The organism is Qipengyuania proteolytica, assembly GCF_019711565.1.
Taxonomy (GTDB): domain Bacteria; phylum Pseudomonadota; class Alphaproteobacteria; order Sphingomonadales; family Sphingomonadaceae; genus Qipengyuania; species Qipengyuania proteolytica.
On the sequence record NZ_JAIGNN010000001.1, the window covers coordinates 738,929 to 794,594 of the forward strand.

Below are 55,666 nucleotides of genomic sequence, written 5' to 3' on the forward strand. Positions count from 1 at the left end.
AACGGTCGTTGCCTGCCCCGCCGGACAGGTAGTCGTTACCGCGACCGCCGCGCAGCACGTCGTCGCCGTCATCGCCATAGACGGTATCGTCACCGTCCCCGCCATAGATCGTATCGTTGCCCGGGAAGTTGCCGCCGCCGATGCGATCGCCGTGGATCTCATCATCGCCGCCGTAGCCGTAGATCACGTCGCTACCGTCACCGCCGACGATGACGTCGCCCGCGCCGCCGCCGCCGAGTTCGTCGTCACCCGCGCCGCCGTCGATCTCGACCGAGCTGGTGAAGCCGTCGCCGACGTAAACCCTGTCGGCGAAGCGGCTGAGCGAGAATTCGAAGGCTTCGACACCGGTGATCGCGAAGGTCCCGCCGGTGGTCCGTGCCAGGCCGCCAGTCCAAACGTTGTTGAGGTTCATGACAACGCCGGCAGATGCGTTGAAATAGTCGACGCGGAAAAGGTCGGTGCCGTCGCCCCCATCGATCGCGTCGCCAGCCGAAACATCGAGCGTCAGGATATCGTCGCCGCCGCCGCCGATCAGACTGTCGGTCCCGGTGCCGCCGAAGAGCTGGTCGGCCCCGGCGTTGCCGCGCAGGATGTCGTCCCCTGCATCGCCATATAGGTAGTCGTCGCCGTCGCCGCCGAGGGCGTTGTCATTGCCCGTACCGCCGCTCAGCTCGTCGAAATCGGCGCCGCCGTCGATGGTGTCGTCGCCGTCGCCGCCCTGGATCTGGTCGTAACCGCCGAAGCCGAGCAGCAAGTCGTCCCCGGTACCGCCGTTCAGGACGTCGTCGCTATCGGTGCCGTGGAGCACGTCGTTGCCGCCGCGCCCGTTCAGCTCCACCCACCCCGGCGCTGCGGGGCCATAGGTGATCCGGTCGTTGCCGTTCGTGCCATCGAGGAACTGGACGTCTTCCACATTCGTGACCGAGTCCCCGCCGAGCGAGAAGCTGCCGTTCGCGACGAAGGTCGCATAATCGAAGGTGATCCCTCCGGTGCTGAGATAGAATTCGTTCTCGATGAATATGACATCGTAGCCAGCGCCGCCGTCGATCATGCCGCCGGAGCTGCGCAAGGTGATCCAGTCGCTGCCGTCGCCACCGAGGATCGTGTCGGCGCCGCTGCCGGAATCGATGTTGTCGTTGCCCGCACCGGCGTCGATGTAGTCATTGCCCGCGCCGGTGTAGATCCAGTCGTCGCCGCCACCACCGTAGACAGTGTCGTTGCCGCCGCGGCCTTCGATCGTGTCCTGACCGGCGCCGCCATTGAATGTGTCGGCGAGGAAGGTCCCGATCAGGTTGCTGCCGCCCGGTGCCGCCGTCAGCGTGCGACCGTTCGGGGCTGCGCCATCGATGTCGTACCCGCCGAAATTGTAGTCGGTGAACTGGTCGAGCGTGGTGTTGCGGAAGATGGCTAGCTGATACCACTGGCCACTCATGGCCGTATTGGAAAATTCGAGGACGACGTTGCCCTCGCTCTGCACCAGGCGCGCCCAGAAACCGCCCGCGAACGGGTTGGTGCCGACCAGATTGGTTATGGCCTGGTTCGCATAAGCGCGGATGTCGAACACGTCGCCGCCCGCTCCGGGAGTGAAGTCGGTGAAGACGATCGACGTCGGATTGTTCGGATCGGTTGGACCGCCGTCGATGCCGTAAGCGCCGCTCAGGACGATCCTGTCGGCGCCCGCGCCGGTCGTGATGAGCGGGTTCGAGAAGGAGCCGGTCGGCCCGAGGTTGAGGACGTCGGCGCCTGCGCCAAGATCGATGCTCACCGTATGACGCGTGCCGATCGCCGAACCGCCTTCATAGGTGACGACGTCGTTGCCGTCACCCGCCACGATCGCGTCGTCGTGCGCGATGGTATTGGTATACATCATAGCGCTGATGACGTCGTCGCCGCCGCCGCCGTTGATGGTGCCGTAGTTCAGACCGTAACCCGAGACCGTGATCGTGTCGTTGCCGCCTTCGCCGAAGATCGCAACGCGGCCGTTGTCGGTGATCTGGTCGTTGCCGAGCCCCCCGGAAATCTGGTCATATCCGTCGCCGCCGAGGATGACATCGTTGCCGTCACCGCCGTTGAGCGTGTCGTCGCCCGCGCGGCCCTCGATGCGGTCGTCGCCGCCTAGGCCATTTAGGGTGTCCGGCCTGATCGTCCCGATTAGGGTATCCGCGCCCGCCGTACCGTTGAACGTAACGCCGACGATCGCACCACCATCCGGCGGTGCGCCGTCGAAATTGAAGGCCGTGAAGCTTGCTATGTTGGTGTTGAGCAGGATCGCGACCGTGAAAGCGTCGGATCCGCTGGCGCTGCCGTCGCGGTCGAACCTGACGAGAACGTTGGCGCCTTGCTGGACGAGGACGACATGGCCGGTCGCGAAGGGGTTCGTCTGGCCATCCCAGTCCGACGAGCCGGTGAACCATTGCTGCAGGCTCGACATGACGTCGAACACGTCGCCGCCCGTGCCCGCCTGGAAATCGTTGACGGTGATGATCTCGCGGTTGAAAGAATTCAGGTTGGTCACCGTGATTCGGTCGCTTCCCGCGCCAAGAACGACGGTGATGGCCTGCAAGCCCGAGGCGACCGTAAGCGAGTCGTCTCCGCCCCCGAGGTTCAGCGTTACGGCACCCGAGAACGCGCTGCTGTAGGAGACGACATCGGCACCCGTGCCCGCAAGCACATCGAAAGAATAGCTGGTACTGCTGGTATAATAGCCCGCTCCACCGTGATCGATAGTAATCCGGTCGTTACCGGCCCCGCCATCGATCGTAGGCGCGCCATACGAGCGGTGGATGATGGTATCGTCGCCGTCGCCGCCGAGCATCACGTCATTGGCGCCGCGCTCCTCCATCGTATCGTTGCCCGAACCACCTTCGAGCCGGTCGCGATGCCAGTCGCCGCCCGAAAGCACGTCGTCGCCCGCACCGCCATACAGCGTGTCGAACTGCGCACCGCCGACGAGCCGGTCGTTGTCGTCGCCGCCATAGATGACGTCGGCGCCGCCGCCGCCATAGATGATGTCGTCACCCGCCTCGCCAGAGAGCGTGTCGTTCGAATAATAGCCGTAGATCGTGTCGCCACCGGCACCGCCATTGATCGTGTCGGCCCCGGCGGTGCCATCGAGGAATTCGGCATCGGCGGTGCCCGTGACGGTTGCCCCGGCTCCGATTGCTGCGCCGTTGGGGTTGAAGCCGAAGAAGTTGGCCGCGATCAGCGCGCCGACAGTGACGTTCTGGAAAACGACCCCCAGATGGTTCGCATTCCCGTGGCCGCTGGTGTCGAAATAGAGGACGGCATTTGCCCCTTCCTGAACCAGCACGAGATGCCCGCTGGCAAAGGGGTTGGTCACGCCGTCGGTGTAGGTGGCGATCGCGTCGCTGATGTTGAAGACATCGCCTGCATTGCCCGCTGCGAAGTCGCGGATGCGCAGGGGGCCGGCACTGAACTGGATCTCGTTGAGGTGGACGGCATCGCGCCCGCCGCCGAGCGAAATGTCGAAATAGACCCCGCCGCTCAGGCGCATGACATCGTGGCCGTCGCCCAGGTTGCCGGTCAGCAGGGTCTGGTAGCTGAGGTTCGCGACTACTGCGTCATCACCGGCACCGCCATAGAGCTCGACTGTCTCGATGAAATCGTAATCGTACTCGTAAACGTAGCTGCGGATCAGGTAGAAGGTGTCGTTGCCCGCGCCGCCAGAGAGCACATCGCTGCCATGATCGTCGCGGATGATGTCGTCACCACCGCCACCGGAAATATTGTCGTTCCCGTCCGGATCGTAAATGTAATCCGCGTCGGCCGTGCCAATGATCGTGTCCGACCCGATATTTCCGGTAAAATTAGGCATTTGCCCCGCTCCCCAAACAATCGCCGCAATATAGAGACCGTGAAATTATGCGCAACAAGAGTCGCGTCGATCAGAAGGGGAGTTGCAAGAATAGACATGAACACAGCGCAACCCGCCAAGTAGTGGCGGCCGGCTTCTCCCGGCAACGGCGAGGGGCCGGGTTGTACCAGCCTGCTTGCGGAGGGGTTTCGGGGGGACTGTTGGTGCGGTCGAGAAGACTCGAACTTCCACGGCCTTTCGGCCACAACGACCTCAACGTTGCGCGTCTACCAGTTCCGCCACGACCGCACACAGTCTGCATCGGGAAGAGCTGAATCGCTCGCCTTCCCGCCGGTAGGAGCGCGCCCCTAGCAGCGCCGTTACAGGCTCGCAAGCACCTTTATTGCCGCTTGCGAACGGCTCAGCGCGGGGCCCAGCCGATATCGGCGAAAACCGCCGATTTGGGCACGTCGGTCACAGCCTCGTTGATGGTCAGTTCCTCGCCCGGGGCGAGCGTCGCCTGCGGCGGGTTGACCACCCAGCTGTAGACCTGCCGCTCGCGCTGGTCGAGCAACACGATCAGGATCGGCGGGATCGCGCGTGATTCCCGCGCGGTGTTCTTGACCAAGATCTTCGCGCCGAAGAACTCGGTGCCGTTGGGCAGCGTGCGCCGCTCCTGTTCCTCGACCGGGAAGGACAGCTCGAGGTCGGGTTGCGCTTGGCCGAACAGCGGCTTGGAGACGGGCACCCAGTCTGGCAGGCCGACATAATTGACCGCCACCACCGTGCCGAGTGCGAGGACGGCGAAGACTGCGGCGGCGATGGTCCACAGCTTGGTGACATTCCGGCGCGGGCGGAAGGGCGGTTCATACCCGAAGGCAGAGCGGCCGTCGTCGTACTCCTCCGGTTCCGGCGCCGGCGGAAGCTCGTCCTGGACGTCGCCGTACGGCGGCTCGGTTTCGTCGAAATCGGGTGCCTCGCGCCGCTCAGTAGCCGCGATGCTGCCGCCGTAGCTGAAGTCGTCACTTGGCACTTCGGTCGCAGGGTCTGGTGCGACCGGTTTGGGGGCAGGGGCAGGCGCGGGTACCGGCTGCGGCGACGGGGCCGGTGTCGGTACCGCTGCCGTCTTCGCCATCTGCTCCGCATCGGGCCCGTCCTGGAACCAGCTGTGCTTGCATTTGGCGCAGCGGACCGTCCGACCTTCGATCCCGATGGCGCTATCGGGCACCACGTAACGGGTGGAACAGGCGGGACAGGCGATGATCATGGTGAACCAACGCTTAGGGCGGCATGCGAATCACGACAAGCGAACAGCCTGTTCGCAAACCGCAGATGCGGCTTTTTTCCACATCGAAGCGCGGGTATAGCCGCCGGCGACCATGACGGGCGCGGTATTTCCCCTCCAGCAAACGCCATTTGCGGCATGAGCGCCGAAGAGCGCGAGATCGTGCAGTTCGACAATGTCGGCCTGCGCTACGGGACCGATCGCGAGATCCTGTCGAATATTTCGTTCACGCTGTATCCGGGCAGTTTCTACTTCCTCACCGGGGCCAGCGGCGCGGGCAAGACTTCGCTGCTCAAGCTGCTCTACCTCGCCCAGCGGCCATCGCGCGGGGCGATCCGCATGTTCGGCACTGACGTCATCACCCTGCCACGCGACCGCCTGCCGGCCTATCGGCGCCGCATGGGCGTCGTGTTCCAGGATTTCCGGCTGGTCGACCATCTGTCCGCTTTCGACAATGTCGCGCTCCCGCTGCGGGTCTCCGGCGTGCGCGAGGCGGACTTGCAGGGCCCGGTCACCGACATGCTCGAATGGGTCGGCCTGGGCCACCGTGCCGATGCTCGCCCGGCGACGCTGTCGGGTGGCGAGCAGCAGCGCGTGGCGATCGCCCGCGCGGTCATCGGGCGGCCCGACATGCTGGTCGCCGACGAACCGACGGGTAACGTCGACCCGGAAATGGCGCTCAAGCTCATCCGCCTGTTCGAGGCGCTCAACAGGTTGGGCACCACGGTGGTGGTGGCAACGCACGACGTGCACCTCATTCGCAAGGTGCCGGATTCGCTCATCATGCGGCTCGACAAGGGCCTGCTCGCTGATCCGACGGGGGCGCTGCGTTACCCGCCCAAGCGCGACGCGGGGCTGGCGTGAAGCGTCCTCCGGTCCTTGCCCGCGCGGTCGAACGCGGTCTTTCGCCCTTTCGCGGCAAGCGCGCCGCGCACCTCCTGCCGCGCGCGCGTCTGGGTGGACCGATGCCCTGGGTGATCGCGATCATGGTGGCGATCACCGTGCTGGCGACTGGCGGCGGGCTCGCGCTCTCGAACCTGGTGGCGCGGGCGAGCGGCGACCTTGCCGGCAGCGCGACGGTGCAGATCATCGATGCCGATCCGCAGACCCGCGCGGCGCAGGCCGAGGCGGCAGCAGCGATCCTCGGCGCAGACCCGGCCGTCGCCAGCGTGGGCATCCTGCCGGAGGAGCGGGTCGAGGCGCTGCTCGAACCCTGGCTCGGCGCCGGCGCCAGCGACGACGCCTTGCCGATCCCGGCGCTCATCGATGTTCGCCTGCGCGGCGAGGCCGATCAGGCAACGCTCGACCGCTTCCGTGACCTGCTGGCCGAAGACGCGCCCGACGCGCGGATCGATGCCCAGTCGGACTGGCTGGCCCCGGTGCTCTCGGCGCTGTCGACGCTGCGCTGGATGGCTTTCGGGGTGATCCTGCTGCTCGCCTTTACCGGGGCCGCGGCAGTCTGGCTGGCGGCGCGCAATGCACTCGACGCCAATCGCGACACGATCGAGATCGTCCATCTCCTCGGCGGCAATGACGATCAGATCGCGCGCATCTTCCAGCGCTCGATCCTGCTCGACGCGGTGGTCGGCGGCCTGCTCGGGCTCGTGCTCGGTTTCGCGGCTGTGCTGCTGATGGGCGCGCAGTTCGCAGTGCTCGATTCCGGTCTTGTCGCGGGCGGGGGGCTGGACACCGGCGACTGGCTGGTGTTGGGGCTGGTCCCGCTTTTCGCGATCGCCATTGCCGTCTACACGGCGCGCATGACGGTCCTGTCCTCGCTCGGGAAAATGTTGTGATCCTGCGTTTCTTCGCCGCTGTCCTGCTGGTCTATGCCTTCGGCTTCCTCGGTTTCGCAGTGACGCTGCCGGGCCCGGTCGCCGACCAGAAGACCGACGCGGTGATCGTGCCGACCGGCGGACCGGGGCGGATCGCCCGCGGAATCGAGGTGGTGGAGCAGGGTCTTGCCGAGGAACTGTTCGTTTCGGGCGTCGATCCCGAGGTGAAACCGAACGAGTTCGCTGCCGAATTCGATGTCTCGCGCCGCCTGATGAACTGCTGCGTCACGCTCGGCTATCTCGCGGTCGACACGCGCAGCAATGCGGGCGAGGCGGCCGAGTGGCTCAAGGACAACGAGTATACCTCGGTCCGGCTGGTCACGACCGACTGGCACATGGCCCGCGCGGCGAACGAGTTCAGCGATGCGCTGCCGCCCGGCACCACGATCGTGAAGGATGCGGTCAAGTCCTCGCCGGATCTCGCCACGCTCTACCTGGAATACAACAAGCTGATCGCGGCGGCGATTTCGCAGGGGCTGCCGGTCTGATCCAGCCATGCGATTGTTGCGCAACCTTGCCTTTTATGTCGCGTTCTACATCGGCTCGCTGCTGATCACGACGGCCTCGCTGTTGTCGCTGCCGTTCAGCGTGGACATGTTCCGCGAACGGGTGCGCGACTGGCCGCGCTGGCAGCGCTGGTGCCTCGTCAACCTGCTCGGCTGCAGGATCGTGATCGAGGGCGAACCGCTCGATGAACCGGCGCTCTACGCGATCAAGCACGAGAGCTTCTTCGAGGCGATCGACGCGCCGCGCCTGTTCAGGCTGCCCTCGGTCTTCGCCAAGCAGGAGCTGTTCCGCATTCCCCTATGGGGCCGTGCGGCGACCGCTTTCGGCCTCGTCCCGGTCGAGCGAAATGCGGGGGCGAAGGCGCTGATGACAATGATCCGCTCGGCAAAGAAGCTGGCCGCGGACGGGCGCCCGCTGGTGATCTTCCCCGAAGGGACACGCGTCCCGCATGGCGAGCGGCGTCCGCTGCAATCGGGGTTCGCGGGGCTCTACAAGATGCTCGGCCTGCAGGTGGTGCCCGTCGCAGTCAACAGCGGGCCGGTCTATCACCGGGCGCTCAAGCAGCCGGGGACGATCACCTACAGGTTCGGTGAGCCTATCCCGCCGGGCCTGCCGCGCGAAGAGGTCGAGCAGCGCGTGCTCGACGCGATCAACGCGCTCAACGACTGAGTTGTGCCGCGCGCAAGTTGATCAAATACATCCGGCTCGCGGATAGGGGCACGTTCTGGCGAGATACGCCAGAATGCGAAAACCCCGCACGGGTGGCGGGGCGTTCGGTCGGGTGGAGCTTACAAATCAAAGAGCAAGGGCAGGCTAAGATAAGGCGGGGCCTGTAGGAAAGTCATTTCACGATCTGTCAGGTCACGCGAAACTCGCGCGCCGCTCGCGCCGTGAGAAATACGCCCGCAACTTCTTCTGCGCGGGCTTCTCGAACCAGTAGAACGACGCCGCCGCAATGAGCGACGCCACGCCCAGAACCAGCGGCAGGCCCACGAGGTGCGAGATCACGCCCCGCTCCACGAGCGCGGTGGCGGCGTCGATGACGAAGGCGTGGGTGAGGTAGAGCGAGTAGGAGATCGCGCCGTACCAGCGCATGACCGGATGCCGGAACAGCGCGAAAGGGCCGAGCACGAAAACCGCGCAGACGAGGAACAGCATGGGGAAAGCGAGCGTGATCGGGTCGAGGTAGTTCACCAGCGTCTCGATCTGGACATTGCGGCGCACTTGCGGCGGGGCGAGGACGGCGGCCAGCAGCACCAGCCAGCCGAACACGGCCAGCGGCCCTTTCCATTGCGCGCTCTCGGCCTTGCGCCTGAGCGGCTCGTAACAGGCGCCGATCGCGCTGCCGAACAGGAACAGGTGCAGCCAGGAAAACAGCACCGGGCCGTATCTGAGGCCGATCAGGTAAAGCCCCACCAGCGCGGTGAAATGCGCCGCCCCGAGGATCGCCGCGCAGAGCAGGAAGCGGCGCTGGTTCGCCGCGTACCACAGGCCCACGAAGACGACGTAGAAATGCAGCTCGACCGGGATCGTCCACAGCACCGACGAGCCCTTCAGCAGCAGCATGTTGCCCGCCACGTCCCTCCAGGTGAAGGCCTTGAGCAGCGAGACGTCGAACAGGATGAAGGCCAGCGCGACCAGCGAAGCGATCGCGTAATAGAGCGGCAGGACCCGCGTCGCCCGGTTGATGGCGTATTCGCGCAGGCTCTCGCGGTCGAGCGTCCTGCTGCAGTAGAGATAGGCCATCAGGAAGCCGCTCAGCCCGAAAAACAGCATCACGCCCATCTGGCCGAAGCCCTTGCCGAGGAATTCGGGGAGGAAGCCGAAGGCGGCGCAATGGGCGATGAGCACCACCAACGCTGCGAAGCCGCGCAGGCCGTCCAGAGCGGACAAGTGGTTCGATCCCATCCTCTTTACCCCGTATGGTGCCAGCAGGCCCGCACTCGCTGAAACGGGCGCGCTGGCAGGTGTGAGGATGTGCGGTTATCGCCTCCGCAGCAATTCCCACTTGGGAGTACCCGCTATGCGCTGGGCGGGATCCCTAGTGATCCCCGCGCCCGAAGTCGGGCCGTGCGTCGTCCTGGCCTTCCTCGATGATCGAGCGGCGGATCGTGCGGGTGCGCTCGAACAGGTCGAACAGCGTGTCGCCGTCGCCGTTGCGGATGGCGCGCTGGAGGGCGGTGAGGTCTTCGGTAAAGCGGCCCAGCACTTCGAGCACCGCGTCGCGATTGGTCAGGAAGACGTCGCGCCACATGGTCGGGTCGCTGGCGGCGATGCGGGTGAAGTCGCGGAAACCCCCGGCGGAATACTTGATCACCTCGCCGCGGGTCACGTCTTCCAGATCGCTGGCGGTGCCGACGATGGTGTAGGCGATGAGGTGCGGGATGTGGCTGGTCACCGCGAGCACGACGTCGTGATGCGCGGGGTCCATGATCTCGACCTTCGCGCCGAGGCCTTCCCAGAAAGCCGAGACATCGGCGACCGCTTCTTCGGGCGCACCCTCGGGAGGGGTGACGATGCACCAGCGGTGGCGGAAGAGTTCGGGAAAGCCCGCGTCGGGGCCGCTCTTCTCGGTGCCGGCGACGGGGTGCGCAGGGATGACGGTCGCGCCGGGGAGCGCCCTGGCGATGGCCTCGCCGACGCTGCGTTTCGAGGACCCGACATCGCTGACGATCGCGCCTTCGGGCAGCGCGTCTGCAATGGCTTCGGCGGCCGCGCCCATCGCACCGACGGGCACGCAAAGGATGACGAGATCGGCCTCGCGCACCGCCTCGGCGGCGGTCTCGCAAACCGTGCCGACCAGCCCGCGCGCGGCGGCGCGGCTACGGACCTCCTTGCTCGCATCCCAGCCGGTGGTGATCACGTGCGGCAGCATCTGCTGCGTGGCTAGGCCGACCGAGCCGCCGATCAGCCCGAGGCCGATGATCGCGACGCGCTCCACGCTCATGCGGGGGCCTCGCACAGTTCGCGTAGGACAGCAGCGATGGCGTCCATCTGCGCGTTAGTGCCCACGGTGATCCGCAGCGCCTGCGGCAGGCCCTGTCCGGGCAGGTGGCGCACGGCATAGCCCGCCCCGGCGATCGCATCGAGCGCGGTGGTCGCCGCAAGGTCGCCCTCGAACACCACCAGCACGAAATTCGCCTCGCTCGGCAGGGCGCGCAGGCCGTGGTTGCCCAGCGCCTCGACCTGTTCGACGAAGCGCGCGCGGGCGGCGGCATTGGCGTCGCGCGACTTCGCGACGAAGTCCTGGTCCGCCAGCGCCGCGAGCGCCGCGCGCTGCCCGCTGGCGGTCACGTTGAACGCCCCGCGCAGCCGGTTGAGCGCGTCGACGAGATGCGGCGCGCCGGTCGCCCAGCCCACCCGCTCGCCAGCAATGCCATAGGCCTTGGCGAAGGTGCGGGTGACGAGGACGTTGTCATGCTGCGCGGCGAGATCCATGCCGCCGTCGTCCACGCCGTGCGGCAGGAATTCCGCATAGGCCTGGTCGACCACCAGCAGCACGTCTTTCGGCAGGCCCGCATGCAGCCGCTCGACCTCGGCGCGCGGCAGGAAGGTGCCGATGGGGTTGTTCGGATTGTCGAGCAGCACCACGCGCGTCCGCTCGGTCACCGCGGCGAGCAGTTTGTCGACATCGGGCGCGTAGTCATTGTCCTCTGCCTGTACGACTTCGGCCCCGACCTTGTAGGCGAGCAGCGGGTAGAGCGAGAAGGAGTAGCGCGAGAACAGCACCTCATCGCCCGGCCCGGCAAAGGCCTGCACCGCGCCGTGGAGGCACTCGCCCGAGCCCGTGCCGCAGACGATCCGCGCGGGATCGATGCCGTGCAGCGCGCCGATCGCCTCGCGCAACTGCGTCGCGTCGGGATCGGGATAGAGGTTGGGCTGGTGCCCGCCTGACAGCGCCTCGATGACCTGCGGACTGCAGCCCAAGGGGTTCTCGTTCGCCGACAGCTTGACCAGCGGACGCCCGTCGGCCGCCTTCGACTTGCCGGGCACATAGGCATGGATCGCCTCGATCCAGGGTTTGAGGATGGGTTTGTCTGCCATGTTCGGCTTTGTCGCATGAAAGAATATCGCCCCTTCGACAAGCGCCAGCCTTGCGGTTAGAGGCAGGGTTTCATTGTTTCGTCCAAAGGTCCGATTTGAACGCTCGCTCCGAAACGCTGGTCCTGCCCGCACCGCTGCCGCTCGACGGCGGGGGCGAGCTGGCGCGGGTGGAGGTCGCCTACGAGACCTATGGCGCGCTCAATGAAGACCGCTCGAACGCGATCCTGCTGTGCCACGCGCTGACCGGCGACCAGTATGTCGCCTCGCCCCACCCGATCACCGGCAAGCCCGGCTGGTGGGAGCGGATGGTCGGGCCCGGCAAGCCGATCGATACCGACCGCTTCCACGTCATCTGCGCCAATGTTATCGGCAGCTGCATGGGTTCTACCGGCCCGGCGAGCGAGGCATCGGACGGCCGGCCCTATGCGATGCGCTTTCCCGTCATCACCATTCGCGACATGGTGCGCGCGCATGTCGGCCTGCTCGATGCGCTGGGGATCGAACAACTGCACGCGGTGGTCGGCGGATCGATGGGCGGGATGCAGGCGCTGAGCCTCGCGGCGAACTGGCCGGAGCGGGCGAGCCGCGTCCTGGTGATCGCCTCGACCAGCCGGCATTCGGCGCAGAACATCGCCTTTCACGAACTGGGACGGCAGGCGGTGATGGCCGATCCGCGCTGGAACCAGGGCGACTATTACGGCGGCGAAGCGCCCGACAGCGGGCTCGCCGTGGCGCGCATGGCGGCGCATATCACCTACCTTTCCGAAGAGGCACTGACCGGCAAATTCGGGCGCAATCTGCAGGACCGTGACGCCAAGAGCTTCGGCTTCGACGCCGATTTCCAGGTCGAGAGCTACCTGCGCTACCAGGGCAGCGGCTTCACCCAGCGTTTCGACGCGAACAGCTATCTCTATATCACCCGCGCGATGGACTATTTCGACTTGGCCGAGGAGCATGGCGGCAAGCTCGCCGATGCCTTTGCAGGCACGAGCGCGCGCTTCTGCCTCGTCAGCTTCGATTCCGACTGGCTCTATCCCACGGCGGAGAGCCGCCACGTGGTCCACGCGCTCAATGCGGCGGGCGCGGCGGTGAGCTTCGTCGAACTATCCGCGCCGCACGGCCACGACAGCTTCCTGCTCGACGTGCCCGCGCTGGACCGCGTGATCGGGGGGTTCCTCGGATGAGCCCCATCCGCAACCAAATACGGCCCGACCTTGCGGTAATCGCCAGCCACGTCACACCGGGTAGCCGGGTGCTCGATATCGGCTGCGGCGACGGCGAACTGATGCTCGCCCTGCGCGGCAAGGACTGCGACGTGCGCGGGATCGAGATCGACGGCGATTGCGTCGAGCGCTGCGTATCGCAGGGCCTCAGCGTGGTGCAGGGCGATGCCGACCGCGACCTCGCCGACTATCCCGACAAGGGCTTCGACTACGCGATCCTCAGCCAGACGCTGCAGACCGCCGCGCGGCCCGACCGCATGCTCGACGAACTGCTCCGCGTCGGCCGCCGCGCCTTCGTGTCCTTCCCCAACTTCGCCCACTGGCGCACCCGTGCCGCCCTGATGTTCGGCGGCCGCATGCCCGTGACCCGCGCGATCCCCGTCAGCTGGTACGCGACGCAGAACATCCACCACGTTACCGTGAAGGACTTCCGCGACCTCGCCGCCGAAAAGGGTGCCCGCATCGAACGCGAATGGTTCTTTGCCGGCGAGCGCCAATTGGGACGCGCCGGCGCGAACGGGCGCGCGGAATTCGCGGTGTTCGAACTGTCGCGCTAGCCCAGCCGCGCCGCATGCCACGCCACATGCTCGGCCATGAAGGTCGAGATGAAGTAATAGGAGTGGTCGTAGCCCTGCTGCATGCGGATTTCGGGCGACATGCCGGCCTTGGCGCAGGCCATGGCGAGGGCGCCGGTCTTGAGCTGCTCCTCGAGGAAATTGTCCGCCGTGCCCTGGTCGACGAGCAAATGGTCGAGCCGCGCGCCGTCCTCGATCAGCGCGACCGCGTCGTATTCGCGCCAGGCCGCGCGGTCCTCGCCAAGATAGCGGCCCAGCGCCTTCTCGCCCCACGGCACCTGTGACGGCGCGACGATCGGGGAGAATGCGCTGACCGAGCGGAAGCGGCCGGGATTGCGCAGGGCGATGGTGAGCGCGCCGTGGCCGCCCATCGAATGGCCGGTGATCGCCTGGCGCGACAGGTCGACCGGGAATTCGCCCGCGACGACCTGCGGCAGTTCCTCCTCGATATAGCTGCGCATGCGGTAATGCTGCGCCCACGGCGCTTGCGTCGCGTCGACATAGAAGCCCGCGCCCTTGCCGAAGTCGTATTCGTCCGCCGCATCGGGGACGTCATCGCCGCGCGGGGAGGTGTCGGGCGCGACGAATATCACGCGGTGTTCGGCGCAGGCCGCGCGGTACTCGCCCTTCTCGGTGACGTTGGCGTGGGTGCAAGTGAGGCCGGAGAGATACCACAGCACCGGTAGTTTGACCCCCGGCATATGCGGCGGGACATAGACCGAGAAGGTCATCTCCGTCCCGGTCGCCGCCGAGCGGTGCGAGCAGACGAACTGGTCGCCGTTATAGGCCTTGTTCTGCGAGAGATATTCGAGGGTCATCGGGGCTCCTGCACCGGGATTTCGGCGAGGCGCGGCTCGTGCCCCCAATGGCGCAGAAGGTCGAGTATGTGTGCGCCCGATAGCCCCAGCGTCGCGGTATTCCGCAGCGGGTGGACGTTGACCCGCTCCGCCTGCGCAAGGCCGGCATCGAGGACAACGGTCACGCTGCCCGGCGCCGCATTGATCATGGCGAGCGGGGTGACCGAGCCGGGCGTGATGCCTAGCAGGCGCTCCATGTCCTCGGCCTTGCCGAAGCTTACCCGCTTGCAGCCGATCGCTTGTGGCAGCACCTTTAGGTCGACCCGCGCCTCGGCCGGCACGGTGACGAGCCAGAACGCGCCGCCCGCGTCCTTGAGGAACAGGTTCTTGGTATGCGCGCCGGGAATATCGGCATCGACCTTGCGGCTTTCCTCGACGGTGAAGACCGCGATGTGGTCGTGTTCGGCAAACGGGATCGCGAGCGACGCGAGATCCGCGCGCAGCCCGTCTTCGCCGCGCATCACAGCCAGCAGACGGCGCAGAACTTGTGCCCGTCGGGATCGCGCAGATAGGCGAGGTACATCTCGCCGAAAGGGCTGGAGCGGGGACCGGGCGGATCCTCGACCGCAACCCCGCCATTCGCGCATCCGGCGGCGTGCCAGGCGTCGACCATTTCGGTGGTCGCGACCTTCAGCCCGATCGTATTGCCGTTCGCAACCGTCGGCGGCTGCCCGTCGATCGGCTTGCCGACCACCAGCACGCCGCCGTCGTGGCGATAGACCAGCCGGCCCTTGGGATCGTCCTGCGCCGTGGGCCCGCCGATCGCGGCGAAGGTGGCATCGTAGAACCGGCGCGAGCTTTCGATGTCGCTCGCGCCGATGGTCAGGTGGTTGAACACCGCAGCGCGCTCAGCCCATCCGGTGGAGGGCGCAGAGCTTGTTGCCGTCGGGATCGCGCAGATAGGCGAGATACATGCCCGAACCCGGACGCTCGCCCGGCGGGTCTTCGATCGCGGTGCCGCCCGCTTCCACGCCCGCCGCGTGCCAGGCGTCGGCCTGTTCGGGCGTCATCGCGAGGCCGATGGTGCAGCCGTTCCCGGCGGTCGCGGGCTGGCCGTCGATCGGCTTGGTGACGAGGAACGCGCCGCCATTGTGGAGGTACATCAGGCGGCCCTTGTCGTCGACGATCGCTTCCTTGCCGCCAATCGCCTTGAAGGTCGCGTCGTAGAACTTCTTCGAACGTTCGATGTCGTTCGATCCCACCATCATGTGACTGTACATCGGCTCTCTCTCCTTGGGTTTCGATTCGCCACCTTAAGCGCGGGGCGCGGGCTGGCAAGCGGTCAGATGTCGACCGCCAGCGTAGCCGTCGCCGCATCGCCGCTGTTGGGCGTGCCTTCGGTGTCCATGACGAACAGCTGCGCCTCGCCGTGCGGCGCGCGCGGGCGATGCTCGGTCCCGGCGGGCACGACGATCATCTCGCCGGGCGAGAGTTTCTCGGTCCGGTCGCGGAAGTCGATCTCGAGCTCGCCCTCGACGACCAGGAACAGCTCGTCCGTGTCGGGATGGCTGTGCCAGTGATACTCGCCCTCGACCTTGCACAGGCGGATCTCGTTGCCGTTGAAGCGGGCGACGATCTTGGGCGCCCAGTGCTCGGCGAACTGGCCGAACTTCTCGGCGAGGACGACCTTGCCCGCCATCAGTAGATCACGACCGAACGGATGCTCTCGCCCGAATGCATCAGGTCGAAGCCCTTGTTGATCTCCTCCAGCGTCAGCGTGTGGGTGATCATCGGGTCGATCGCGATCTTGCCGTTCATGTACCAGTCGACGATCTTGGGCACGTCGGTGCGGCCCTTGGCCCCGCCGAAGGCCGTGCCGCGCCAGTTGCGCCCGGTGACGAGCTGGAACGGGCGCGTCTCGATGGTCTTGCCCGCTTCCGCGACGCCGATGATGATCGAGGTGCCCCAGCCCTTGTGGCAGCATTCCAGCGCCTGGCGCATCACGTCGGTATTGCCGGTGCAGTCGAAGCTGTAGTCCGCCCCGCCGTCGAGCAGTTCGACGAGGTGCGCGACGACGTCCTTCGTCTCCTTCGGATTGACGAAGTCGGTCATGCCGAACTTCTCGCCCCATTCCTTCTTGGACGGGTTGATGTCGACGCCGACGATGCGGTCCGCGCCGGCCATCTTCGCGCCCTGGATCACGTTGAGGCCGATCCCGCCGAGGCCGAAGACGACGACATTGTCGCCCGGCTTCACCTGCGCGGTGTTCACGACCGCGCCCACGCCGGTGGTGACACCGCAGCCGATATAGCAGCTGGTCTCGAACGGCGCGTCGGTACGGATCTTCGCGACCGCGATTTCGGGCAGGACGGTGAAGTTCGAGAAGGTCGAACAGCCCATGTAGTGGTAGATCGTCTGCCCGCGGTAGCTGAAGCGCGAGGTGCCGTCGGGCATCAGGCCCTTGCCCTGCGTCTCGCGGATCGCGCTGCACAGGTTCGTCTTGCCGGACAGGCACATTTTGCACTGGCGGCATTCGGGCGTGTAGAGCGGGATCACGTGGTCGCCCGGCTTCACGCTGGTGACGCCCGCGCCCACTTCGCGCACGATCCCGGCGCCTTCATGGCCGAGGATGCTCGGGAAGATCCCCTCGCTGTCGAGCCCGTCGAGCGTATAGGCATCGGTGTGGCAGATGCCCGTCGCCATGATCTCCACCAGCACTTCGCCCGCCTTGGGCCCTTCGAGGTCGAGCTCGACGATCTCGAGCGGCTGCTTGGGGGCGAAAGCGACGGCGGCGCGGGTCTTCATTGCAGGGTGTCTCCTCTTTGCGCGCCAGCGTTAGGCAAGCGGTCCGCGCGCCGCAAGCGAAGTTGCTTGCGGTTCATCCGGCCGGGTCTAGGAGGGCGGCATGTCACTTGTTCTCGCCGCTTCGCTCCTGGCCGCCCAGGCCGCCGCTCCGCTCGCCGTCGATACGCCGTCAAAGCCGCTCACCATGGAGCAGCAGACCGCCGTGCGCTGCTCGGTCGCCTTCGCGTTGGCCGCGCAGCGCCAGAAGGCCGGCGAGGGCGCCGATCCGGGCTGGCCGGACCTGTCGACGCGCGGCCGCGAGTATTTCGTGCGGACCATGGCGCAGCTGATGGACGAAACCGGGGTCACCCGATCCGGTCTGGCCCAGTATATCCAGCCGGAAACCGCCGCGCTGGAGGCGCCGGGCCAGCTGGAGCAGGTGATGCCGTCGTGCCTCGTCATGCTCGAGGCTTCGGGCCTGTAGCAGCCGTTCAGATTTCGGTCAGCAGGGGGCGCCTATCATGCGCGCGATTGCTGAAATCTCCCGGAGATTCGTCCGTTGCGCCACCTGATCCTGCCCGCCGCAGCGCTTGCGGTTTTCTCGTCGCCCGCCGCCGCGCAGGACGCGCCTGACGCTGCGCCCGAAGCCGCCCCGCTTGCGGACATGGCCGAGCAGATGCGCGATCCCGAGCGCCAGCGCGACATGGCGCTGATGCTGCAGGCGATGACCGAAGTGCTGCTCGACATGCCGATTGCCCCGCTGGCCGAAGCCGCTGCCGAAATGGCGGGCGAGCAGGCGGAAAAGGTCGATCCCGACCTCACGTTGCGCAAGCTCGCGCCCGATGCGGGCCGGGTTAGCGACGGCGTTGCGGTCGTGGTGCCGCGCGCGATGCAGGCGATGGGCGCGATGGCCGAAGGGGCCGAGGAAATGAAGCCCGCACTCCGATCGATGATGGCGCGTATGCGGGACATCATGGAACGCGCCGACTAGACCCCTCGCGCTAATCCGAACGAATTTGGCACATGGCCCGCGTCCCCGGTGGACGCGCACCACGCGCTGGTGCATGAGCGGGCCATTCTATGTGGCAGCTTCACCAGTTCCCCCTCTGTCCGTTCAGCCGCAAGCTGCGCCTGCTCATGGCGGAGAAGAACGTCGCCTACGAACTGGTGCGCGAGAACCCGTGGGAAGCGCGCGACGAGTTCTGGCAGCTGAACCCGGCGGGCCGCACGCCCGTGCTCCACGATCCCGACCGCCGCATTGCGCTCGCCGACAGCCGCGCGATCTGCGAGCTGCTGGAAGAAACGGTCGACCGCAATCCGATGATCAACGGATCGGCGCTGCAACGCGCGGAAATCCGCCGGCTGGTCGCGCTGTTCGACGAGAACCTCTATGCCGACGTGACCGCGCCCGCGCTGCACGAGAAGATGAAGAAGCGCCTCGTCCTGCGCCAGTCGCCCGATGCGCAGGTGCTGCGCCAGATGGGCCGCCTGCTGCACGGCCATCTCGACTATATCGACTGGCTGGTGGACACGCGGCAATGGCTGGCGGGATCGACGCTGAGCCTCGCCGACCTCGCCTGCGCGGCGCAGCTCTCGGTGGTGGAATATCTCGGCGCGCTCGACTGGAAGGGCCACGACCAGGCGCACGACTGGTACATGGTGATCAAGAGCCGCCCGAGCTTCCGCCCGCTGCTCGCCGAGAAGATGGAAGGCCTGCCCCCGCCGCGGGAGTATGCGGCGCTGGATTTGTGAGCCCTTTTTTCCACAGGCTCGCTGTAAGCTCGGCCAATACAGTACGAAAACTCGATAGACTGGAGCGGTGATGCAGGCTTCACTTTTTATGTTTCTAATGGAGGCTGTCGCTGGACCTGAGTGCCAATATCGGTCAGGCGCAAGACACGCCCTGCTAGTTCTCGTTCGGGGAAATGACTTAGATGGATCTCGGCGACCCGCCCTCGATTGCGTAGAAAAACAAGGATGGCAATTCGTCGAGGCTAAACGAGCCAAGGAAGTGTCGACCGACACCGCTGAAATTGCGGACGAAACGCTTCGTGCTGCCGCAACTCATGCGCTTGAAAGCGGCAATTCCATCATCGTTTATCAGGATGAAATTCCGAACAACGCTTAATCGCCAAGCGATTGGGCGCTCGTCGCGCTACCTCTGACAAACCGGGCAGAACCACGTGCTGCGTCCGCCCTGCACGATGCGCCGGATCGTGCCGCCGTCCTCGTGGTGGCAGGGCTCGCCCTCGCGGCCGTAGACGTGGAAGCGGGTGGCAAAATAGCCCAAGTTTCCGTCGGGCTGGGCGAAATCGCGCAAGGTGCTGCCCCCGTCACGGATCGAGCGCTCCAGCACGTCCTTGATCGCGGGGACGAGGCGGCGCAGCTGCGGCATGGTCACCTTGCCGCCGGCCTTTCGCGGGCTGATCCCGCTGCGCCACAGCGCCTCGCACACATAGATATTGCCGAGGCCCGCCACGATCCGCTGGTCGAGCAGCAGAAGCTTGATCGCCTGCTTGCGCCCGCGCGTCGCCTCGCGCAGGTGTTCGACGGTGAGCGCATCGCCCAGCGGCTCCGGCCCCAGCGCGGCGAAGGGCTTCCACGTCACCAGCTCTTGCGTTGTCATCAAATCGACCGAGCCGAAGCGGCGCGGATCGTTCAGCGCGAAACGGTTGTGCGCGGTCTCGAGGATCAGGTGGTCGTGCCTGTCCTCGGCCTCCGGATCGATCCGCCAGCGCCCGCTCATGCCGAGGTGGAACACCATCGCATGGTCGCGGCTGGTATGGATCAGGCCGTATTTCGCCCGGCGCGTCAGATGCGTGACATTCGCCCCGGTCAGCGCCTGCACCAGACCGGCGGGGAAGGGGCGGCGCATGTCGGGCCGGTTGACCACGACGCGCGTGATCGTCTCGCCTTCGAGGAACCGCGCGAGGCCGCGGACGGTGGTTTCGACTTCGGGGAGTTCGGGCATGGTTGGGCTCGAGTAACAGGCGTTCCCTGTGGCGTCTATTCGCTCCCTGCGGTCGCTGCGCCCTGTTCCGTCCCGCTCCCCCTCCCGACCACCCACGGCACGGTATTCTATGGGTGGTCGGGAGGGGGAGCGGGATGGAACAGCAAGGGAAGCGCGGATGCGCTTCCCGCACGCCACAAAGACTCCTCCCCCTAACACCCTTTGCGCCCGCCACAATTCCCCCTAAGGCACCTGCCATGACCGACACAGTTTCCTTCGGCTACGAAGACATCGACGCGACCGAGAAAACCGGCCGCGTGGGCGAGGTCTTCTCCAATGTCGCCGCCAAGTACGACATTATGAATGATGCCATGTCGGGCGGCATGCACCGCCTGTGGAAGAACCGCTTCGTCGCGCGGGTGAAGCCGCAGCCGGGCGAGGCGATCCTCGACATGGCGGGCGGCACGGGCGACATCGCCTTCCGCATGGCCGCGAAGGGCGCCAGCGTCACGGTGTCGGACATCAACCAGGACATGCTCGACGTCGGCATCGAACGCGCGATGGAGCGCGGGATCGACGGGCTCGTCTGGAGCCGCCAGAACGCCGAGGAGCTGGCCTTTTCGAGCCGCACCTTCGATGCCTACACCATCGTCTTCGGCATCCGGAACGTGACCTATATCGACAAGGCCCTGCGCGAGGCGCACCGCGTGCTGAAATACGGCGGGCGGTTCTTCTGCATGGAATTCAGCCAGACCGACTGGCCCGGCTTCAAGGAAGTCTACGACCTCTATTCGCACAACCTCATGCCCAAGATCGGGAAGGCGATCGCCAATGACGAGGACAGCTACCGCTACCTCGCCGAATCGATCCGCCGCTTCCCCAAGCCGGCCGAATTCGAAGCCATGATCCGCGCGGCGGGCTTCGAGAACACGCGGGTCGAGAAGATCCTCGGCGGCGCGGTGAATATCCATTCGGGGTGGAAGGTCTAGGGGCTTGGCAAGACCTTCGACGCATATTTTCCGCCTCCTCAAATGGGGCCGGACGCTGGCGAGGCATGGCGCCTTGCGCGGGATCGAGCGTGATCCCAACACGCCGCCGCCGGTCAAGCGGCTGGCGCGGATTGCACGGCTGGGCACGATCCAGCCGAGGGAGCCCGATTACGCGGGCGCCTTCCGCGATATTGGCCCGGCCGCGATCAAGCTGGGCCAGACGCTGGCGACGCGGCCCGATCTCGTCGGCGAGGATGCGGCGCGCAACCTGCTGACGCTGCAGGACGATCTGCCCCCCGTTCCCTTCGAGCAGATCAGGCAGAGCATCGAGGTGAGCTTCGAGCAGCCGCTGGAAAACCTCTACGCCGAGTTCGATCCCGAACCGATCGGAGCCGCTTCTATCGCGCAGGTCCACCGCGCGGTGACGACCGAAGGCAGGCAGGTGGCTGTGAAGGTCCTGCGCCCGGGCGTGCGCGAGCAGTTCGCGCGCGACATCGACACCTACGAATGGGCCGCCGCGCATGTCGAGGCGATGGGCGGGGAAGCCGCCCGGCTGCGCCCGCGGCTCGTCATCGCCAATTTCAAGCGCTGGACCAATCGCGAACTCGACCTCAGGCGTGAAGCCGCTTCGGCCTCCGAACTCGCCGAACACATGGTCGGCACGCCGGGCTACGAGATTCCGGGGATCGACTGGGATCGCACCAACGGCCGGGTGATGACGGTCGACTGGATCGACGGGATCAAGATCAGCAATGTCGAGGCGCTGAAGGCTGCGGGGCACGATACCGCCGAGATCGCCAACCGCCTCGTGCTCGCCTTCCTCAAGCAGGCGATCGCGGCGGGCTTTTTCCATGCCGACATGCACCAGGGGAACCTGTTCGTTAAGGCCGATGGCACCATCGTCGCGATCGATTTCGGCATCATGGGCCGGATCGACCGGCGCGCGCGCATGTGGCTGGCGGAAATCCTCTACGGCCTCACGACCGGCAATTACCGCCGCGTGGCCGAGATCCATTTCGAAGCGCAATACGTGCCGAGCTATCACAATGTCGACGAGTTCGCGACGGCGCTGCGCGCGGTGGGCGAGCCGATGCGCGGCAAGCCGGTAAGCGAATTGTCGGTCGGCCAGATGCTCGACGGGCTGTTCGCCATCACCCGCGATTTCGACATGCAGACGCAGCCGCATTTGCTGCTGCTGCAGAAGACGATGGTGATGGTCGAAGGGATCGCCACTCAGCTCAATCCCAGCATCAACATGTGGGACACCAGCGCGCCCTATGTCCGCAGCTGGATCCGCGACGAGCTGGGGCCGGAAGCCGCCATCGCCGACCGGATCCGCGAGGATACCGAGACTCTGCTGCGCCTCCCCGACCTGATCCGCCGGATCGAGGACCGCTATCCCGCCAAGGGCGGCGCGCCCGAACCGCCGCCGCTGCCGGACATCGAATTGGTGTGGGAAAAGCGTGCCCGAGAGGGGCGCGGCTGGCTCGGCTATGCCATGGCAGCGGGGCTTGGAGGTCTCGCGGTATGGGCGGCAGTGGCACAGGGCCTGATCGGCTGACGGACGACGGGGCGGCGCCCGCCTGGGACCGCTTCGCCCACTGGCGCGCCTGGCCCGCAAGGGTGCTGCTTGCGGTGGTCACCGTGCTGCTGGTCCTCGCGGCGTTCACCCCGCTCACCGCGACCATGGATGGCGCGCCCGCAGAAGTCCCCGAATTCGCGCAGGCCGACGATGCCACGAGCGCCGGAGAAGAGCCCGAGCGCGACGAGGACCTCGCTTTCTATGACCGCGTGATCGAGCGCGTCGCGGACGGCGAGAACTATTACGTTTTCATCGTCGAGGAGCAGCGCGCGCGGAACTATCCCGTCCGTCCCGGCGCGACCGTGCGCCTGCCGACGCTCGCCTATATCCATGCCTGGCTGGGCGAGCCGGGCATGATCGTCCTCTCGATCCTGCTCATGGTCGCCTGCATCTGGGCGTGGTGGAAGCGGCTGGGCGAGGAGCCCGGCGGCAAACGCATGCAGCGGATCGGCGCAGCGCTGATGTTCATGGGCGGCTCGCTGGGCCTCAACCGCGGTTATTTCGTGCTGCACGAGCTGTGGGCGGGTATGCTGATCGCGCTCGCTTTCGGCCTGCACCGGCCCGGGCGCTGGGGCTGGGCGCTGGCGGTCGCCGCACTGGCGCTGGCGATCCGCGAGCATGCGCTGCCCTTCGTACTTCTGCTCGGCGCGATGGCGGCCTGGCGGCGCGACTGGAAGGAGGCGGTCGCCTGGGGCGCGCTCGTGGCCGTGTTCCTCGCCGCGATGAGCTGGCACCTCGCGCAGGTCGAACCGCAGGTCCTGCCGAGCGATCCCGAAAGCCCCGACTGGTTCGTGTTGCGCGGCCTCTCCGGCTGGCTCGGCAATATCGTGCTGTCATCCAACCTGCGCTTCCTGCCGCATGAGGTGGCGGGACCGCTGGTGCTGCTGATGGCCCTGGGCTGGGCGGGCTGGAAATCGCCTGCCGGGACAACCGGCACCTTCCTCTACCTCGGCTACGGCCTCGCCTTCATGCTCGCGGGGCGGGCGAACAATTTCTACTGGGGCGCGGTCGTGGCCCCGGCGATGTTCATCGGGCTGGCGTTCCTGCCGATTGCACTCCGGTCGCTGGTCACATCCGCCAAGGGCCGGGCATGACGCTGCCCGAACGCCCCTTTGCGCTCCTGCCGCGCTGGGCGGCCGCGCTGGTGCTGCTGCTCACGCTCCTGGCCTGCGGGTGGAATGCCCTCGCGCTCGACACCCGCAACACAGCGCACGAGAGCGATATCGAGCAGCGCCTCGATCGCGGAGAGAAGCTCGACATGGACCTCTACCGGCAGGTCCATGCCGCCGTGTCGCAGGGGGAGGACTATTACGTCGTCGCCGTGCAGGGAAACCGCGAGTTCGACTTCCCGACCAAGCCCTTCGTGACGGTGCGGACCCCGGTCATGGCTTGGTGCGCGGCGCTATGGGGGGACTTGGGCTGGCGCGTCATCGCTGCGATCCTCTGGGTCGCCAACGCGCTGGCGTGGCTGTTTGTGCTCGGTGGGCAGGTCGCGCGGCGCGAGCGGGATGCGGCGGTGACGCTGTCAATGCTGTTCGGTGCCGCCGCCTTCATTCCAGAGGTCGCGGTCTCGCACGAGTTGCAGGCCGGCTTGCTGATCTCGCTCGCGCTCGCGCTGTCGGCAACGCGGCTGTGGATCGCGGCGTTGATCGCCGCAGTCCTCGGCATCGCCATCCGCGAGCTGGCCGCGCCCTTCCTGCTGGCCTGGGCGGCCGTGGCGCTCGTCGCGGGGCGCAGGCGCGAATTCGCAGGCGTGCTGGTGGCGTCGATCCTCGTGGCGCTCGGCCTGTGGCTGCATGCGCAGGGGGTTGCGGCGCACCGCCTTCCCGGTGACATGACCTCCCCCGGCTGGCAGGGGCTCTTCGGACCCTCGCTCCCGCTCTATGGCATTCACGTCACCACGCTGCTGCAGACCTTGCCGCTCTGGCTGGCGGGCCCGCTCGGCGTCTTGCCGCTGCTCGGCTGGATGGCGCTGGGCGGCAGGACCGGCGCTTTGGCAACGCTGTGGTTCGGCGGGTTCATGGCCGCCGTCGCGATCTTCGCGCGGCAGGAGAACTTCTACTGGATGGGGCTGTTCGTGCCTGCCTACGGGGTCGGCCTCGCCTTCGTGCCGCGCGCGCTGCGCGATCTCGGCCAAGCGGTCAGACCGACCGCTGCGGCCAGCCCCACGTCTTGATCGCGAAACCGAGCACGGCGATGTGGAGCCCTTCGACCGCCATCGGCACGATCCAGCCGTCGTAGGGCCCTTCGGCCACAAGGTTGATCGCGCGCCCGGTGAAGGCGATCGCGAACAGGCCCAACGCAGGGAGCAGCACGTCCCCGCGCCGGCGCCACGCGCCCCAGCCCATCGACAGGGCCGAGATGTAGAAGAAGGCGGTCATGTCTCCCCGCAAGGTCGAACTGCCATGCGTGCTGGTGGTCGCGAGGCCGAAATCGGCTCCCGAAGTGACCGGATTCACAAGGAAACCCGTTCCCAGAACCAGGTCGAGAATCGCCAGTGCCAGGATGATGGCGCTCAAGATGACGTGCATTTTCCCCTCCGTTACCCCTTTTTCAACCATACGGCCCTACGGGTAATCCCGCAATCTGTCCGCGCTATGCGCTGGCCATGGAGAACGGGGGGCGCTAGCAAGCGCTTGATGACACGATGGGAATGCACTCGCCGATCCGCGTGGAGCCACGCGCGAAGCACGAAAACGAACGGGAAACGGGCGTGACAGGCCCGCGCATCCTGCTCGTCATCGGTGGCGGTATCGCCGCCTACAAGTCGTGCGAACTGGTTCGCATGATCCGCAAGGCGGGGGGTTCTGTCACCTGCGTGCTGACCGAAGGCGGCCAGCAGTTCGTCACCCCGATGGCGCTCGCTGCGCTGAGCGAGAACAAGGTCTACACGTCGCTGTTCGATCTCAAGGACGAGGTCGAGATGGGCCATATCCAGCTCAGCCGGGAGGCCGACCTCGTGGTCGTGTGCCCGGCGACGGCCGACCTGCTCGCCAAGATGGCAGCGGGGATTGCGGACGACCTCGCCACCACTCTGATCCTCGCGACCGACAAGCCTGTGCTGACCGTTCCCGCGATGAATGTGAAGATGTGGGAGCATTCGGCGACCCAGCGCAATGCGGACTGGCTGCGCCAGGCCGGCGTGAAGGTGATGGATCCGGACGAAGGCCCGATGGCCTGCGGCGAATTCGGTCCCGGTCGCCTGCCTGAGCCGGCGGCGATCCTCGCTCGCATTGCCGAGGAACTCGATCTCGACATCGAGGTGCCCGAACTGCCCGCACCCGCCGCTGCGCAGCTGGCGGCGCCGCAGCCGGCGCAGGACGAGGTCGAGGATGAGGCCGCCTCGCTCGTAGAAGCGCTCGAACCCGAGGACGAGGAAGAGGTCGTCAAGAGCGGCGGCGGGCTGGGCGGCCTGCTGTCGATGATCATCCCGCGCAGCACCCAGCGCCGCAGCCACGCGGAAATCGAGGCCGAGCTGGAGGCCCTGCCCGAAGACGACGAGCTGCTCGACGCCGAGGACTTCATCGAGGAGGAGGTGCCCGAAATCGATCCGGTCGATGCCGGTCCGCTGCTCGCGACCAAGGGCAAGGCCGCATCCGCGCCGCCGACCGATCCCGAGGCGATCAATCACGAGGTCGCGCGCAAGGGCGCAATGGCCAAGCCGCAGCCGATTGCCGGGGACCGCCAGACGATCTCGGTCGCCTTCGCCGATTCTCCGCTAGCCGGGCAGATGGAATTCGATCCCGATCCCGAACACCGCCCGCTCTACGGCAGGCATGTGCTTGTCACGGCCGGCCCGACGCGCGAGCCGATCGACCCGGTGCGCTACATCGCCAACCGTTCGAGCGGGAAGCAGGGCTTCGCGATCGCCGCGATGGCCGCTGCCGCCGGGGCGCGGGTGACGCTGATTGCCGGCCCGGTGCACCTGCCGACCCCGGTGGGGGTCGACCGGATCGACGTCGAAACCGCCGAGGACATGGCCGAGGAAGTGCGCAACGCGCTGCCCGCGGATGCCGCCTTCATGGTGGCAGCCGTCTCCGACTGGAAGAGCCGCAGCATTGCCGCCGAAAAGATGAAGAAGCGCGGCAGTGCGCCGCCCGCGCTGATCCTGGCCGAGAATCCCGATATCCTCGCCAACACGGCCGCGGGCAAGAAACGCCCGGCGCTGCTGGTCGGCTTCGCCGCCGAGACCGAGAACGTTGTCGAAAACGCCAAGTCCAAGCGCAAGCGCAAGGGCGCCGACTGGATCATCGCCAACAATGTGGCCTGGTCCGAAGGCGAAAGCGTCATGGGCGGCGACATGAACCAAGTGCATGTGGTCACGTCGAACGGCGTCGAAAGCCTGCCGGAAATGCCCAAGGAAGAAGTCGCGCGCGAACTCGTGCGCATGGCAGCCGAAGCGCTCAATGGGGGCGGGAAGGATGCGGATGACTGATCGTGTCGGGGTGCAGATCAAGCGGCTGCCCCATGGCCATGGTCTCGACCTGCCCGCCTACGCCACCAGCGGCGCGGCAGGGATGGACGTTGTCTCCGCCGAGGCGGTGACCTTGCGCGTCGGCCAGCGGCACGCCGTGGCGACGGGCCTCGCGGTGGCGATCCCGGACGGTTACGAAATCCAGGTCCGCCCGCGGTCCGGCCTAGCGCTCAAGCACGGCATCACCGTGCCCAACACGCCCGGCACGATCGACAGCGACTATCGCGGTGAATTGAAGGTCATCATGATCAACCACGGAGCGGACGATTTCGCGATTGCCCGCGGCGACCGCATCGCGCAGCTGGTGCTGGCACCGGTTACGCAGGCCGAATGGGAGGTGGTCGAACAGCTTGACGAAACCGCCCGCGGCGCGGGCGGATTCGGTTCCACCGGCGGACATAAAAAACTCTAAAAATCAATACTTTACATTAGCGAAAGCCGTGGCAAAGGCGCGTTTGGGCAGATCGCCTGAGTGCCTTGTTGCAGGGAGAGTCGCGAATGAAATCCGGTTACGCTGGGATGGCACTGGTTGCCATGCTTACTTTGGTGTCTTGCGGTGGGGAAGACGCACCCCCGGCCCCGCCGGTGGAAACTCCCACGCCTCCACCCACGCCGCCCGTCGTGGTCACCGATATCGATTTTGCGACCCAGGCCGCGCTCTGGAGCAGCGACTATGCCGACTATTCGCCCGGCATGGAAAGCGGTATCGCCTTCGAAAGCGGGCTGCGTGATCTTCCGGCGCCCCTCACCGGCAAGGGCCTGCTGCTGGGCGGTCGCAATGCGTCGGACGATCTGCTGATGTATGCGTTCAGCGCGTACCAGGGCTTCGCACCCGACACAGACTACAAGGTCAAGGCCACCGTCACGATTGCCACCAATGCGCCCGACAGCTGCTTCGGAGCAGGCGGGCCGCCGTCCGCCCTGTGGCTGCGGGCGGGCGCCGCCCCGCGTGCACCGGCCAAAGCCTATGACCCCGCCTTGCAGCTGGTGCGGGTCAATGTCGACAAAGGCGAACAGGCCGGAGACGGGACCGAAGCGGTCGTGCTGGGAGACATCGGCACGCCCGATGCAGGCGACTGCCTGTCCCCGACCTATGCGATCAAGGTCCTGCCGGAACGCAGCGATGCGCCGGTGATCCGTTCCACCGCGGACGGCCGGCTGTGGCTGTTCCTCGGGACCGAGAGCGGTTTCGAGGCGCGCTCGGAATATTACCTCCTCAGCGCGCGCTTCACCTTCGAACCGCAGCCCTGAGCGGCCACTACCGAAGAGGGCGGCCTCCGCAAGGAAGCCGCCCTCTCGGTCAAACGCGATTGACGGGTGATCGGGATCAGTCGATCCGGCGGACCGTCTTCTTTTCCGGTGCGATCGAGATACGCACCGTCTCGCCCGAATTGCCGGGGAATTCGGTGAACATCGCCTCGACCAAATTGGGCACGAGATACTGCAACCGGTTCGAGGTCGACATGGCCTGCGCCTTGCCTTCGAACAGCCGCTCGCCGGTAGTTGCACGGTCGATCTTCATGTCGATGCCGCTGGTATAGACGGTGTAGCTGGTCACTTCCGGGCCGCCGAACCACGGGTCGTAGAAGCCGTAGCCCCAGCGCGAGCCGATGTAGCGCGGGCGGTAAAAGCCGCCGAAGCGCGAGCGGTAGAAGGGCCGGTGATAGCCATACCACGGATCGTAGAACGGATCGGAAAAGCCGGTGGTGCGCACGCGTTCGCGGCCGTTGTCGACACCGTAGTCGAACCGCACCAGCAGGCTCGCCGCGTCGGCCGAAGCCGCTTCGGCATAGCCGAGGCGCTGCATCTGCTCTTCCACGAGATCGGCATATTGCGAGAATTCGAGACCGCCCGCGAGCGCCGGATCGTCGGCGACGACGTAGAAGGTCTCCCCGGTCGGTGCCGGCAGCTGCGTCTGGAAGCGCGAGACATCGGCCTTGAACGGCGTCGCACAGGCGGCGAGGCCGGCAAGGATCATCGGCACGGAGGCGAGTTTGAGAGTGCGCCCCCAACCCTTTTTCAGGTCAGTCATACTCAGTCCCTTTCGAACGGATGCGCATCGTATCACGATAACGCGGTGTTGCGCAGCCCGCCGCTTCCCCAAGGCGCACTGTCAGCGAATGTGCCGATATGTAGACGAACCGTTATGAACCCGGATTGAATGTCCGGATTCACAAATGTTGCAGTCTTTCCGCCGCTTAACGGACGAGACCGAGCGCCCGATAAGTCGCGTCGAGCGTGTCGCGACCGGCCTCGCGCGCTTGCGAGGCGCCGCGCGCGAGGATCGCGTCGAGCGCTTCCTGGTCGTCCTTCAGTTCGAGGAAGCGCGCGTTGATCGGGGCCAGCGTGTCGACCAGCAATTGGCCAAGCGCGGGTTTAAACGCACCGAAGCCCTGTCCGCCGAATTCGCCCAGCACCCGCTCCACGCTCTTGCCGGCAATGGCGGCGTAGATCCCCACGAGGTTCTGCGCCTCGGCCCGGCCTTCCAGTTCCTTTTCGTTGTCCGGCAGGGGCTCGGGGTCGGTCTTGGCCTTCTTGACCTTCTTGATGATCGTGTCGGCATCGTCGGTCAGGCTGATCCGGCTCATGTCGGACGGATCGGACTTGGACATCTTGGCAGTCCCGTCGCGCAGGCTCATGATCCGCGCCGCGGCGGGCGGGATGTAGGGCTCGGGCAGGGTGAAAAGGGGCGCATCATCGGTGCAGAAGTCGTTGTTGAACTTCTGCGCGATGTCGCGGGCGAGCTCGAGGTGCTGCTTCTGGTCCTCGCCCACCGGCACGTGGGTCGCCTGGTAGAGCAGCACGTCGGCGGCCTGCAGCACCGGGTAGGTGAACAGCGCGACCGACTGGCCTTCGCGGTTCTTGCCCGCCTTGTCCTTCCACTGCGTCATGCGGTTCAGCCAGCCCATCCGGGCGGTGCCGTTAAGCAGCCATTGCAGCTCGGCATGGGCGGGGACCTGCGCCTGGTTGAACAGCACGGTCTTCGCCGGATCGACCCCGCAGGCGACCAGCGTGGCGACCATTTCGCGCGTGTTGCGCGTCAATTCGGCCGGGTCATGCGGTTGCGAGATCGCGTGGAGGTCGGCGAGGAAAATGAAGCATTCGCCGCCGGCGGCATGCGCCTCGTCCTGCAGCTTCACGTAGTTGACGATCGCGCCGAGGTAGTTGCCGAGATGCGGCTTTCCGGTGGGCTGGATGCCCGAAACGACTCTCATGGGAAGACTCACTTGTAGACTGGATGGGGCTGGCCGATGCGCCAGCCGGATTGGGGCTCTTTAGTTCAAGAGTTTCCAAGCCATCGCCAGGCCGCCCGCCCGCGCAGCATGAAGCGCGCCGGGGCCGAACGGGTCGAGAGGAGCGTGTCAGTCATCGCGCGCGGGCATAGCACAGGCATGTCAATCGGCAAGGTCGCCCGCTTCGGCAGAGGCCGGCGCGGGCGTGCGGCGGGTCAGGGCGGCAATGCGCTGCCGGTCGACTGCGCCGACCGCGAAGGCGACGCCGAAATAGACGATCGCCGAACAGGTGACGAGCGCAAGCAGGGCGCCGACCCGGGCGAAGAGTCCGGCGGCATACCAGCCGGTCAACAGATCGCGTGCGAACCACAAGGCGAGGCCCATTGCGGCCGCTGCGACCAGCTGGCGCAGGATGCGGCCCACGAGAGCAAGGGGGACTGCGTAATAGCCGCGTCGCGCGAGCACGATGCAGAGATAGATCACATTGATCCAGGCCCCCACGACGCTGGCGAGCGCGATCCCCGCGACCCCGTAATCGGTCACCACGACGAAGTTCATCGCGACGAAAACCGCCAGCGAAATGAAGGCCGCATAGACCGGAGTACGCGTATCCGATCGCGCGTAGAAATTGGGCACCAGCACCTTGACCAGTACATAGGCCGGCAGGCCCAGAACCAGGATGGCGAGCACCTGGCCGGTAAGTTCGGCTTGCTCCAGACTGAAGCGACCGCCCTGGAACAGCATCGTGATGAAGGGCACGGCGCAGATCGCCATGGCCACCGCCGCCGGAATGGTCAGCAGCATGGCAAGCTCGATCGCATCGGACTGGATGCGATCGGCCCCTTCCTTGTTGTTGCTGCCGACGAAGCGCGACAGCGTGGGGAGGATCGCGGTCGAGAGCGCGATGCCGATGATGCCCAGCGGCAGCTGGTTCAACCGGTCGGCATAATTCATGTAGCTGATCGACCCGCTGTCGAGCTGGTTGAGAAAGTAGAGCTGGACGAGCGTGTTGATCTGGTAGGCCCCGCCGCCGATCGCCGCGGGCAACGCGATGATCGACAGGCGTTTCACCTCGGGCGTGATGCGCGGCCACAGGAGCCGGGGACGAAAGCCTTCCACCCGCGTCCATATGTATAGCCAGGCAAGCTGCACCGTACCCCCGATCGTCACCGCCCATGCCTGACCATACCCGACCTGCTCGATCGTCCAGCCCCTGTTCGACATGGCGTATTCGCCGAGCAGCAGGCTGGTGATGAGGATGAGGTTGAGAATGATCGGGAAGCTCGCCCCGGGCGCGAAGCGGCTGACCGAGTTGAGCATGCCGGTGAACAGCGTGACCAGGCTGACCAGCAGAATGTACGGGAACATGATCCGCGCGAAGTCGACTTCCATCGCGAAGGTCGCCGGATCTCCGCCCCCGTCGCCGAGCGCCATGATGACCCACGGCATCGCCAGCATCATGAGGGCGCAGAGCAGGATGAGCACGGGCAGGAAGACGCTCAGCACATCGTCGGAGAAGCTGCGCGCGCTGTCGATCCCCCCCTCACCGTGCAGGCGTTTGGAGAACATCGGCACGAAAGCTGCCGAAAACGCGCCTTCCGCGAAGAGGCGGCGAAAGACGTTGGGGATGATGAATGCCTGGAACCAGGCGTCGGTGACGGCATTCGCGCCGAGGACGCGCGAGAAGATCATCTCGCGCGCCATCCCGGCGATACGGCTGACCATCGTCAGCCCGCCGATCGTCCCGACGTGTCTGAGCAGGCTCATCGCCGCCCGCCTGCCGGACTATCCGCCCTCAAGCCTCGCCGGTCGGGGCAGGCACACCTTCGCCCTGCTGCGCGGCGCGCTGGGCGATCTGCTGCTGGTAGATGCCGCCGAAGTCGATCGGGTCGAGCACCAGCGGCGGGAAACCGGCATCGCGCACGGCATCGGCAATGACGCGGCGGGCGAAGGGGAACAGCAGGCGCGGCGCTTCGGCGAACATGAACGCGTGCGCATGTTCGTCGGGCAGGTTGCGGATGCCGATCAGGCCGCAATATTCCAGATCGACCAGATAGAGGTTGCCCTTGCTCGTCTTGGCCGTGGCGGTGACCTTGAGAACCACCTCGTGCACGTCGTCACCGGCGGCTTCGGCGCCGATGTTGAACTGCACGTCCAGCTGCGGCTGCTCGTTCCACTGGAAACAGGCCGGGGCGTTGGGGTTCTCGACCGAAAGGTCCTTCACATATTGCGAGATCACGCCGACCGCAGGCTGGTTGTCCAGGCCGTTGGCGCCGGCGGCGGGATCGGGGTTCAGGTCGGTGAGGATGTCGCCTTCGTCGGCCATGGTATCGGTCTTTCAAGTCTGGTTCGAAACTGCCCGGACATGGCGCGGGGGCCGCATCCCGGGTGTGTCGCGCGCGCCTAGCACCTGCTGCGCGCGCTAGCAATGCACGACCCGTCCGCCGCGCGACCGATTTCGCGCGCCATTTATCGAGGGAACATTGCCGGTTTGTAATTCTTACCTATCTAGGGCAGGTAAGCGACATGCGCGCCTGCACACCCAAGGGACTAGCGGAAACGAACTTGTGATTACCGAAATCGTCATCCTCGCCATGATCGCGGCCTTCCTCGGCCTGCGTCTCTATTCGGTGCTCGGTCGCCGATCGGAGCATGAGGAAGAGGTGATCCCGCATCGCTTCGAACGCAGCGATACGCCGCCCGCCGCTCCCGAAGCCGAAGCGCCGCGCGCCGTGCGCCCGCCGATTGCCCTGCGCGCCGGCGACAATCGCGTGCCTGCCAATGAAGCGGGCATTCGCGCCATCGCGGCTGCCGACCCGCAGTTCGACCTGCTCGGCTTCCTCGACGGGGCCAAGGGCGCCTATGCGATGGTCCTCGAAGCCTTCTGGAAGGGCGACAAGGAAACCCTGCGCGAACTGACCGACGACGACGTCTACGAAGGCTTCAGCGCCGCGATCGATGCGCGCGAGGATGCGGGCGAGACGCTCGACAACCGCCTGATCCGGATCGAGGACGCAACCGTCCGCAGCGCCGAGCTCGATGGCCGCACCGCGCGGATCGCCGTGCTGTTCGTCGCCGATATCGCCGCCGTCACGCGAGACAAGGACGGGACCGTCGTCGCCGGGTCGCTCGACGATGCGATCGAGAGCCGTGACGTCTGGACCTTCTCGCGCAATGTCGATGCGCGCGATCCGGCCTGGGTACTCGACGAGACCGACCAGGGCTGATCGCCCGTCAACCAGCATAAGGGGAGTGGTTTGATGCGCAGCTGGCTTCTGCTTGCGGCGATGACCATGCTGTCGGCCTGCGTCAGTGTCGTACCCGAAAGCCGCCCTCCGGTCGCCCCGACGGCCCCCAATGTGGTGACGAGTGCGGCGCTCGCCGGGCTGCAGCGCGGGCCCGATATCGCCGGGCTCGGCTTCTCCTCTGCCGATGCCGGCGGTGCGCTCGCTTCCTTCCGCGAATCCTGTCCCAAGCTGCTCGCCCGGACGGACCAGAGCGGGCTGACCCAGCGCGACGACTGGCGTCCCGCGTGCGAAGCGGCAGCCGGTTGGCCGCTCGGCGATGCCAGGCGCTTCTTCGCAACCTATTTCGAACCGGTGCGGGTCGGCGACGGCGCAGCTTTCGCTACTGGCTATTTCGAGCCCGAAATCCGCGGCAGCCGCACCCGCCAGCCCGGCTATGACGTGCCGGTCTACAAGATGCCCCCCGAACTCGTGCGCGCCTGGCCCGACGACATGCCCGAAAGCGAGCGCACCGGCCGCCCGCCGCTCGGTCGATATGATGCGAGCGGCAAGTTCGTGCCCTTCTACGAACGCGCCGAGATCGTCGCGGGCGCGCTCGCCAATCGGGGGCTGGAAATCGCGTGGGCGGCCGATCCGGTCGAGTTCTTCTTCCTCCAGATCCAAGGCTCGGGCCTGCTGCGCCTGCCCGACGGATCGCTGATGCGGATCGGCTATGCGGGGCAGAACGGCCGCGAATATGTCGGTATCGGTGGCGTCATGCGCGAACGCGGCCTGCTGGGCGAAGGGCCGGGCAAATATGCCGGTTCGATGCAGGGCATCATGCAGTACATCCGCGACAACCCCGCCGAGGGGGAGGCGCTGATGAACCTCAACAAGAGCTGGATCTTCTTTCGCGAGCTGACCACCGACGGTCCGCTCGGCGCGCTGGAGATACCGGTGCGGCGCGAAGCCTCGGTGGCGGTCGATCCGAATTTCGTGCCGCTGGGCGCGCCGGTCTTCCTCGACCTCGACCGCAACGAGGCGGACGGGTTGTGGATCGCGCAGGACACCGGCGGAGCGATCAAGGGGGCGAACCGCTTCGACACTTTCTGGGGCAATGGTGAGGACGCGCGCCGCATCGCTGGCGGCATGAGCGGGCGCGGGTCTGCCGTGCTGCTGCTGCCGCGCGGCTCGCTCGCCCGCCTCGAGCAGCGATGAGCGCCCCGCGGGGCCTGAGCGAGGAAGAGGTCGCAGCCTGGGACAAGCTCGCCGCGACGGTCACGCCGCTGCATCCGGTGCGCGCGGTGCGTCAACCGCTGCCGGCGCTGGGCGGGGCGAAGCCCGCGAAACCCGATCCGGTCCGCCGCAAGGCGCCTGCCGCGATCCGTCAGCCCGCCCGGCCAGCGCCGTCCCCGCCGCCCCCGCAGGGTCTCGATTCGCATTGGGACCGGCGACTCAAGGCGGGGTCGATCCAGCCCGACCTCACGCTCGACCTGCACGGCCATAATCTTGACATGGCCTACGACCGGCTGATGGGCGGGGTGGCGCAGGCCCGCGCGCTCGGCATGCGCACGATCCTCCTGGTGACCGGCAAGCCGCGCCCGGTCGAGGCGGCCGATCGCATGGGCGCGCGCGGGGCGATCCGCGCCAAGGTGCTCGACTGGCTCGCCGCCTCCAGCCACCATTCGGCCATCGCCGCCGTACGCCGCGCGGACCAGCGCCATGGCGGCGACGGCGCGCTCTATATCGTCCTCAAGCGCGAGCGTTGAGGGCGCGTTTCACGGTCAGCAGGACTGCTCCGACCAGGGCGAACAGCACTGCCAAGCCGATGATGTTCACGGCGATCTGACCCCAACCGAGCGTTCCGGCGTCGAGAAAGAAATAGGCGTAGAAACCGCTCGCCGCGCCATAGGCGAGCGCGAAGATCGCATAGGCCACCGGCGCGATCATCACCACGCCGACAGAGCGCATGAAAGCCGGGCTGCGTTCGGCGAAAGCCACCCACCACGCTATCGTCGCCAACGGCACCAGCGTGTGGTGGAACTGGTTGGTCACGCGGTCGAGACCTTTCGGGTGATGATCGCCCGCCAGCAGCAGCCAGTAGACGAGCGCCACGATGGCCAGCGCGCTCGCCAGCGCATGGAGGATTTCGGCCGCGACCTTCCGGCCGATCGCGATCCAGCCCATGATCAGTCCGGCTGCCAGATTGCTCCAGATCGTGAAAAAGCGCAGCAGCAGCCCCGCTGCGACAATGGGCGAACCATCGCGATCAAGGTTCAGCGCGGTCTGCAAGGCGAGCGCGCCGAGGGCGGCCACGGCGATGATGGCGGCTACCGGACGGGCGAGGGGCGACGACGGGGTGTCCATCGCCGCCCCTTACCTTGCCGCACGCGACAGTCCAGTACCCTCCGCCTATTCGGCGGGTTCGGCCTCGCGGGCCTTGTCCTCAACGCCCATCGGTCCGATGGTCGCTTGGTCGGTGGTCGACTTGGCCGAGCCGAGCCCCGGTGCGGTCGACTCGCCGCCGATCATCTCGCGCACCTTGTCCTCGATCCTCTGGCCGATCGTCTCGTCGACGTTCTTCCAGTATTCGAAGGCGCGCTGGAGCACCTTTTCACTGACGCCATCGGCCAGGTGGCCGGCGACGTTGCCGACGAAACGGTCGCGCTGCGCGTCGTCCATCACTTCGGTGACCAAGGCGCGGGCCTGGCTCCAGTCGTCATCGTCCTCGCGCAGGGTGTAGGCCTGGCGGACCATGTCGCCATCGGCCATCCATGTGGCCTCGCCCCCGACCTGCGGCTGCGCGGCGGGACCGCCGTAGGAATTGGGCGCATAGACCGGATCCACGGCGTTCTTCACCCGCATGGCGCCCGCGCGCGAATAGGAATTGACCTGGTCGGCGTTCTTCGGCGCGTTGACCGGGATTTGCTTGTAATTGACCCCCAGCCGGTGGCGATGCGCGTCGGCATAGGAAAAACCGCGCGCCAGCAGCATCTTGTCGGGCGACAGGCCGATGCCTGGAACCATGTTGTTGGGCTCAAACGCCAGCTGTTCGATCTGCGTGTCCCAGTCGACCGGGTTTTCATTCAGCACCAGCTTGCCCACCTCGATCAGCGGGTAATCGGCATGCGGCCAGGTCTTGGTGAGGTCGAACGGGTTGATGCGATAGGTCTTCGCATCGTCATAGGGCATGATCTGCCACTTGAGCGTCCAGCTCGGGTAATCCCCCTTGTGGATCGCGTCGAACAGGTCGCGCCGATGATAATCGCTGTCTTCGCCCGCCTTCTTCACGGCCTCGTCCTGCGTCAGATGCGCGTTTCCGCTCATCTCGCCGACGTCGGTCATGAAGTGGAACTTGACCCAGAACTTCTCGCCCTCTTCGTTGATGAGCATGTAGGTGTGGCTGCCATAGCCGTTCATCTCGCGCCAGTTCTTCGGCACGCCGCGATCGCCCATCAGATAAGTGACCTGGTGCGCACTTTCGGGGCTCAGCGTCCAGAAGTCCCACATCATGTCGTGGTCGCGCAGACCGTTATCGGCGCGGCGCTTCTGGCTGCGGATGAAGTGCTGGAACTTCAGCGGATCACGGATGAAGAAGATCGGCGTGTTGTTGCCCACCATGTCGAAATTGCCGTCTTCGGTGTAGAACTTGACCGAGAAGCCGCGTGGGTCGCGCCAGGTATCCGGGCTGCCGCGTTCACCGGCTACGGTCGAGAAGCGCATCGCCGTGTCGGTCTTCACGCCCTTCTGGAACAGCTTGGCCTTGGTGTATTGCGACACGTCATGGGTGGTTTCGAAGTAGCCGAACGCACCGGACCCCTTCGCGTGCGGCTGGCGCTCGGGAATACGCTCCCGGTTGAAGTTCGCCATCTGCTCGATGAGGTAGTGATCGTTGAGGACGATCGGTCCATCGCGGCCAACGGTCAGCGAATGCTCGTCGCTCTGTACCGGGATACCGGCATCGGTGGTGGTGGGGGGAATCGTATGGTCGGCCATCATGCAGCCCTTTCTTGGGGTGAGTACTCGGCCAACGGTCGAACGGCTCGCAGCGTTCCTCATCCCGCCGCGAGAATCAGCCTGCGAATCGCTTCCATGGCACCTGGCTTCGCTGACGGACGAAAAAAGCCCCCGGCTTTTGGCCGGGGGCTCTCGGTGGACGACCAGCCAGGCCGTCTGAAGTGAAACATTGGGCTCAAATATAACAAATGTCAAAGCGTTCCGCAGTTGCGATGAGCCGTTTGATGGCTCACGTCCCGAAACGGGAAACCCCCGGCCTCGCGACCGGGGGTCCCTTGCGACCCGGACGGCTCTTATCGCCCCCGGGCAAGTGCGCAGCATTCAGCCGTGGTATTTGGCGTAGCTGAGATCGAAGCGATCGGCGTCCATGACCTTGGTCCAAGCCTTGACGAAGTCGCGCACGAACTTCTCCTCGTTGCCGTTCTCGGCATAGACTTCCGCCACCGCACGCAGGCGCGAATTGGAGCCGAACACGAGATCGGTACGCGTGGCGCGCCACAGGTCCTTGCCGGTCTTGCGGCAGGTGCCGACGAATTCCTCGTCGCCGCTTTCGTCCACGACTTCCCAGATCACGCCCATGCCGAGCAGGTTCACGAAGAAACTGTTGTTGAGCTTGCCCGGCGTTTCGGTGAGCACACCCATCTTGTGACCATGTGTGGTATGCTTGGTGACGGCGCCCAGCGCACGCAGCCCGCCGACCAGCACGGTCATCTCGGGGATCGAAAGGCCGAGCAGGTGCGCACGGTCGATCAGCATGTCCTCCGTCTTCACTGAGGCCTTGGTCTTGAGATAGTTGCGGAAACCGTCGGCAAACGGCTCCAGCGGTTCCCAGCTCTCGGCGTCGAACTGCTCGCGCGTCGCATCGCCGCGGCCCGTGGTGACAGGGACGGAGACATCGAAGCCCGCATCCCTAGCGGCCTTTTCGACCGCGGCCGAACCGGCGATGACGATGGCATCGGCCATAGACATCGAACCGCGCAGTTCGTCGAGCTTGGCCAGCACCTTGCCCAGTTCCTCTGGATCGTTGACCTTCCAGTTCCTGATTTCGTCGAAGCGGATGTGCGCGCCGTTGGCACCGCCGCGATGGTCGGAATTGCGATAGGTCGAGGCCGAAGCCCAGGCTGCCTTGACCAGCTCGGCCACGGTCAGGCCGCTATCGAGTACCTTTGCCTTGAAGGCCGCCACATAGCTGTCCGAAACCTGCGTGCCGGCGGGTACGGGGTCCTGCCAGATCAGGTCTTCGGCCGGGACTTCCGGGCCGAGGTAACGGACCTTGGGGCCCATGTCGCGGTGGCACAGCTTGAACCATGCGCGGGCGAAGGCATCGTCGAGCGCCGCCTGGTCGTCGCGGAAGCGTTCGGAGATCTTGCGATAGTCCGGGTCCCGCTTCAGCGCCATATCGGCCGTGGTCATCATGGTCGGGACCTTCTTGTTCGGGTCCCGCGCGTCGGGTGCCATGTCTTCCGGATCGGGATTGATCGGCTGCCACTGGTTCGCGCCTGCCGGGCTCTGGACGAGCTCGTAATCGTATTTGAACAGCAGGCGGAAGTAGTCGCCACCCCACTGGGTCGGGTTGGGCGTCCAGGCGCCCTCAATGCCGGAGGTGGTGATGTGACCCTTGCCGATTTCATCGGGGTCGGTCAGCCAGCCGAAGCCCATGCGGTGCAGGGTTTCGCCTTCGGGCGCGCCCGAGAACGTGTCGGACGGCTTGGCACCGTGGGCCTTGCCGAAGGCGTGGCCACCGGCGGTCAGCGCCACCGTTTCCTCGTCGTTCATGGCCATGCGCGCGAAGGTTTCCTTCATGTCGCGCGCCATGCCTTCCCAGTCGTGCGGATTGCCGCCCGGACCTTCGGGATTGACGTAGATGAGGCCCATCTGGATCGCCGCGAGCGGATTTTCGAGCGCCTTGCCTTCATCGGGAAGGATGCGCGTCTTCGCACCGGTGTCGACCCATTCCTCTTCCGTGCCCCAGTAGACGGTTTCCGGATCGAACACGTCCTTGCGGCCGCCGCCGAAGCCGAACACCGGGCCACCCATCGACTCGATCGCGACATTGCCGGTAAGGATGAAAAGGTCCGCCCAGCTGATGTGCTTGCCGTATTTCTGCTTGATCGGCCACAGCAGGCGGCGGGCCTTGTCGAGGTTGCCGTTGTCCGGCCAGCTGTTGAGCGGAGCGAAGCGCTGCTGACCGCTGCCGCCGCCGCCGCGGCCGTCGCCGGTGCGATAGGTGCCCGCCGCGTGCCACGCCATGCGGATGAAGAAGGGGCCGTAGTGACCGTAGTCCGCCGGCCACCATTCCTGGCTGTCGGTCATCAGTGCGGTCAGGTCCGCCTTGAGCGCATTGTAGTCGAGCGCGTTGAAGGCCTCGCAATAGTCGAAATCCTCGCCCATCGGGTCGGCCGCGCGGCCGCCTTCGGTCAGGATTTCGAGGTCGAGCTGGTCGGGCCACCAGTCGCGGTTGGTGCGGCCGAACAGCGCGCGGGTGCCGGCATCGCCGTGGAAGGGACAACCGCTCATTTCGCCGGTTTTAGCGTCCATGAAATCTCTCTCCTCTCGTGAGACTCGGGGGGGAATGTTCGAGTTACCGGGGGAGGATGGCGGTTTGGCGAAAATGCGTCCAATCGATTAATCGGTTATGATTGATTGTCTGATCCGATTTCTCGGCAGGGAGTGCCTCACCTGCGAAAAGCGCCGCCATCCGCTTTGGATGACGGCGCTTTTTACGGTCGAGAGGTGACTGCGTCAGGCGGCCTGCGCAATGTCATCGACCGCTTCGTTGCGGATCAGGTAGTCGAAGGCGGAGAGGCCGGCTTTCGAGCCCTCGCCCATGGCGACCACGATCTGCTTGTAGGGCACGTCGGTCACGTCGCCCGCGCCGAAGACGCCGGGCAGGTTGGTGCGGCCTTCCTCATCGGTCACGACTTCGCCGAACTTCGTCAGTTCGAGGCCGGACCCCTGCAGCCATTCGGTGTTGGGCACGAGGCCGATCTGCACGAACACGCCTTCCAACTCGATACGGCGCTCGGTGCCGGACTTGCGGTCCTTGAGCACCAGACCGTCGACCTTGCCGTCCTTGCCGGTGATCTCGGTCGTCTGGCCGCTGGTGACGATTTCGACATTGCTCATGGAGCGCAGCTTGGCCTGCAGCACTTCGTCCGCGCGCAGATTGTCGTCATACTCGATCAGGGTGACGTGGCCGACGATCTTGGCGAGGTCGATCGCCGCTTCGACGCCGGAATTGCCGCCGCCGATCACGGCGATGCGCTTGCCCTTGAACAGCGGGCCGTCACAGTGGGGGCAGTAGGCCACGCCCTTGTTGCGATACTCGGCCTCTCCGGGAACGCCAAGGTTGCGCCAGCGCGCGCCGGTCGCGAGGATCAGGCTGCGCGCCTTGAGGCTTGCGCCATTGCCGAGCTCGACCGTATGGAGGCCGCCCTTCTCCTTGGCCGGGACGAGCTTCACTGCCTTGGCGAGGTCCATCAGGTCGATCTCGTATTCGCCGATGTGACGCTTCAGTTCGCCCGCCAGCTTCGGGCCTTCGGTATAGGGTGTGCCGGGCAGGTTCTCGATGCCGAGCGTGTCGTGCAGCTGGCCGCCGAAGCGCTCCGCCGCGATGCCGGTGCGAAAGCCCTTGCGCGCGGTGTAGATCGCGGTTGCTGCGCCTGCGGGCCCGCCACCGATCACGAGGACTTCGAACGGCTCCTTGGCCGACAGCTTTTCTGCCGCTTTCTCCTCGCTGCCCGTGTCGAGCCGGCTGAGGATTTCGGCCAGTTCCATCTTGCCGTTGTAGAACGGCTCGCCGTTGAGCAAGGTCGCGGGCACGGCCATGATGTCGCGCGCATCGACCTCGTTCTGGTACGTACCGCCTTCGATCAGCGTCGCGGTGATGCGCGGATTTTCCAGCGCCATCAGCGTCAGCGCCTGCACCACGTCGGGGCAGTTGTGGCACGACAGTGAGAAATACATCTCGAAATTGTAGTCGCCTTCAAGCCCGCGGACCTGTTCGATCAGGTCGGCATCGACCTTCGGCGGGTGTCCGCCCGCCCACAACAGCGCGAGGACGAGGCTGGTGAATTCATGGCCCATGGGCAGGCCGGCAAAACGCACCCACTTTTCCGCATCGCTCGCGCGGCGGATCACGAAGCTGGGCTTGCGCGTGTCGGTGCCGTCGTAGCTGGCGCTGACCATGTCGTGCAGCGCGGCAATCTCTTCGAGCAGTTCGCGCGTCTGCGCGGATTTTGCATCGTCGCCGAGCGAGGCAACGAGTTCGACCGGCTCGCGCAGGTTCGCGAGATAGGTCTTGAGCTGCTGCTTCATCGTGTCGTCGAGCATGGCTGTTGTCCTCAAAAAGATGGTGACGGTCGAAAAGGTAAAAGGCCCGGGGCGGGTTGGGAGGGGGGAAGTACGGCCCCGGGCCTTCGGCGACCCGAGCGAGGCCCGGGCTTCTCGCGGGCCGTCAGGAGGAGGACGGCCCGCAAGTGGGTGGGCTTAGATCTTGCCGACGAGGTCGAGCGAGGGGGCCAGCGTTTCGCTGCCTTCTTCCCACGCAGCCGGGCAGACCTGGCCGGGGTTGGCGCGCACGTACTGGGCGGCCTTGATCTTGCGCGCGAGTTCGTTGGCATTGCGGCCCACGCCTTCGCAGGTCTGTTCCATGATCTGGATCACACCGTCCGGATCGACCACGAAGGTCGCACGGTCGGCCAGGCCGACGCCTTCGCGCAGCACGTCGAAATTGGTCGCAAGCACGTGGTTCTGGTCGCCGAGGAACGGGAACTGCAGCTTGCCAATCTTTTCCGACGTATCGTGCCATGCCTTGTGGCTGAAGTGCGTGTCGGTCGACACGGCATAGACTTCGACGTCCATCTTCTGGAGCATGTTGTACTGCTCGCCGAGGTCTTCGAGTTCGGTCGGGCAGACGAAGGTGAAGTCGGCCGGATAGAAGAAGAACACGGCCCACTTGCCGCGCACGTCGTCGTCGGTGACCTGGAAGAAGTCCTTGCCGGCCTGGAATGCGGTGGCGTTGAACGGTTTGATCTGGCTTCCGATGATACCCATGGTTGTTCTCCGTATTGGGGTGAAACTGATGGGTCTCAGATAAGAGGTGTTGCGATGCACAAAAGCGATATGTTGCGATTGCGAACATCGGAATTATCGATCAAATCGATGGAACTTTCGAAAAGCGCAACAAAGGAGTGGTTTCATTGCGCTGAGCGCAACATGGTGGCGCGATTTAGTGGCCGTCTGGCGCAGCAGGACGCCTGTAGAAGCTTCGGGACATGCCCCGATCTACCGCCGCCTTGATTGCTGCCTTCTCGGCGTCCGTAGCTCCCGTTTCCGATTGCTTGGACTTCCGGGAGCGTTCGAACAGGCTCGTCAGCCTCCGCCAGCAATGACGGGCCGCGGCAATCACCCGCACTGCGCCCGGTGGAGGAGTTTGTGATCGGCCAGCACCAGCGCCATCATCGCCTCGACCACCGGCGTGCCACGGATGCCGACGCAGGGGTCATGGCGGCCCTTGGTGCGGACCTCGGTCGCCTCGCCGTCGCTGGTCACGCTTTCGACCGGCGTGAGGATCGAGCTGGTCGGCTTGAAGGCCACGCGGCAGGTGACCGGCTGGCCGGTCGAGATGCCGCCCGCTATCCCGCCGGCATGGTTCGCCTCGAAGCGCGGGCCGTCGTTGCCGGGTCGCATCGGGTCGGCGTTCTGCTCGCCCGTCAGGCGCGCGGCGCCGAAGCCGTCGCCGATTTCGACGCCCTTCACCGCGTTGATGCTCATCATGCCCGCCGCCAGATCGCTGTCGAGCTTGGCATAGATCGGTGCGCCCCAGCCTGCGGGCACGCCGCTGGCCACGCATTCCACCACCGCGCCGAGTGAGGAACCGGCGCGTCGCGCTTCGTCGACGAGGATCTCCCAGCGCTTGGCCGCCTCGCGGTCGGGGCACCAGAAGGGGTTCTCGCCGATCGCTGCGGGATCGAAATTCGCCGGGTCGATCGCATCGCCGCCGATTTCGGCGACATAGGCGGTGATCCGCACCTCCGGGATCGCCATCCGCGCCACCGCGCCCGCCGCCACGCGCATCGCGGTCTCGCGCGCGCTCGACCGTCCGCCGCCGCGATAGTCGCGGAAGCCGTATTTCGCATCATAGGCATAGTCGGCATGGCCGGGGCGATAGGTGTTGGCGATCTCCGAATAATCCTTTGATCGCTGGTCGGTGTTCTCGATCAGCAGGCTGATCGGCGTGCCGGTGGTCCTGCCCTCGAACACGCCCGACAGGATGCGCACGAGATCGGCCTCCTGCCGCTGCGTGGTGAACTTGTTCTGCCCCGGCTTGCGCGCGTCGAGGAAGGGCTGGATGTCCGCCTCGCTCAGATGGATCCCCGGCGGGCACCCGTCCACCACCGCGCCGATCGCGGGGCCATGGCTCTCGCCCCAGGTGGTAAAGCGCAAGGTCCGTCCAAATGTGTTCCAGCTCATGGAAACGCCTCATGCCCGCAATTGTGGGCGCAAGTCCATTGCCGCTGGACCAATCTTGTCTTGTGGCCCAAGAACAAACCATGATTGCAAAGCTCAAGGGACTGCTCGACGAAACCGGCGCGGATTGGGCGGTGATCGATGTCGCGGGCGTCGGCTACCTCGTCCATTGCTCGGCCCGGACGCTCGCCGCGCTGGGCGAGGTGGGAGAGGCCTGCACGGTCTATACCGACCTCCAGGTGTCCGAGAACGACATGCGGCTGCTGGGCTTTGCCGAGGCCGCGGAGCGCGACTGGTTCCGCCTGCTCACGCAGGTGCAGGGCGTGGGCAGCAAGGTGGCGCTGGCGATCCTCTCCGCGCTCTCGACCGGCGAGCTTCAGCAGGCCTGCGCCAAGGGCGATGCGGCGATGGTCGCGCGGGCCAACGGCGTCGGGCCGAAGCTGGCGGGGCGGATCGTCAATGAGCTCAAGGACAAGGCCGGCGCCTTGCCTGGTGGCGGCAAGGCGGGCGGAGGCGTTTCGGTAACGCCCGCGGGCGCGGCGAGCGCCGATGCGGTGAGCGCGCTCGAGAACCTCGGCTTCAAGCCCGCCGTGGCGGCGCGCGCGGTCGCGGCGGCACAGGGCGAACTGGGCGAAGACGCGAGCGAGGGCGACCTCATCCGCGTGGCATTGAAAAGGGCGGCGGGATGAAAAAGGCGGTAGCTCTGGCTTTGGCGTTTGGCGGTCTTTTCGCAGCAAGTCCGGCCGTCGCTTGCGGGGAGGATCCCGTTCCGAACGCCATCGTCTTTGCCAATCCGCCATCAAGCAGGCCGGCCGGCTCGGTCCTGCTCAAGGTCGAGCAGATTCGAACAATTCCCCAATCCTATGCAGCTGTTTACCTTGTGGATGATGGCCCCGAGGCGATGGTAGGAAGGGCGTATCGGATCGCTCCGGACAATTTCTCGTCTTGTACCGGATGGGGCCGGAATAGTGGCTACGTCGCGGTCTTCACGACGCCAAGGGGCGAAGCATCTGACAAGTTTCTGGCCGCCGTGACCTACGAGCGGTCATGGAGCGACTACTTCTTCTCCTTGTTGGGCTGGGAACCATATCGGAATGCAGGAGACAGGGCGATTGAACCGCGATTGGAGATCGGTGTTGCTGAGGGTTAGAACGACCACTCTGGTTGCTGTAATTGGCATGCTGGCGATCCCCGCCAACGCGCAGGACATGAGCGTCTTCAAGACCGGCCCGGTGTTTACCGACTTCGGGCCGCATGCGCCGGTCGCGGGTATCGGTGAAGTACCCGCCGATACCGAGTTCTCGGTCGCCTTCGACGTTTCCGAAAAGGCCGAGGAAGGCAAGCGCAACCGCGGCTTCGAGAGCGCGGCGCGGTTCATCAACATGCATGTCGCGCACGGCGTGCCGGAAGAGAACATCCGCATCGCGGTGGTGGTCCACGGCAAGGCGGTGAACGACTTGCTGGCGAGCCCCGACAACGCCTCCGCCGACATGGTGCGGGCGATGCTCGACCACGGCGTGCGCTTCATCGTCTGCGGCCAGAGCGCCGCGGCCTATGGGGTCAAACAGGAGGACCTGCTGCCCGGCGTCGAAATGGCCCTCTCCGCCATGACCGCCCAAGCGCTGCTGCAACAACGCGGCTATACGGTGAACCCGTTTTGACATGACTGAACCCGTCCCCCTCCACTCCCCAGCCCGCCAGCCGGAAGACCCGGACGCCGCGCTGCGTCCCAAGAGCCTCGGCGAGTTCGTCGGGCAGAAGGCGGCGCGCGAGAACTTGCGTGTGTTTATCGAGGCGGCGAAGAACCGCGGCGAAGCGATGGACCATGTGCTATTCTTCGGGCCGCCGGGCCTCGGCAAGACCACGCTGGCGCAGATCGTCTCGAAGGAGCTGGGCGTCGGCTTTCGCGCCACTTCCGGCCCGGTGATCGCCAAGGCGGGCGACCTCGCCGCGCTGCTCACCAATCTCGAGCCCAACGACGTGCTCTTCATCGACGAGATCCACCGGCTCAATCCGGTGGTCGAGGAAGTGCTCTATCCGGCGATGGAGGACCGCGCGCTCGATATCATCATCGGCGAGGGGCCCTCGGCGCGCAGCGTGCGGATCGATTTGCCGCCCTTCACGCTGGTCGGCGCGACGACGCGGCAGGGGCTGCTGACCACGCCTCTGCGCGACCGGTTCGGCATTCCCGTGAGGCTCAATTTCTACACCGAGGACGAACTGCTCAAGGTCGTCACCCGCGGGGCGGGCCTGCTTGGCATGGATATCGACGAGGGCGGCGCCCGCGAGATCGCCCGCCGTAGTCGTGGCACGCCGCGTGTCGCCGGGCGCCTGATGCGCCGCGTGCGCGATTTTGCGAGCGTGCTGGGCGAGGGGGTCGTGACCACCCGTGTGGCCGACGAGGCGCTGACCCGGCTCGAGGTCGATTCGCTCGGCCTCGACGCTATGGACCGGCGCTATCTCACCATGATCGCGACCACCTACAAGGGCGGGCCGGTGGGCGTGGAGACGCTCGCAGCCGGCCTGTCCGAACCGCGCGACACGGTGGAAGAGGTGATCGAGCCTTACCTCATCCAGCTCGGCCTGATCGCCCGCACCGCGCGCGGCCGGATGCTCAACGACGGCGGCTGGTCGCATCTGGGGCTCGCCCCTCCCTCGCGGCCGCAGTCGGACATGTTCGACGAACAGGGTTAGCAGTCGGGTAAGATTAGAGCTCCCAGCGGTCCCGTTTCGGGACGGGAGCGCCACAAGCCTCGCAATTCCGCGAAAAATTTACTTTCTGGCGCAATGTGTAAGTATTGCTCCGCCCGCAAATCGGTTAAGGACCGGAATCGGGTGGGCAGGGACCGGACAAATGGCGGGGGGCAATCTTCCGTTTTCCGGTCGCAGAGGGAAACGTAGCGATGTCGGTCAAGTCAGCTCTTGCCAAATTGTCGGCCACCGCAGCAGGCGGTGCGCTGGTTGCCGGGGGTGCGGTGCACGTGGCCGAAAAGCCGGTGACCGACAGCCCGTCCTACAAGGCGCAGGCCGTCAAGCAGGTGAAGTATGTGAAGCAGGCCAAGCCGGTGAAACGCGCGATTCCGCGCCGCCCGGTCCAGGCCCAGCGTACGATCCCGCCGCGGCAGATCGAATGCGTTCCCTACGATTCGCCCGATGCGGCGCGCAATCCCGACAATATCTGCCCGCCCGTCTATCGCGAGGCGATGGTGCCGGTGCCGGTGCCCCCGCTGCCTGAAGCGGCCCCGATCGTGACCGGAGGCGGCGGCTCGCGCTCGATCCCGGGCGGCGGCTACGGCGGCGGCTATGGCGGCGGTTTCGGCGGAGGCTTCTTCGGCGGTTTCTTCAGCGGTTCGAGTGGCGGCGGCAGCGTGATCGTCAACTCGACCACCACCACAGGCGGCGAACTGCCCCCGATCACGATCACCTCCACGACCTCGACCGGCGGCAGCTCGACTTCGACCTCGAGCGGCGGGATCACCTCGACCACCAGCACGGGCGAAGTTTCGACGTCCACGGGCGGTGTTTCGACCTCGACCGGCGGTGTTTCTACCTCTACCGGTTCGGTCTCGACCAGCACCGGTGCGGTCACCAGCACCACTAGCACGGGCGCTGTCTCGAGTACGACGACCAGCTCGACCTCGGGCGATGTCTCGTCGAGTTCGTCCTCGTCGAGCAGCAGCTCGTCCTCGAGTTCGTCGTCGTCCTCCAGTTCTTCGAGCGGCGGTGTCTCGACCAGCTCGACCAGCACGGGCAATGTGACCACGAGCACCAGTTCGTCGTCGAGTTCCTCCTCGTCGTCTTCCTCGAGCAGCTCGTCGTCGAGCAGTTCCTCGTCCAGCTCCAGCTCGTCGAGCAGCAGTTCCTCGACCTCGGGCTCGACCACCGGCAGCACGAGCGGTACCGACGTGCCCGCACCGCCGATGATGGCGCTGTTCGGCATGGCCGCAGCCGCCGTGCTTGGCCGTCGCAAGCTGCGGGTGAAGAAGGGCGCGGGTCAGGTCTGATCCGGAATCGGGGCCGTCAGCGGTAGTTGCGGCTCCATTGGTCCTGCCGGTACCACTGCGTGATCACATATTTCTCGCCCGCCGCGACCGGCAGGGCAGCATGGCGCGTGTTCCGGTTCGGCCGCCCGCGCCGGTCCATGTTGTTCCAGGCGATCAGCAGTCCGGCCTCCGGTGTCACCGTCAGGTCGAGCTCGGGAAATTCGGTCTCGCCGCCTGATTCCACGGCATTGAGATAGACCATCGCGGTCCAGCTGCGCTGCCCGCCGCGGCGGCGTTCGTGCTGCCAGTGCGGACGTTCGACGCGGAAATAATCGCGGTGGTGGCGATACTCCTCGCCAATGCGATAGCGCTGGCCCTGGATCGTCTCCGCATGCTTGCGTTCGATGCCCAGGACGCTGTCGATCTTGCGACCCAGCGCCACGGTTTCGGGTGCGTCGGTGGCGAAGAAATGCGTCGAACTGGTCCGGCCCGTGGGGTTCTTTGCCTCCGAGAACAGTTTTGAAGGCTGGATCCTGCTCTCGATCACGCGGATCAGCCGTTGGCATTGCTGGGCGGTGAGAAAACTGGGCAGCAGGAAGAGGTCGGCCTTGCCGCCGCCGCGCGCCACGGCCTGCGGATTGAGGCGCAGCTTCTCGCGCACAGTATCGCCGATTGCCGCAAGCGTCGCGGGATCGGCCATCGGATCGGCTGGCTTGCGGCCGAGCAGGCTCGCGAGGCGCTCGACCAGCGCCATCCTAGAAAGCGGCCCCTGTCGCGACCTCAGTCACGCGCGACCGGCTGGCCCGATTGTTCCCACGCGAGAATGCCGCCTTCGAGATGCACCGCGTCGCGCCCCGTCGCCGCGACCAGCTGCTCGGCCGCCAGACCCGAGCGACGGGCGGAGCGGCAGTACAATACGCGCGCGGCGCCTTGCGCATCGGGCAGGGCGGCCGGATCGAACCGGTCGAGCGGGATATTGATTGCGCCGGCGATGTGCCCCTCGGCGAATTCCTCGGGCGTGCGCACGTCGATCAGCTGGATCGCCTCGCCCGCATCGAGCCGCGTGGCGAGCGCCTGCGTCTCGATCGTCCGTACCTTCGGCGCGGCAGCCATGGCCGCGCCGTCGTCAGCCGGTGCCGCACCCGCCGAGCAGGCGGCGAGCAGGCCCGCCGCCATGCCGGAAAGGAGCGCGCGCGCCAGCATCAGGCCGCCAGCTTGCGCAACACGTAATGGAGGATGCCGCCGTTGCGGTAATACTCCATCTCGTTGGCCGTATCGATGCGGCAGAGTGCGGTGAAAGTGAAGCTCGAGCCGTCCTCGCGCGTGACTTCGACCTCGATGTCCTGCCCCGGCGTGAGGTCGGCAAGGCCCTTGATCGTGAACGTGTCGGTCGCGGTCAGGCCCAGCGAGGAGCGGCTGTCGCCGTCCTTGAACTGGACCGGCAGCACGCCCATGCCGACGAGGTTCGAGCGGTGGATACGCTCGAAGCTTTCCACGATCACGGCACGCACGCCCAAAAGGATCGTGCCCTTGGCCGCCCAGTCACGGCTCGAACCGGTGCCGTATTCCTTGCCCGCGACCACGACCAGCGGCGTGCCGTCGGCCTTGTGCTTCATCGCGGCGTCGTAAATCGCCATCTGCTCGCCCTTGTAGGTGGTGTAGCCACCCTCGACGCCCGGGACCATCTCGTTCTTGATGCGGATGTTGGCGAATGTGCCGCGCATCATGACTTCGTGGTTGCCGCGGCGCGAGCCGTAGGAGTTGAAGTCCGCCTTCGAGACCTGGTGGTTGCGAAGGTATTCGCCAGCAGGCGAATCTTCCTTGATCGAACCGGCGGGAGAGATGTGATCGGTGGTGACCGAATCACCGAGGATCGCGAGCGGCTTGGAGCCTTCGATGTCGGTGACCGGGGCCGGTTCCATGCCCATGCCTTCGAAATAGGGCGGGCTGGCGACGTAGGTGCTGGTCGGGTTCCAGGTGTAGGTGTCCGACGCGTTTACATTGATCGCCTGCCAGTGCTCGTCGCCCTTGTAGACGTCGGCATAGCGGGTGACGAACATGTCGCGGTCGATATTGGCGGCGCGGTGCGCGCGCACTTCTTCGTTGCTCGGCCAGATGTCGGCCAGCATCACGTCGTTGCCGTCCTGGTCCTGCCCGATCGGGGTTTCGGTAATGTCCTTGGTCACCGTGCCGAGCAGCGAATAGGCGACCACCAGCGGCGGCGACGCGAGGAAGTTGGCGCGTACATCGGGGCTGACGCGGCCTTCGAAGTTGCGGTTGCCCGACAGGACGCTGGCGGCGACGATGTCGTTGCCGTTGATCGCCTTCGAAATCGGCGGGGCGAGCGGGCCGGAATTGCCGATGCAGGTGGTGCACCCATAGCCGACCAGGTCGAAGCCGAGCGCGTCGAGATCGTCCTGCAGGCCGCTCTTTTCCAGGTAGTCGGTGACGACCTGCGAGCCCGGTGCAAGGCTGGTCTTGACCCACGGCTTGGGCTTGAGGCCCTTCTCGTTCGCCTTCTTGGCGACGAGGCCGGCGGCGATCAGCACGTCGGGGTTGGAGGTGTTGGTGCAGCTGGTGATCGCGGCAATCACGACGTCGCCGTCACCGATGTCGTGGTCCTTGCCCTCGACCGCAGTGCGCTGCGGCGCGCTCTTCTTGTAGATCGTCTCGAGATCGCCGTTGAACAGTTCGTCCACCTGCGGCAGCGCGACACGGTCCTGCGGGCGCTTAGGTCCGGCGAGGCTGGGCACGACCTTCGATACGTCGAGTTCGAGCGTCTTGGTGAAGACCGGCTCGTTCTCGGGCGTAAACCACATGCCCTGTTCCTTCGAATAGGCTTCGACAAGGGCGATCGTGTCCTCGTCGCGGCCGGTGAGGCGCATGTATTCGAGCGTCTTGTCGTCGATGCCGAAGAAGCCGCAGGTCGCGCCGTATTCGGGCGCCATGTTGGCGATCGTTGCGCGGTCGGCGAGAGTAAGGTTGGCAACGCCTTCGCCGTAGAATTCGACGAAGCGGCCGACCACGCCGACTTCGCGCAGCATCTGCACGCAGGTCAGCACCAGGTCGGTGGCGGTCACGCCTTCGGCCATCGCGCCGGTCAGCTTGAAGCCGACGACTTCGGGGATCAGCATCGACACCGGCTGGCCGAGCATCGCGGCTTCGGCCTCGATCCCGCCGACGCCCCAGCCGAGCACGCCGAGGCCGTTGATCATGGTGGTGTGGCTGTCGGTGCCGACGCAGGTGTCGGGATAGGCAACCATGGCGCCGTCTTCACCCGCCGAGGACCACACGCCCTTGCCGAGATATTCGAGGTTCACCTGGTGGCAGATGCCGGTGCCCGGCGGCACGGCGGTGAAGTTCTGGAAGCTCTTGGAGCCCCACTTGAGGAAGTCGTAACGTTCCGCATTGCGGGCGTATTCGAGTTCGACGTTCTTCTCGAAGGCCTTGGGATGGCCGAATTCGTCGACCATGACCGAGTGGTCGATCACCAGGTTCACGGGGACCTGCGGGTTGATCTTCGCGGTATCGCCGCCGAGCTTGCTGATCGCATCGCGCATCGCGGCAAGGTCGACCACGCAGGGCACGCCGGTAAAGTCCTGCAGCAGCACGCGCGCCGGGCGGTACTGGATTTCCTTGCCGGTCGCGGGATTACGCTGCCAGTCGGCGATCGCCTGGGCGTCCTCGGTCGAAACGGTGAAGCCGCCGTCTTCGAAGCGGAGCATGTTTTCGAGCAGGACCTTCAGGCTGAAGGGCAGTTTCGACACATCGCCGATCGTCTTTTCCGCCTTGGCGAAGGAATAATAGGCATAGTCCTTGCCGTTGACGGTGAGGTTGGAGCGGGTGCCGAGCGTGTCCTTGCCGACCTGGGTCATGCGCGATTGATCCTTTCTGAGCGACTGCCGCCTTGCGAGGAGGGGTTCGCAGGTGCGGCAAATGTGGCTGCGCCCTGCGCGCAAAGCGGGGAAAAATCAAGGGTCGGGCGCCCTTGAAAAACGGCTCGTCGGAACCCGGTGGCGCCTTCATCGGTTATTAAGGCAAAATCAAGGCAAGCGCGGGCGAGGTCCGATGCGGCCCCAATGAGGAGTCAGGAAATGTCGTCGCTTCCGGAGGCGGGCAAACGCTCGCGCCAACCCGTTCGTGTAGCCGTTATCGCCGCCGCCATGGCGGTTGTCGGCTGCTTCACCGCCGCTTTCACCTTTGCCGACCAGCCCGCCCGGGCAGCGCAGGTCGAACAGCGACGCTAGAGTGCGCTCGGGGCCTTTTGCCCGCGCGGTCTGCGCGTCGCGAACCAGCACGAGCCGATGATGATGGCCGTTCCGATCAGGGTCGGCGTGGTGAGCGTCTCGGCGAAGAACAGCCAGCCGAACAGCGAAGCCCACAGGAAGGCCGAATATTCGAGCGGGACCAGCACCTGCGCTTCGGCCCGGGCATAGGCCCAGGCAAAGGCCATCGCCCCGAACACCGTCAGGATCGCGGCGGCAAGAAGGTCTGTTGTTGCCCCGGCGTCCGGCATCACGAACAAGAACGGGACACCACCGCCCAGCAGGACCACGGAAACGCCGGAATGGAAGCTGGCGATTTCTGCAGGTCCGGCCATTTGCGACTGCCGCCGGATGAGGATGAAATTGTAGGCGTAAAGCAACGCCGAGACGAGAATCGCGGCAAGGCCCCACGCTGTGTCCCAATCGAAATCCGATGCGCCGATCTTGCCGCCGACGATCACCAGGGTCCCGACAAAGCCGAGGATCGAGGCGATGATCGCCTCCCTGCGGATCGTTTCGCCGAGCAGTATCCGCGCGAGGTAGAGCGCGATCAGGGGGGCGATGAAGCTGATCGCGATCGCCTCGGCCACAGACAGCTTGGTCAGCGCATAGAAGAAGGTCAGCGCCATGAAGGTCGACACGACTCCGCGCTGCAAATGCACCAGCAATACCTCGCGCCGCGGCCATTTGCCGCCGCGCGCAAGCCACAGCGGGACGGCGATACCGGTCGCGATCAGGGACCGCAGCCACGCAGCGCTGAAGGCCCCGAGCGCCAGGGCCGCACTCTTCATGAAGGCATCCATCAGCGACAGACTGGCGACTGCGAGTGCGGCCATGAGGATGGGCATCAGGGCATGGTCGCGGTGCATTGGCCTGCTCTATCGCCGCTTGTCCTACGGGTCACCGACAATTCAGCGCCGCGAAAGCCGCGATGGTGGAAGAGGTTGCAAGAAATGACTATCATGCCGTCACCCGCCGCGGTCGGACGGCGGGGCAATTGGTGGAACGAATGAACTACAAGAAATTCCTGATCGGCACCGCGAGCGGCGCGGCGCTTCTCTCAACCGCCGCCTTCGCACAGCAGCGCGGGCCGGAAAACCTGCTGCCGCCCGAACAGACGGCCGCGCAGCCGCAGCAGAGCGTCGACGAGGCGTTCGGCGATATCCGCATGCAGTCGGGCGAAGTGGTGCAGGACATGCCGGTCCTCGTGGGCGAATGGTCGCTCGCCGCCGCCGCCGAACTGCTGGCCTTCATCCCCACCGTCGAGGCCGAGGGCCTGCGCCCGGAAGACTACAACAGCGCCGGCCTGCAGCAGGCGATCCTCGCTGGGGAGGGCGCCGCCCTGAACGAAGTGGCGAGCGAGATCTTCGTCTGGCTGGTCGAGGATCTGCGCGACGGGCGCACGCCGATGGAGGCGCGCAAGCAGTGGTTCGTGGTCGATCCCGATCCCGACACCAATCCGACCCATGTCCTGCTTGCCAATGCGCTCGCCAGCGGCAAGATCGCGAAGACGCTGACGTCGCTCAACCCGGTTTCGCCCGACTACGCGCAGCTCAAGGCGCGTCTGGCGACCGCGAAGGACCCCGCAGAGCGCAAGCTGATTCGCGCCAATATGGATCGCTGGCGCTGGCTCGGGCAGGACCTCGGCAAGCGGTACCTGCTGACCAACGTGCCCGAATACCAGCTGCGCCTGACGGTCAATGACAAGATCATCAAGAACTACCGCGTGGTCGTCGGCAAGCCGGGCCGTACCGCGACCCCGCAGCTCGCCGAGATGGTCGAGGCGGTGATCTTCAACCCGACCTGGACGGTGCCGCAGTCGATCGTGAAGGGAGAAGGCCTCGGCGCGAAGGTGCTGAACAATCCCGGCTGGGCGCGCGCCGCGGGCTACAAGGCGACCAAGGGCGCCAACGGCTGGGTCACCGTGGTCCAGCAGCCCGGACCGACCAACTCGCTCGGGCTGATGAAGCTCGACATGCCGAACGAGCATGCGATCTTTCTTCACGACACGCCGAGCCGGCACCTGTTCGCACAGGACGATCGCGCGCTAAGCCACGGCTGCATCCGCGTGCAAGGCGCGCGCGAGCTGGCCATTACCATGTCGATGCTCGGCAATGCGAAAACCAAGGAAGACCTGCCGCGGATTCAGGAAGAGGTTTCCGAAATCACCGCAAGCGGGGAATACACGCGCTATGCGATGGAGCGGCAGTGGCCGGTCTACATCACCTATTTCACCATGGGGGTGGACGTGAACGGGAATCTCACCAAGTTCGCCGACATCTACGGTCGCGACGCCCCGGTTCTCGCCGCGCTGGATGCGCCGCGCCAACGGGACCGCGCGCGCAAGACTAGCGAGGAAGCGGTCGAGATCATCGACGACATGCAGACCTGACCCGGTCTGTGGGTCAGTAGGCGCCGGGTACCGTCCGCTCGAAGGTGCCGCCGCCTTCGCGGCGGAGCAGTTCGCGTGAGGCGACGCGGCTGCCGTCGCTCTGAATGCCAAGGCTCTCGGCATAGAGCAGGCGGCCGCCCGAGAGGTCGATCAGCGCGCGGTCGAACTGCTCCGGCCCCATGGCGAAACAGCCGTTGGAGCGGCCGAGTCGGCCCCAGCGGGAGACATGCTGGGGCGTGGCATAATCTGCCTGGTGCATCACGATCGCGCGCGGCAAGGCGTTTGAATTACTCGGATCGAGCCCGTCCAGCCGAATCGAGGTGCCGAACTTGCCGACATACCAGCTGCGCGTCATGTACGCGCCGCGGCTGGTGCAGTGCGAACCCTCGGTATTCGAATAGCGATCGAGCCAGCCATCATGTTCCGGGTCCGAGCCGTCGCCGTGGCTGACATGGTAGGCCTGCACTCGCTCGTTTTCGACATCGACGAAATAGAAGCGCCGCTCTGCCGAATGAACGCCGAAATCGGCGATGCCGACGATATCCTTGCGCCAGATCCGCTGGCCGACACGGGCCAGCTGCTCGCGCGCGATGTCGAGCAGCACGCGGTCGCGCGCGGAATAAGAATTGACCTGGGCGAAGACGCGCGTGGGCAGCGTTGCAGCCGCAGTCGCCGCCAGCGTACCCTTGAGAAGATCGCGTCGGTTCATCTGAGCCTTGTTTAGCATACCGGCGATAGCCCGCCAATTAACAACGGAACGGCTCTATGGCTGCTTCGTTTCGGATCGCATGCGGATCATCTATCCCTTGCTCATCGGCACGCTGGCCCTCGCTGGCTGCACGACGACCCCTGCCGGCGCTCCCGTCCAGGCCCCGACCGGAGTGGCGGCCACGGTGGACGGCGGAACGCGTGTGTTGGATGAAGCGGCGGCCAGGCGCCTCCTCTCCGCCAAGGGTGTGACCCTGCAATGGATCGGCTGGAACCAACGCGGCTCGGTCAATGCCCGGCGCGCGGGCGACACGATCCTGCTGACGGCATCGCAGAGCCAGCCCGACGGCCCCGGACGCCTGTTCCTTGACGGACGTGTGACGGAAATCGGCAGCGACTATTTCGTGTTCGACGGTGTGGTGCGCATCAGCGATTCGCCCGACGTCGGCCGGCAATGCGAGCTGGACAAGTCCTGGCGTTTTGCCATCACGCAGGAACGCCCGTACTGGCGGCTGCG

At 65.9% G+C, this 55,666-nt stretch carries 55 protein-coding genes and 1 tRNA gene (2 of these 56 cut by a window edge); 26 read left to right on the forward strand and 30 right to left on the reverse strand.

Features of this window, described 5'->3' with window-relative positions; translation table 11 throughout:
- The 3 genes from K3172_RS15630 to K3172_RS03545 form a co-directional block, all read right to left on the reverse strand.
- Window positions 1-3,835 carry the 5' portion of a calcium-binding protein gene (locus K3172_RS15630; RefSeq protein ID WP_221587077.1) on the reverse strand. 1,448 nt of this gene lie to the left of the window's left edge, so the window shows 3,835 of its 5,283 coding nt (coding positions 1-3,835); the start codon lies at window positions 3,833-3,835; its stop codon lies beyond the left edge, outside the window.
- 201 nt (window positions 3,836-4,036) lie between these two features.
- Window positions 4,037-4,123: transfer RNA gene (locus K3172_RS03540), tRNA-Leu, on the reverse strand.
- Window positions 4,124-4,235: 112 nt separating this feature from the next.
- The gene (locus K3172_RS03545) at window positions 4,236-5,081 is read right to left on the reverse strand and encodes a zinc-ribbon domain-containing protein (protein WP_221587078.1); all 846 of its coding nucleotides are present in this window, start codon (window positions 5,079-5,081) and stop codon (window positions 4,236-4,238) included.
- A gap of 156 nt (window positions 5,082-5,237) precedes the next feature.
- On the opposite strand from K3172_RS03545, the gene ftsE reads away from it, so the two are divergent.
- From ftsE to K3172_RS03565, 4 genes are read left to right on the forward strand one after another with little or no spacing between them, the layout of a single operon-like run.
- Window positions 5,238-5,963 (forward strand): cell division ATP-binding protein FtsE, encoded by a 726-nt coding sequence (gene ftsE / locus K3172_RS03550; RefSeq protein ID WP_221587079.1) that lies wholly within the window; start codon window positions 5,238-5,240, stop codon window positions 5,961-5,963.
- Complete coding sequence (locus K3172_RS03555) at window positions 5,960-6,892, forward strand: cell division protein FtsX (RefSeq protein WP_221587080.1); 933 nt, start codon at window positions 5,960-5,962, stop codon at window positions 6,890-6,892. The genes ftsE and K3172_RS03555 overlap by 4 nt, the downstream gene beginning before the upstream one ends.
- The gene (locus K3172_RS03560) at window positions 6,889-7,419 is read left to right on the forward strand and encodes a YdcF family protein (protein ID WP_221587081.1); all 531 of its coding nucleotides are present in this window, start codon (window positions 6,889-6,891) and stop codon (window positions 7,417-7,419) included. Before K3172_RS03555 ends, K3172_RS03560 begins: the two co-directional genes overlap by 4 nt.
- A 7-nt stretch (window positions 7,420-7,426) precedes the next feature.
- Window positions 7,427-8,107, forward strand: a complete 681-nt coding sequence (locus tag K3172_RS03565; protein WP_221587082.1) for a lysophospholipid acyltransferase family protein — start codon at window positions 7,427-7,429, stop codon at window positions 8,105-8,107.
- 192 nt (window positions 8,108-8,299) lie between these two features.
- Here the strand turns inward: K3172_RS03565 and K3172_RS03570 are convergent, their stop codons facing one another.
- The 3 genes from K3172_RS03570 to K3172_RS03580 all read right to left on the reverse strand — a co-directional run bounded on the left by K3172_RS03570 (window position 8,300) and on the right by K3172_RS03580 (window position 11,482).
- Complete coding sequence (locus K3172_RS03570) at window positions 8,300-9,331, reverse strand: acyltransferase family protein (RefSeq protein ID WP_221587083.1); 1,032 nt, start codon at window positions 9,329-9,331, stop codon at window positions 8,300-8,302.
- Window positions 9,332-9,479: 148 nt separating this feature from the next.
- Entirely contained in the window at window positions 9,480-10,385 is a 906-nt protein-coding gene (locus tag K3172_RS03575; RefSeq protein ID WP_221587084.1) for a prephenate/arogenate dehydrogenase family protein, read from the reverse strand.
- Window positions 10,382-11,482, reverse strand: coding sequence for a pyridoxal phosphate-dependent aminotransferase (locus K3172_RS03580; RefSeq protein WP_221587085.1), 1,101 nt, complete (start codon window positions 11,480-11,482; stop codon window positions 10,382-10,384). Before K3172_RS03580 ends, K3172_RS03575 begins: the two co-directional genes overlap by 4 nt.
- Before the next feature lie 95 nt (window positions 11,483-11,577).
- Between K3172_RS03580 and metX the strand changes: the two genes are divergently transcribed.
- Together metX and metW are read left to right on the forward strand one after the other, a co-directional pair.
- Entirely contained in the window at window positions 11,578-12,666 is a 1,089-nt protein-coding gene (gene metX, locus K3172_RS03585) for a homoserine O-acetyltransferase MetX (protein ID WP_221587086.1), read from the forward strand.
- Window positions 12,663-13,262, forward strand: coding sequence for a methionine biosynthesis protein MetW (gene metW, locus K3172_RS03590; RefSeq protein WP_221587087.1), 600 nt, complete (start codon window positions 12,663-12,665; stop codon window positions 13,260-13,262). Before metX ends, metW begins: the two co-directional genes overlap by 4 nt.
- Here the strand turns inward: metW and fghA are convergent.
- The 6 genes from fghA to K3172_RS03620 form a co-directional block, all read right to left on the reverse strand.
- Window positions 13,259-14,098, reverse strand: coding sequence for an S-formylglutathione hydrolase (gene fghA / locus K3172_RS03595; RefSeq protein ID WP_221587088.1), 840 nt, complete (start codon window positions 14,096-14,098; stop codon window positions 13,259-13,261). The genes metW and fghA overlap by 4 nt on opposite strands.
- The gene (locus tag K3172_RS03600) at window positions 14,095-14,598 is read right to left on the reverse strand and encodes a prolyl-tRNA synthetase associated domain-containing protein (RefSeq protein WP_221588989.1); all 504 of its coding nucleotides are present in this window, start codon (window positions 14,596-14,598) and stop codon (window positions 14,095-14,097) included. Before K3172_RS03600 ends, fghA begins: the two co-directional genes overlap by 4 nt.
- A complete protein-coding gene (locus K3172_RS03605; protein ID WP_221587089.1) occupies window positions 14,598-14,975 on the reverse strand; it encodes a VOC family protein in 378 nt (125 codons plus the stop codon). The genes K3172_RS03600 and K3172_RS03605 overlap by 1 nt, the downstream gene beginning before the upstream one ends.
- Before the next feature lie 10 nt (window positions 14,976-14,985).
- Window positions 14,986-15,357: a VOC family protein gene (locus K3172_RS03610; RefSeq protein WP_221587090.1), complete on the reverse strand. Its 372-nt coding sequence runs from the start codon at window positions 15,355-15,357 to the stop codon at window positions 14,986-14,988.
- 62 nt (window positions 15,358-15,419) lie between these two features.
- Window positions 15,420-15,776, reverse strand: coding sequence for a cupin domain-containing protein (locus K3172_RS03615; RefSeq protein WP_221587091.1), 357 nt, complete (start codon window positions 15,774-15,776; stop codon window positions 15,420-15,422).
- Window positions 15,776-16,882 carry an S-(hydroxymethyl)glutathione dehydrogenase/class III alcohol dehydrogenase gene (locus K3172_RS03620; RefSeq protein ID WP_221587092.1) on the reverse strand — a complete coding sequence of 369 codons (1,107 nt, stop codon included), beginning with the start codon at window positions 16,880-16,882 and terminating at the stop codon, window positions 15,776-15,778. Before K3172_RS03620 ends, K3172_RS03615 begins: the two co-directional genes overlap by 1 nt.
- Window positions 16,883-16,982: 100 nt before the next feature.
- Between K3172_RS03620 and K3172_RS03625 the strand changes: the two genes are divergently transcribed.
- The 3 genes from K3172_RS03625 (at window position 16,983) to K3172_RS03635 (ending at window position 18,613) form a co-directional block, all read left to right on the forward strand.
- Window positions 16,983-17,345 carry a hypothetical protein gene (locus K3172_RS03625; protein WP_221587093.1) on the forward strand — a complete coding sequence of 121 codons (363 nt, stop codon included), beginning with the start codon at window positions 16,983-16,985 and terminating at the stop codon, window positions 17,343-17,345.
- Window positions 17,346-17,420: 75 nt separating this feature from the next.
- A complete protein-coding gene (locus tag K3172_RS03630) occupies window positions 17,421-17,852 on the forward strand; it encodes a hypothetical protein (RefSeq protein WP_221587094.1) in 432 nt (143 codons plus the stop codon).
- Between the two features lie 89 nt (window positions 17,853-17,941).
- Window positions 17,942-18,613: a glutathione S-transferase family protein gene (locus tag K3172_RS03635; RefSeq protein WP_221587095.1), complete on the forward strand. Its 672-nt coding sequence runs from the start codon at window positions 17,942-17,944 to the stop codon at window positions 18,611-18,613.
- 403 nt (window positions 18,614-19,016) lie between these two features.
- Here K3172_RS03635 and mutM read toward each other — a convergent pair whose 3' ends face one another.
- A complete protein-coding gene (gene mutM / locus K3172_RS03640) occupies window positions 19,017-19,832 on the reverse strand; it encodes a bifunctional DNA-formamidopyrimidine glycosylase/DNA-(apurinic or apyrimidinic site) lyase (protein WP_221587096.1) in 816 nt (271 codons plus the stop codon).
- 236 nt (window positions 19,833-20,068) lie between these two features.
- On the opposite strand from mutM, the gene K3172_RS03645 reads away from it, so the two are divergent.
- The 4 genes from K3172_RS03645 to K3172_RS03660 are packed head-to-tail and all read left to right on the forward strand — an operon-like array spanning window position 20,069 to window position 24,558.
- Window positions 20,069-20,800 (forward strand): class I SAM-dependent methyltransferase, encoded by a 732-nt coding sequence (locus tag K3172_RS03645; protein WP_221587097.1) that lies wholly within the window; start codon window positions 20,069-20,071, stop codon window positions 20,798-20,800.
- A 4-nt stretch (window positions 20,801-20,804) separates the two neighbouring features.
- Window positions 20,805-22,361: a 2-polyprenylphenol 6-hydroxylase gene (gene ubiB, locus K3172_RS03650; protein WP_221587098.1), complete on the forward strand. Its 1,557-nt coding sequence runs from the start codon at window positions 20,805-20,807 to the stop codon at window positions 22,359-22,361.
- Window positions 22,328-23,476 (forward strand): hypothetical protein, encoded by a 1,149-nt coding sequence (locus K3172_RS03655; protein WP_247717914.1) that lies wholly within the window; start codon window positions 22,328-22,330, stop codon window positions 23,474-23,476. The genes ubiB and K3172_RS03655 overlap by 34 nt, the downstream gene beginning before the upstream one ends.
- Window positions 23,473-24,558, forward strand: a complete 1,086-nt coding sequence (locus K3172_RS03660) for a hypothetical protein (protein WP_221587099.1) — start codon at window positions 23,473-23,475, stop codon at window positions 24,556-24,558. Before K3172_RS03655 ends, K3172_RS03660 begins: the two co-directional genes overlap by 4 nt.
- On the opposite strand, the gene K3172_RS03665 is transcribed toward K3172_RS03660, so the two are convergent.
- Complete coding sequence (locus K3172_RS03665; RefSeq protein ID WP_221587100.1) at window positions 24,524-24,901, reverse strand: hypothetical protein; 378 nt, start codon at window positions 24,899-24,901, stop codon at window positions 24,524-24,526. The two genes, K3172_RS03660 and K3172_RS03665, sit on opposite strands and share 35 nt — an antisense overlap.
- Window positions 24,902-25,035: 134 nt before the next feature.
- On the opposite strand from K3172_RS03665, the gene K3172_RS03670 reads away from it, so the two are divergent.
- The 3 genes from K3172_RS03670 to K3172_RS03680 all read left to right on the forward strand — a co-directional run bounded on the left by K3172_RS03670 (window position 25,036) and on the right by K3172_RS03680 (window position 28,107).
- The gene (locus K3172_RS03670; RefSeq protein WP_425594699.1) at window positions 25,036-26,817 is read left to right on the forward strand and encodes a bifunctional phosphopantothenoylcysteine decarboxylase/phosphopantothenate synthase; all 1,782 of its coding nucleotides are present in this window, start codon (window positions 25,036-25,038) and stop codon (window positions 26,815-26,817) included.
- Window positions 26,810-27,268, forward strand: coding sequence for a dUTP diphosphatase (gene dut / locus K3172_RS03675; RefSeq protein WP_425594691.1), 459 nt, complete (start codon window positions 26,810-26,812; stop codon window positions 27,266-27,268). The genes K3172_RS03670 and dut overlap by 8 nt, the downstream gene beginning before the upstream one ends.
- 173 nt (window positions 27,269-27,441) lie before the next feature.
- Entirely contained in the window at window positions 27,442-28,107 is a 666-nt protein-coding gene (locus K3172_RS03680; RefSeq protein WP_221587103.1) for a hypothetical protein, read from the forward strand.
- A 76-nt stretch (window positions 28,108-28,183) separates the two neighbouring features.
- Here K3172_RS03680 and K3172_RS03685 read toward each other — a convergent pair whose 3' ends face one another.
- The 4 genes from K3172_RS03685 to secB all read right to left on the reverse strand — a co-directional run bounded on the left by K3172_RS03685 (window position 28,184) and on the right by secB (window position 32,415).
- Entirely contained in the window at window positions 28,184-28,888 is a 705-nt protein-coding gene (locus K3172_RS03685; protein WP_247717915.1) for a DUF4136 domain-containing protein, read from the reverse strand.
- A gap of 166 nt (window positions 28,889-29,054) precedes the next feature.
- On the reverse strand, window positions 29,055-30,071 hold the full coding sequence (gene trpS / locus K3172_RS03690) for a tryptophan--tRNA ligase (protein ID WP_221587104.1): 1,017 nt from the start codon (window positions 30,069-30,071) through the stop codon (window positions 29,055-29,057).
- A 180-nt stretch (window positions 30,072-30,251) separates the two neighbouring features.
- Window positions 30,252-31,856 (reverse strand): murein biosynthesis integral membrane protein MurJ, encoded by a 1,605-nt coding sequence (gene murJ, locus K3172_RS03695; protein ID WP_221587105.1) that lies wholly within the window; start codon window positions 31,854-31,856, stop codon window positions 30,252-30,254.
- Between the two features lie 28 nt (window positions 31,857-31,884).
- A complete protein-coding gene (gene secB / locus K3172_RS03700; protein ID WP_221587106.1) occupies window positions 31,885-32,415 on the reverse strand; it encodes a protein-export chaperone SecB in 531 nt (176 codons plus the stop codon).
- A gap of 241 nt (window positions 32,416-32,656) precedes the next feature.
- Between secB and K3172_RS03705 the strand changes: the two genes are divergently transcribed.
- From K3172_RS03705 to K3172_RS03715, 3 genes are read left to right on the forward strand one after another with little or no spacing between them, the layout of a single operon-like run.
- The gene (locus K3172_RS03705; protein ID WP_221587107.1) at window positions 32,657-33,316 is read left to right on the forward strand and encodes a Tim44/TimA family putative adaptor protein; all 660 of its coding nucleotides are present in this window, start codon (window positions 32,657-32,659) and stop codon (window positions 33,314-33,316) included.
- 33 nt (window positions 33,317-33,349) lie between these two features.
- Window positions 33,350-34,531 (forward strand): murein transglycosylase A, encoded by a 1,182-nt coding sequence (gene mltA, locus K3172_RS03710; protein ID WP_221587108.1) that lies wholly within the window; start codon window positions 33,350-33,352, stop codon window positions 34,529-34,531.
- Entirely contained in the window at window positions 34,528-35,082 is a 555-nt protein-coding gene (locus K3172_RS03715; protein WP_221587109.1) for a Smr/MutS family protein, read from the forward strand. Before mltA ends, K3172_RS03715 begins: the two co-directional genes overlap by 4 nt.
- Here the strand turns inward: K3172_RS03715 and K3172_RS03720 are convergent.
- The 6 genes from K3172_RS03720 to aroC all read right to left on the reverse strand — a co-directional run bounded on the left by K3172_RS03720 (window position 35,066) and on the right by aroC (window position 43,804).
- Complete coding sequence (locus K3172_RS03720; RefSeq protein WP_221587110.1) at window positions 35,066-35,680, reverse strand: Pr6Pr family membrane protein; 615 nt, start codon at window positions 35,678-35,680, stop codon at window positions 35,066-35,068. The two genes, K3172_RS03715 and K3172_RS03720, sit on opposite strands and share 17 nt — an antisense overlap.
- Before the next feature lie 45 nt (window positions 35,681-35,725).
- Window positions 35,726-37,309, reverse strand: coding sequence for a catalase (locus K3172_RS03725; RefSeq protein ID WP_221588995.1), 1,584 nt, complete (start codon window positions 37,307-37,309; stop codon window positions 35,726-35,728).
- 342 nt (window positions 37,310-37,651) lie between these two features.
- Window positions 37,652-39,868, reverse strand: coding sequence for a catalase/peroxidase HPI (gene katG, locus K3172_RS03730; protein WP_221587111.1), 2,217 nt, complete (start codon window positions 39,866-39,868; stop codon window positions 37,652-37,654).
- 204 nt (window positions 39,869-40,072) lie between these two features.
- Window positions 40,073-41,662 (reverse strand): alkyl hydroperoxide reductase subunit F, encoded by a 1,590-nt coding sequence (gene ahpF, locus K3172_RS03735; RefSeq protein ID WP_221587112.1) that lies wholly within the window; start codon window positions 41,660-41,662, stop codon window positions 40,073-40,075.
- A gap of 156 nt (window positions 41,663-41,818) precedes the next feature.
- Window positions 41,819-42,385, reverse strand: coding sequence for an alkyl hydroperoxide reductase subunit C (ahpC, locus tag K3172_RS03740; RefSeq protein WP_221587113.1), 567 nt, complete (start codon window positions 42,383-42,385; stop codon window positions 41,819-41,821).
- A gap of 351 nt (window positions 42,386-42,736) precedes the next feature.
- Window positions 42,737-43,804, reverse strand: coding sequence for a chorismate synthase (gene aroC, locus K3172_RS03745; RefSeq protein ID WP_221587114.1), 1,068 nt, complete (start codon window positions 43,802-43,804; stop codon window positions 42,737-42,739).
- Window positions 43,805-43,884: 80 nt separating this feature from the next.
- Between aroC and ruvA the strand changes: the two genes are divergently transcribed.
- From ruvA to ruvB, 4 genes are read left to right on the forward strand one after another with little or no spacing between them, the layout of a single operon-like run.
- On the forward strand, window positions 43,885-44,490 hold the full coding sequence (gene ruvA, locus K3172_RS03750; protein ID WP_221587115.1) for a Holliday junction branch migration protein RuvA: 606 nt from the start codon (window positions 43,885-43,887) through the stop codon (window positions 44,488-44,490).
- Window positions 44,487-44,951: a hypothetical protein gene (locus K3172_RS03755; protein ID WP_221587116.1), complete on the forward strand. Its 465-nt coding sequence runs from the start codon at window positions 44,487-44,489 to the stop codon at window positions 44,949-44,951. The genes ruvA and K3172_RS03755 overlap by 4 nt, the downstream gene beginning before the upstream one ends.
- Window positions 44,952-44,979: 28 nt before the next feature.
- Complete coding sequence (locus K3172_RS03760) at window positions 44,980-45,462, forward strand: DsrE family protein (protein ID WP_221587117.1); 483 nt, start codon at window positions 44,980-44,982, stop codon at window positions 45,460-45,462.
- Between the two features lies 1 nt (window position 45,463).
- Window positions 45,464-46,495, forward strand: a complete 1,032-nt coding sequence (gene ruvB, locus K3172_RS03765; protein ID WP_221587118.1) for a Holliday junction branch migration DNA helicase RuvB — start codon at window positions 45,464-45,466, stop codon at window positions 46,493-46,495.
- A 607-nt stretch (window positions 46,496-47,102) separates the two neighbouring features.
- On the opposite strand, the gene K3172_RS03770 is transcribed toward ruvB, so the two are convergent.
- The 4 genes from K3172_RS03770 to acnA form a co-directional block, all read right to left on the reverse strand.
- On the reverse strand, window positions 47,103-47,741 hold the full coding sequence (locus K3172_RS03770) for a hypothetical protein (RefSeq protein ID WP_221587119.1): 639 nt from the start codon (window positions 47,739-47,741) through the stop codon (window positions 47,103-47,105).
- 80 nt (window positions 47,742-47,821) lie between these two features.
- Window positions 47,822-48,538: a prolyl hydroxylase family protein gene (locus tag K3172_RS03775; RefSeq protein ID WP_221587120.1), complete on the reverse strand. Its 717-nt coding sequence runs from the start codon at window positions 48,536-48,538 to the stop codon at window positions 47,822-47,824.
- 26 nt (window positions 48,539-48,564) lie between these two features.
- The gene (locus K3172_RS03780) at window positions 48,565-48,987 is read right to left on the reverse strand and encodes a rhodanese-like domain-containing protein (protein WP_247717916.1); all 423 of its coding nucleotides are present in this window, start codon (window positions 48,985-48,987) and stop codon (window positions 48,565-48,567) included.
- Window positions 48,987-51,659, reverse strand: a complete 2,673-nt coding sequence (gene acnA / locus K3172_RS03785) for an aconitate hydratase AcnA (RefSeq protein ID WP_221587121.1) — start codon at window positions 51,657-51,659, stop codon at window positions 48,987-48,989. The genes K3172_RS03780 and acnA overlap by 1 nt, the downstream gene beginning before the upstream one ends.
- Window positions 51,660-51,878: 219 nt before the next feature.
- Between acnA and K3172_RS03790 the strand changes: the two genes are divergently transcribed.
- Window positions 51,879-52,031 (forward strand): hypothetical protein, encoded by a 153-nt coding sequence (locus tag K3172_RS03790; protein WP_221587122.1) that lies wholly within the window; start codon window positions 51,879-51,881, stop codon window positions 52,029-52,031.
- Here the strand turns inward: K3172_RS03790 and K3172_RS03795 are convergent.
- On the reverse strand, window positions 52,028-52,918 hold the full coding sequence (locus tag K3172_RS03795) for a DMT family transporter (RefSeq protein WP_221587123.1): 891 nt from the start codon (window positions 52,916-52,918) through the stop codon (window positions 52,028-52,030). The genes K3172_RS03790 and K3172_RS03795 overlap by 4 nt on opposite strands.
- A 140-nt stretch (window positions 52,919-53,058) precedes the next feature.
- On the opposite strand from K3172_RS03795, the gene K3172_RS03800 reads away from it, so the two are divergent.
- Complete coding sequence (locus K3172_RS03800; protein ID WP_221587124.1) at window positions 53,059-54,441, forward strand: L,D-transpeptidase family protein; 1,383 nt, start codon at window positions 53,059-53,061, stop codon at window positions 54,439-54,441.
- A 13-nt stretch (window positions 54,442-54,454) separates the two neighbouring features.
- On the opposite strand, the gene K3172_RS03805 is transcribed toward K3172_RS03800, so the two are convergent.
- Window positions 54,455-55,150: a murein L,D-transpeptidase catalytic domain-containing protein gene (locus K3172_RS03805; RefSeq protein ID WP_221587125.1), complete on the reverse strand. Its 696-nt coding sequence runs from the start codon at window positions 55,148-55,150 to the stop codon at window positions 54,455-54,457.
- A gap of 79 nt (window positions 55,151-55,229) precedes the next feature.
- Here K3172_RS03805 and K3172_RS03810 point away from each other — a divergent pair, with 79 nt between their 5' ends.
- Window positions 55,230-55,666 carry the 5' portion of a hypothetical protein gene (locus tag K3172_RS03810; protein ID WP_221587126.1) on the forward strand. The gene runs 52 nt beyond the window's last position, so 437 of the gene's 489 nt are visible here — the first part of the coding sequence; its start codon is at window positions 55,230-55,232; the stop codon falls past the right edge of the window.

Coding starts and splice junctions, on each gene's coding strand:
- K3172_RS03545 (WP_221587078.1), bottom strand. CDS start 5,081: ATGATCATCGCCTGTCCCGCCTGTTCCACCCGTTACGTGGTGCCCGAT.
- ftsE (WP_221587079.1), top strand. CDS start 5,238: ATGAGCGCCGAAGAGCGCGAGATCGTGCAGTTCGACAATGTCGGCCTG.
- K3172_RS03565 (WP_221587082.1), top strand. CDS start 7,427: ATGCGATTGTTGCGCAACCTTGCCTTTTATGTCGCGTTCTACATCGGC.
- K3172_RS03575 (WP_221587084.1), bottom strand. CDS start 10,385: ATGAGCGTGGAGCGCGTCGCGATCATCGGCCTCGGGCTGATCGGCGGC.
- K3172_RS03580 (WP_221587085.1), bottom strand. CDS start 11,482: ATGGCAGACAAACCCATCCTCAAACCCTGGATCGAGGCGATCCATGCC.
- metW (WP_221587087.1), top strand. CDS start 12,663: ATGAGCCCCATCCGCAACCAAATACGGCCCGACCTTGCGGTAATCGCC.
- fghA (WP_221587088.1), bottom strand. CDS start 14,098: ATGACCCTCGAATATCTCTCGCAGAACAAGGCCTATAACGGCGACCAG.
- K3172_RS03600 (WP_221588989.1), bottom strand. CDS start 14,598: ATGCGCGGCGAAGACGGGCTGCGCGCGGATCTCGCGTCGCTCGCGATC.
- K3172_RS03610 (WP_221587090.1), bottom strand. CDS start 15,357: ATGTACAGTCACATGATGGTGGGATCGAACGACATCGAACGTTCGAAG.
- K3172_RS03615 (WP_221587091.1), bottom strand. CDS start 15,776: ATGGCGGGCAAGGTCGTCCTCGCCGAGAAGTTCGGCCAGTTCGCCGAG.
- K3172_RS03620 (WP_221587092.1), bottom strand. CDS start 16,882: ATGAAGACCCGCGCCGCCGTCGCTTTCGCCCCCAAGCAGCCGCTCGAG.
- K3172_RS03625 (WP_221587093.1), top strand. CDS start 16,983: ATGTCACTTGTTCTCGCCGCTTCGCTCCTGGCCGCCCAGGCCGCCGCT.
- K3172_RS03635 (WP_221587095.1), top strand. CDS start 17,942: ATGTGGCAGCTTCACCAGTTCCCCCTCTGTCCGTTCAGCCGCAAGCTG.
- mutM (WP_221587096.1), bottom strand. CDS start 19,832: ATGCCCGAACTCCCCGAAGTCGAAACCACCGTCCGCGGCCTCGCGCGG.
- K3172_RS03645 (WP_221587097.1), top strand. CDS start 20,069: ATGACCGACACAGTTTCCTTCGGCTACGAAGACATCGACGCGACCGAG.
- K3172_RS03655 (WP_247717914.1), top strand. CDS start 22,328: ATGGGCGGCAGTGGCACAGGGCCTGATCGGCTGACGGACGACGGGGCG.
- K3172_RS03660 (WP_221587099.1), top strand. CDS start 23,473: ATGACGCTGCCCGAACGCCCCTTTGCGCTCCTGCCGCGCTGGGCGGCC.
- K3172_RS03670 (WP_425594699.1), top strand. CDS start 25,036: ATGCACTCGCCGATCCGCGTGGAGCCACGCGCGAAGCACGAAAACGAA.
- dut (WP_425594691.1), top strand. CDS start 26,810: ATGACTGATCGTGTCGGGGTGCAGATCAAGCGGCTGCCCCATGGCCAT.
- K3172_RS03685 (WP_247717915.1), bottom strand. CDS start 28,888: ATGACTGACCTGAAAAAGGGTTGGGGGCGCACTCTCAAACTCGCCTCC.
- trpS (WP_221587104.1), bottom strand. CDS start 30,071: ATGAGAGTCGTTTCGGGCATCCAGCCCACCGGAAAGCCGCATCTCGGC.
- murJ (WP_221587105.1), bottom strand. CDS start 31,856: ATGAGCCTGCTCAGACACGTCGGGACGATCGGCGGGCTGACGATGGTC.
- secB (WP_221587106.1), bottom strand. CDS start 32,415: ATGGCCGACGAAGGCGACATCCTCACCGACCTGAACCCCGATCCCGCC.
- mltA (WP_221587108.1), top strand. CDS start 33,350: ATGCGCAGCTGGCTTCTGCTTGCGGCGATGACCATGCTGTCGGCCTGC.
- K3172_RS03715 (WP_221587109.1), top strand. CDS start 34,528: ATGAGCGCCCCGCGGGGCCTGAGCGAGGAAGAGGTCGCAGCCTGGGAC.
- K3172_RS03720 (WP_221587110.1), bottom strand. CDS start 35,680: ATGGACACCCCGTCGTCGCCCCTCGCCCGTCCGGTAGCCGCCATCATC.
- K3172_RS03725 (WP_221588995.1), bottom strand. CDS start 37,309: ATGGCCGACCATACGATTCCCCCCACCACCACCGATGCCGGTATCCCG.
- katG (WP_221587111.1), bottom strand. CDS start 39,868: ATGGACGCTAAAACCGGCGAAATGAGCGGTTGTCCCTTCCACGGCGAT.
- ahpF (WP_221587112.1), bottom strand. CDS start 41,662: ATGCTCGACGACACGATGAAGCAGCAGCTCAAGACCTATCTCGCGAAC.
- ahpC (WP_221587113.1), bottom strand. CDS start 42,385: ATGGGTATCATCGGAAGCCAGATCAAACCGTTCAACGCCACCGCATTC.
- aroC (WP_221587114.1), bottom strand. CDS start 43,804: ATGAGCTGGAACACATTTGGACGGACCTTGCGCTTTACCACCTGGGGC.
- ruvA (WP_221587115.1), top strand. CDS start 43,885: ATGATTGCAAAGCTCAAGGGACTGCTCGACGAAACCGGCGCGGATTGG.
- K3172_RS03755 (WP_221587116.1), top strand. CDS start 44,487: ATGAAAAAGGCGGTAGCTCTGGCTTTGGCGTTTGGCGGTCTTTTCGCA.
- K3172_RS03760 (WP_221587117.1), top strand. CDS start 44,980: ATGCTGGCGATCCCCGCCAACGCGCAGGACATGAGCGTCTTCAAGACC.
- ruvB (WP_221587118.1), top strand. CDS start 45,464: ATGACTGAACCCGTCCCCCTCCACTCCCCAGCCCGCCAGCCGGAAGAC.
- K3172_RS03770 (WP_221587119.1), bottom strand. CDS start 47,741: ATGCCGAACAGCGCCATCATCGGCGGTGCGGGCACGTCGGTACCGCTC.
- K3172_RS03775 (WP_221587120.1), bottom strand. CDS start 48,538: ATGGCGCTGGTCGAGCGCCTCGCGAGCCTGCTCGGCCGCAAGCCAGCC.
- K3172_RS03780 (WP_247717916.1), bottom strand. CDS start 48,987: ATGCTGGCGCGCGCGCTCCTTTCCGGCATGGCGGCGGGCCTGCTCGCC.
- acnA (WP_221587121.1), bottom strand. CDS start 51,659: ATGACCCAGGTCGGCAAGGACACGCTCGGCACCCGCTCCAACCTCACC.
- K3172_RS03790 (WP_221587122.1), top strand. CDS start 51,879: ATGTCGTCGCTTCCGGAGGCGGGCAAACGCTCGCGCCAACCCGTTCGT.
- K3172_RS03795 (WP_221587123.1), bottom strand. CDS start 52,918: ATGCACCGCGACCATGCCCTGATGCCCATCCTCATGGCCGCACTCGCA.
- K3172_RS03800 (WP_221587124.1), top strand. CDS start 53,059: ATGAACTACAAGAAATTCCTGATCGGCACCGCGAGCGGCGCGGCGCTT.
- K3172_RS03805 (WP_221587125.1), bottom strand. CDS start 55,150: ATGAACCGACGCGATCTTCTCAAGGGTACGCTGGCGGCGACTGCGGCT.